The organism is Flavisphingomonas formosensis (assembly GCF_009755815.1).
Lineage (GTDB): Bacteria > Pseudomonadota > Alphaproteobacteria > Sphingomonadales > Sphingomonadaceae > Flavisphingomonas > Flavisphingomonas formosensis.
The window spans coordinates 1-57671 of the sequence record NZ_WRPK01000016.1; the positions used below are offsets into that span (position 1 = coordinate 1).

Sequence of the window (57671 nt, forward strand, 5' to 3'; positions counted from 1 at the left end):
TGCGCTGCTCATAACCATCCCGTCTTCATCTGGGCATGGTCACGATGGCGGCGAATACACCAGTCTGTCGCCGCCTGTTGTCATCGAAGAAAACGGGTTAATACGCAACTGTAGTACTAGTTTCGCCATCCGTTTCGGCTCAATTTTTTCTATTTGAACGGCGCCGCCAGATTAGGCCGGTAAGGCAACGCCTCGGTCGTCGGAAGATTTTTCCTGACACCCAGGGGCATCGCTGAGACCGCCAGACGGCAGCCATCGATTCTACGGTGGCACCTGATCTGGGAGACGCGCACGGTCTGTTGATTACAAGGAATTATATTCTTGGATTTTGAGCTTGCCGAGTTGGCTCATATGGACCTCATCCGGGCCATCGGCGATGCGGACAGCGCGATTGATGGTGAAGAACTGCGCGAGCGGGGTGTCATCACTCAGACCCATACCGCCATGGCTCTGTATCGCCCGATCAACCACTGTCTGCACCATCTGGGGAGCGATAACCTTGATTGCCGCGATGAGATCCCTCGCATCCTTGTTGCCGACCTTGTCCATACGGTCCGCCGCCTTGAGGATGAGGAGCCGGGCCATTTCCACTTCGGCGTAGCTGCGCGCGACATCCTGACGGATCGAGGACTGGTCGGACAGCTTCTTTCCGAAGGCGACGCGGCTTTCAACACGGCGTGCCATGATCTCCAACGCCCGCTGGGCCTGTCCGATCGATCGCATGCAATGATGGATGCGCCCCGGCCCCAACCGCCCCTGCGCGATCTCGAAACCGCGACCTTCGCCGAGGATCAGATTGCCCTTGGGCACGCGGACATTCTCGAACCTCAGTTCCGCCTCACCTCCGGGCGAATTCAGGCTGCCGAAAACGCGCTGGTTCTTGACGACCGTAATGCCCGGCGTCGCTTTGGGCACAAGGATCATTGAATGCTGCAGGTGGCGGGGAGCGTCGAAATCGGTCTTGCCCATCACGATGAGCAGCTTCGTCGCCGGATGCATGAATCCGGAAATCCACCATTTGCGCCCGTTTATCACATAATCGTCGCCATCCGGTTTGATGGACATTTCGAGATTGGTCGCATCGGACGACGCAACTTGCGGCTCGGTCATCACATAGGCGCTGCGGATGGTGCCATCGAGCAGCGGCTTCAGCCACTCTTCCTTCTGCTCCGGGCTGCCATATTTGGCGAGCACTTCCATGTTGCCGGTATCGGGCGCGGAGCAGTTGAAGATTTCGGCGGACCACGGGCTTCGGCCCATGATCTCGGCCAACGGGGCATATTGGAGATTGGTCAGCCCGGGCGACAGCTCGCCATATTCGTGCGGAAGGAAGAGGTTCCACAGCCCGAGCGCTCTCGCCTTCTCCTTCAGCGGCTCGAGCCCCGGCCACTCCTGCCACAGATTAGCCGGATCGGTCACAAAGTCGTTCCGCTCGTCCTCGACCGGATAGACGTGCTCGTCCATGAACGCCTCGATTTTGGCGATGAGCTGGATAGTTTTAGAGGAAAGGTCGAAATCCATGGCGCTGCCTTTCAGATGATTGGGTGATGCATGCGCCGGAGGGCGCGGTTGAACAGGGTGATGGCCTGGGCGTGAAGCTGGTCGCCGACCGGCTTGGGAGTTAGGCCTGCACAAGCACGGGCGTAACTGCCTTCGATGATCGCCCCGAACTTGAACAGAGCCAGTATGGCATACCAATGGGCATCTGCGGCTGAGCGGCCGGTGGCGCTCAGATAGCGCTCAACAACCTCGCCAAGCGTTGGGAACCCCGTCCACGGCGATACCGGCGGCTGGGCTGGATCAGTCTCGTCAGGATCAGGCCAGGTAGCGGCCAGCCATCCCAGATCGAGCAGGGGATCGCCTCGGCTCGCAAGCTCCCAGTCTATGATCGCTGCCAGTTCGGGGCCGCCGCAACGATACATAACGTTGCCCAAATGATAGTCGCCATGAATAAGGCCAGGCTGCATCGTCGAAGGTCGGTTCGCTTCGAGCCACGCACAAATCGCGTCGAGATCCGGAAGGGCCGCACCGCCCGGCCAACCTTCGAACTTGTCATAGCCGTCGATCTGCGCCCGCCAGCGGGACACCTGCCTTTCAAGCCAGCCATTTATCTTGCCGAACTTGTCCAGGCCAACAGCATTCGGATCGATCCGGGAGAGCGCCACCGCGCCGTCAACGATCGCCTCGCCCATTCGGCGTCGCAAATCAGGATCTGCAGAATGTAGCGGCGGCAGGGCCGCGGTGGCATTAAAACCTGCCACCGGCTCCATAAGGAAAAAGGCGCAACCGAGCATCGTCGGATCACTTTCGCCGGCGATGAAGCCCGCATGAGGCACGTCCGACATCGCGAGCGCGCTCAGAACCTGCATCTCGCGGCGCATCACCTCGTCGGACTCGGGACGGGGCCGGCGCGGCGGCCGACGCAACACGTAGTCGCGGCCAGCGCGGCTGAAACGCAGCAAGATATTCTGCGTGCCGCCGCCCAGCGGCACGGGATGTTCGATTGGGGCGCCTTCGCTCAACTGGTGCGCATCCATCCAGCGGGCAAGTTGATCGAGATCGACCACCTCTGCCCAGGCCTCGCGATCGTGGGCTATCTCGCCGGTCATAGCGTCAGACCGCCGTCGACGAGGATCGTTTCGCCGACAACATAGTTTGCGAGCGGGGACGCCAGGAATAACACGACGCCCGCCATGTCCGCTGGCTCACCCAGGCGGCCTAACGGGATTATGCCAAGTGCTTCGGCCAGCCGCTCGGGGTCTTCCGTCGTGACTTTCGTCAGCTTGGTATCGACGAAGCCCGGAGCGATTCCATTAACGCGGATTCCCTTTCGCGCCCAGGCTTGTCCCAAGGTGCGCGTCAATCCGAGCAATCCTGCCTTGCTCGCCGCATAAGCGGGGTTGCCGCGCGTCGCACGATAGGCGGCCGTGCTGCTGACGATCACGATCGAGCCCTTGGACGCGCGCAGAGCATCGTGGAAGGTCTGCGCGCAGGTCATCATGCTCGTCAAATTGACGTCGATCACCCGCCGGAACGCCTCGGTCTCGAATTCCCGGCGATTGTAGAGCACGGTGCCCTGGCACAGGATCAGGACGTCGAGCTCCGTAAAGCCACTAGCGGCTGCCGCGACGCGCTGGGCATCGACCACATCGACTTGAGCATAGTGGATACCGGCGAGTTCTTGCGCATCCTCATAGTCGCTGAGGTCGGGCCGGGTTCCCCAGACATGCACCGTCGCGCCACGCGACACGAAGGCGCGAGCGGTCCCGCGGCCAATTCCGCTAGATCCTCCGACGACGAGTACGGTCTTCCCCGTGAAGTCGAGCGGATCCGCGACGCCCTTCACGAGAGGAAGGCCTGCGTACGAGCGAGGCTGGTCATGCCGCCACCGAGGTCGTGCGTTCGGCCAAGCGGCGCAGGAGCGTTTCCGCGTCGTTCACGATGCGTGTGACCAGCTCCGCGCAGGTCGGCACATCGTGAATTATACCCTGCACCTGACCGGCCCAGATCAGCCCGGCCTCTAGGTCTCCTGTCTTGAGTGCGATCCGGCCACTGGCACCCGCCACCAGTGGCTGAATATCCTGAAACGTGGCTCCGGGCCGAGAACTGATCTCGACGACTTTGTCCGACACCGGGGTCCGCGCGACCCGACCTGTATTTTTGAACTGACGAAAAATGAGATTGGTCGCGCGTTCGTCGTTCGCAACCAGCATCGCCTTGATCTGGTCATGAATGGGCGCTTCGCGCGTAGCGCAGAATCGGGTGCCCATGTTGATCCCGTCGGCACCGAGCGCCAATGCGGCCGCCAGCCCGCGGCCATCGCCGAAGCCGCCGCTCGCCAGCATCGGCACGCTGATGACGTCCGCGGCCGCCGGGATCAGTATCAGCCCGGGCACATCGTCCTCGCCCGGGTGACCTGCGCATTCGAAACCGTCGATCGATACGGCATCCACGCCCATCCGTTCGGCGGACAGCGCATGGCGGACGGCGGTGCACTTGTGGATCACCTTGATCCCATGCGCCTTCAATTCATCCACATGTTCCTTGGGCTGGTAGCCGGCGGTTTCAACGACCGAGATCCCCGAATCGATGATGACGCGACGATATTGGGCGTACGGCGGCGGCGTTGTGGAGGGCAGGATCGTCAGGTTCACGGCGAATGGCCTCGACGTCATCACCCGGCAACGGTCGATCTCGCGTCGTAAATCGTCCGGCGTCGGCTGGGTCAGCGCGGTGATCGTCCCCAGACCGCCGGCCTCCGAGACTGCCGCGGCCATTTCGGCCGTGCCGACCCACATCATGCCGCCCTGCATGATCGGATGGGTCACCCCGAACATCTCAGTAAATCGGGTTTGCAACTTACCCTCCGCAGACAATGGACAAGCGTCGGCCGCGCGTTTTCATCAGCGCGGCGCCATCCGGATCGCGCCGTCAAGCCGCACGTCCTCGCCATTGAAATAGCTGTTGCGGATCATTTCCAGGGCCAGACCGGCATATTCCTCCGGATTGCCCAGCCGCTTCGGAAACGGCACCTGCTTCCCAAGCGTGTCCCGAACATCGTCCGGCAGCGCACTCAAGAGGGGAGTGTTGAAAAGCCCAGGCAGAATGGTGTTTACGCGAATGCCCTCCGCCGAAAGATCGCGCGCCACGGGCAAGGTCATCCCGACGATCCCTGCTTTGGAGGCCGCGTACGCCGCTTGACCGACCTGGCCGTCTTCCGCCGCCGCGCTGGCGGTGTTGACGATCGCGCCGCGCTCACCATTGGCCAGCGGCTCAAGCGACAACATGCCGACAGCGGATTTCGCCACGCACCGGAACGTGCCGATGAGATTGACCTGGATGATCTTCTCGAATGCATCCAAGGGAAAATGCTTGACCGCACCCGTATTTCTGTCCCGGCCGGCGGTCTTGATCGTATTGCCGGTGCCGGCGCAGTTGACCAGGATGCGCTCTTGGCCATGCGCCTGCCGCGCCGCCGCAAAGCCTGCGTCAACGCTCGCATCATCGGTGACGTCCACCACGCAGAAAAAGCCGCCAAGCTCATCCGCGAGGCGCTCGCCCCGTGAGGCATTGAGATCAAAGATAGCGACTTTGGCACCCGCCCTGGCAAGCGCTCTGGCGGTGGCCTCTCCCAGTCCGCTCGCGCCGCCGGTAACGACGGCCGCGGTTTCCGCAAATTCCATTTTCATGCTTCCATATAGTATCTGAGCGATCCTCGCGGATCAGAGCGCCTCGACGATCGTAACGTTGGCGATGCCTCCGCCTTCGCACATCGTCTGCAATCCGAAGCGCTTGCCCCGCGACCGCAGAGCGTGGACCAGCGTGGTCATCAGCTTGGTGCCGGATGCTCCAAGCGGATGGCCCAGCGCGATCGCGCCGCCATTCACATTCAGCTTCGCAGGATCGGCGCCGATCGCATCCAGCCAGGCGAGAGGAATTGGCGCGAAAGCCTCGTTCACCTCGTAGAGATCGATGTCGTCGATCTTCATTCCAGCACGCTGAAGGGCTCGCTTGGTTGCAGGAATGGGTTCCTCGAGCATGATGACCGGATCGCCCCCGGTGACGGTCAGCGTATGAATGCGCGCGAGCGGGGTCAGCCCATGGGCTTTGACGGCCTGCGCATTGGCGACCATCACGCCGGACGCGCCGTCACAGATCTGGCTGGATGTGGCCGCGCTCAGCGTGCCGCCGTCGGCCAACAGCTTCACGGAAGCCATCGAAGCGGGGGTAGCGTCGTAGCGGATGCCTTCATCCGTCTTGTGAAACTCCATCACGCCATCGGCGTTCGTTATCTCCAACGGCGTGATCTCATCGACGAACGCGCCCGCGAGCGTCGCTTCGGCGGCTCGCCGATGACTTTCCAGGCCGAATTGGTCCAGCCTCTCACGGGCGAAGCCGTATTTGCTGGCAATCATCTCCGCGCCTTTGAACTGACTGAAGACGTCAACACCAAACCGTTTCAGGATTTTCTCGCTCCAGGGCCAATAGTTGGAGCCGGGGACAGTGTTCAGGCCCATTGGCGCACGCGTCATGCTCTCCACGCCGCAAGCTATCACCAAATCCTGGGTGCCCGACATCACCGCCTGCGCGGCGAAGTGGAGTGCTTGTTGCGATGACCCGCACTGGCGATCAATCGTGACGGCCGGAACACTGACCGGAAGCGACGATGCGAGAACGGCGCTGCGGCCGAGTTGGTTCGACTGCTCGCCCGCCTGGGTCACGCAGCCAAGGATGACGTCGTCCACCGCGGCCGGATCGATCCCACTTCGTTGGATCAGCGCATCGAGGATCGCTCCGCCCAAATCCGCCGGATGCCATCCGGCAAGCCGTCCTCCGCGCCGACCGCCGGCCGTACGTGTTGCTGCTACGATGAATGCCTCAGACAATATCCTGCCCCAATCGTTTTTGACACTGCGATTAGCTTGCTTGATCATACGTTGGCCGGTTGTGCGAAATGACCGAAAGCGCAGCTCCGGGGGGGACCGTTTACGCAGTCCCCTGGCTAGGGGTTTCCCTGCCGGAAGACGGGTGCTGCGGGAGCGGGCCGGCCCGCCGCCCTGACTATACGAACAGAACCTGACGGGGGCCCGCCGAGCTGGCAGCACGCCGCATTTCCTCCGAGCGACCCCCTCCTTCTAGATGCCGGTGAACCGCGGCTTTCGCTTTTCAAGAAAGGCGGTCACGCCCTCCCGATGATCGCGGGTGCGCCCGGCGTCGCGCTGCAACCGCCGCTCGTTCGCAAGCACCTTCACAAAGTTCTGGTCAGCAGCGGCCCAAGCGGCCTCCCGGATCATCGCCAAGGATCGGGTCGGCCCCTCGGCGAGCTTCGTGGCGAGATTGAGAGCAGCCTGGTCGAGTTCATCATCGGGGGTCACCCGGTTGATCAAACCCCACTCAAGCGCCTTGGCAGCGTCGATGCGCTCGCCAAGCAGCATCATCTCCATGGCCCGAGTACGGCCGATCGCGCGTGACAGCAACCAGCTCGAACCCGCGTCCGGAACCAGGCCAATTCGCGCGAAGGCCTGCATGAAGAACGCCGTCTCGCTGGCCAGAACGATATCGGCGATGAGGGCAAAGGAGCATCCAATTCCTGCGGCCGCGCCCCGCACTGCCGATATGAAGGGTATCGGCAATTGGCTGATCCGGATCATCAACGGATTGATGATGGTTTCCAGTTCGGTTCCCAGGTCTGCTGCCGGCTCGTAACCGCCAGCGCCGCGGGCGTCTGACATGTTTCCCCCGGAACAGAATGCGCGGCCGACCCCCGTGAGCAGGAGCGCTCGCGCCGAGCCTGCTGCCACGGCGATGGCGTCATCCAATTCCTTCATCATCGTCGGCCCCATGGCGTTCAGCACATCGGGATCGTTTAAACGGATGATCGCGAGTTCACCCTGCTTCTCATAACTTATCTTGATATATGACACGGCGCTCTCCCCGCTGCCGGTTGCCTCGGTTGGTTGGAAAGCCGGGTTACCTGGTAAAGCTTTTACCGCTTTCGGCGTTCTGAACGAGAAGCCGCGACGGCTCGATACCCTGCGCGCGCAATGCTGTAACGATACGCAACAATCCCACCGTGTCGCCCCAAAACATGGGGCCGCCGGTATGGACCGGCCAATTGTAGCCCAGGATCGCCGCCACATCGATGTCGGAGGCGCGCAAGGCGATATGCTCCTCCAGGATCTTCGCCCCTTCGTTCACCACCGGGTAGAGCAGGCGCGCGATGATCTCATCGTCGGAAAACACTTCCCTACGCGATATTCCCTTGAAGGTTGCGAGATCCTCGATGACCTTTGCCGCCACCGCCGAGGGAATCGCCTTCCGGTTCTCGTCATAATCGTAGAAGCCGCCGTTCATCTTCTGGCCGAGCCGTCCGAGACCGACCAAATCGCCGGCTAGCGTTCGCTCGTTGTTGCCCCGTCCGATCACGTCCAGGCCAACCAGGTCTATCATCTGGAAAGGCCCCATGGCGAAGCCATAGTTGTAAACGGCCCGGTCGATCTCCTGCGGAGTCGGCCCTTCGAGGACGAGCGCATCCGCTTCGATGGAACGTGGGGCCATCAACCGGTTGGCGATGAAGCCGAAACAGACGCGGCTCAGCACGGAGACCTTTCCGATTTTTTTGCCGAGCGCCATCGCCGTCGCCACGACTTCCTTCGAAGTCCGTTCGCCTCGCACCGCCTCCAGCAAACGCATCACATTCGCCGGCGAGAAGAAGTGCAGGCCAACCACCCATTCCGGCCGGCTGGTAGCCGACGCGATCTCGTCGAGATCAAGAAATGATGTGTTCGACGCCAGGATCGCGCCAGGCTTCGCAACGCTGTCGAGCTTCCGGAAGACGTCCTTTTTGACGCCCATCTCCTCGAAAACCGCTTCGATGATCAAGTCGCTGTCGGACAGACGATTCATTTCAATGGACGGCGTGATCAGCTTCATCCGCGCCTCGACGTCATCCTGCGTGAGGCGCCCCTTCTTTGCCGTGTTCTCGTAATTTCGACGGATCAGGGCGACGCCGCGGTCCAGCGCTTCCTGGCTCGTTTCAACGATCGTCACGGGGACGCCGATGTTCAGGAAGTTCATCGCGATGCCACCGCCCATGGTCCCGGCGCCGATCACGCCGACCTTTTCGATGGGAAGAGGCTTCACGTCGTTCGGAAGGTCAGGCACCTTCGACGTCTCGCGCTCGGAGAAGAAGTAATAGCGCTGTGCAGCGGACTCCGTGGAGTCGTGCAGCTCGATGAACAACTCCCGCTCGCGCTCCATGCCGCGCTCGAAATCGGGGCTGGTTTCGACAGCCGCCTGAATAGCGCGAACGATGTTGCCGGGGGCCTTGAAGCCGCGGAAGCTGCGGGCATTGCTCTTTAGATAATCGTCGAAAATCTGCGTCTGGCCCTTTGCGGCTTCCAGCCTGTCGTTCCGGTCGCGAACGCGAAGCAGCGGACGACCCTCCGCGACAACCTGCCGCGCGAAAGCTACCGCATCTTCCAGCAACTGGTCCTCCGTGGCGAGAGCATCTATCATACCCAATTCGAGCGCCGCCTTTGCCGAAACGGGCTTGCCACTGGTGATAATGTCCAGTGCAGCCTCGACCCCCACGACGCGGGGCAGGCGCTGGGTGCCGCCCGCTCCGGGAAGAAGACCAAGGGCGACTTCGGGCAGGCCGACCTTCGCACTGGGCACGGCCACGCGGTAATGGCACACCAACGCCAGTTCATACCCGCCGCCGAGAGCCGTGCCGTGAATCGCGGCCACCACCGGCTTGGCCGTGTTTTCGATAAGATTCAGCACTTCGCCGAGATCGGGATGCTGCACGGGCTTGCCGAATTCACTGATGTCGGCGCCGGCAAAAAAGGTGCGGCCGGCGCATATCAGCACGATAGCCTTGACGCTGTCGTCCGCGGCAAAGCGGCGAAATCCATTCAACAGCGCGAGCCGCACCTGAAAGCCCAGGGCATTGACCGGAGGGCTATCGATCCGGACGACGCCGATACCACCGGCTTCCACGGTGCAATGTCCCACCTCAGTCATCTACCACTCTCTCCTTCTTTTGGATCCGGGGACGCCATAATGGCGCGGCCCATCGACGCGGTTGCCGACGTCGAACTTCAACAGCGGAAGCACGGATCGACTTCGTCGGTAATGACTGGAAGCGCAGGAGGTGGGGGACGAAATGCGCAGTCGGCGCTACCGGCCTACGCCTTTCTCATCCTCTGCTAGGCCGCGGGGACGTAACGGGGCGGCCGCTTTTCCCGGAAGGCCGACAAGGCTTCCTTTGAATCAGGATGCCCGCTCATCTGCACCGTATAACCCTGCTCGAAGGCATAGCCGGACTTGAGGTCCATATCCTCGATCCGATTCAATATGTGCTTTGCCAGCCGCGAGGCGGTGGGGCTGAAACCTGCCACGCGGCGTGCGAACTTCGTCGCCGTATCGTCTAGTTCGGCTTGATCGCATAACACAACCGCCCCGCCGGCAGCGGCGAAGGCGTCCGCGCGCACGGGATCGCCAGTGAAAAACATCCGGCGGACTAGGGGCTGAGGCGCCATGCGGGCGAGGTGGCGGGCACCGCCCATCACGCCCACGCTGAGCTCCGGCAAGCCGAATCGCGCATCTCTGGCGGCGACCACGAAATCGCAGGAAGCGGCAATGGCTAGCCCGGTACCGAGAGCCGCGCCCTGTACGGCGCCGATGACCGGAACGGCGCAATCCTGGATGGCAAAAAACGCCTCACGAACACGCCACATTCGCTCGGTGCCGTTCTCGGGCGTCATCGTCGCGAACTCGTCGAGATCGTTTCCGGCACAGAAATGGGGGCCTTGCGCCCGCAAAACGACCGCACGGACATCCACGCCGGCCTTGTCGATGTTCCCGAACAGGTCGGCGATCTCGATGTACATCTCGCGGGTCACGGCATTGGCCGGTGACCGGTCCAGCGTCACCCACAACACTCCGTCTCCGGCCGGGTGGGTGCGAAGGTAGCGAAATTGTTCAGACATTCCGTCCTCCGATAATTTTCGCATGCCGCCGTTATGAGGCCGCCCGTGCATGGGCGGATGGCGATCATGCCGGGCCGCTGGTCGATCGCGTCAACTCAAAGGCCGCGTCCGATCACCTCCAGCATGATCTCCGAGGTGCCGCCGTAGATGCGCTGCACGCGGGCATCGCGCCACAGGCGAGCAACTTCGAATTCATTCATATATCCATGCCCGCCATGAAGTTGCAGCGCCGTGTCGACGACGCGCCACTGCATTTCGGTATGCCAATATTTGGCGGATGACGCTTCGGTGGGCGCGAGCCCGCCCGCCAGGTATCGCTGGATCGCCCAGTCGAGATGCGCCCAGCCGACCTGAAGCTCGGTCGCGAGGCCCGCCAGGCTGAAGCGGGTGTTCTGGAAATCGAATACGGGCCTGCCGAATGCGGAGCGCTCCTTGGTGTAGGACAGCCCGACGTCGAAGGCGCGTTGCGCCGCCGCCTGCGCTCCGACGGCAATGCCGAGGCGCTCTCGCACGAGCTCACGCATCAGACATCCGAAGCCGCCATTTTCCGGTCCGAGAAGATTCTCTGCCGGGACGCGGACGTCCTCGAAGAACAATTCGGACGTATCGCCCGACCATTGCCCGATCTTGTCGAGATTGCGCCCCCGCGTGAACCCCGGGGTTCCGCCCTCGACGATGATGAGGGAGAGACCCTTGCCGCCACGGTCCTGCGAAGTCCTGGCGACCACGATCATGATGTCGGCATTCTGGCCGTTCGTGATGAAGGTCTTGCTGCCATTGATAACGAAGCTGTCGCCGTCGCGTCGAGCCGTGGTCCGCACCGATTGCAGGTCCGAACCGGCGCCGGGCTCAGTCATGGCGATCGCGCCGATCTTCGTACCGTTGGCCAGCGGAACCGCAAATTTCCGCTTCTGTTCCTCGGTGCCGAAATCGATCAGGTAGGGAAGAACCAGTTCCGACTGGAGCAGCACGCAGATGTTGACGCCCGCATAGGCGAACTCTTCCGCCAACACGGCGTTATAACTGAAATCTAGGCCCATTCCGCCATATTCTTTCGGAACCGAAGGCCCCAGGAAGCCGGCCTCGCCGCATACTTCATAAAACGACCGGTCAACGATCCCGTCGTCTTCCCAGCGTTGCAGATGAGGTGTCGCATGCTGTTCGATCAGCCTTCTCGCGGACTCGCGCAGCGCGTGATGGTCTTCGCCGTAGATTGCCCGGCGCGATACGTCCAACACCGTCTCTCTCCTTCAAATGATAGGCGCGACGCAAGGGCCGGCGGCCGTGGCGGTCAGGCCGGGTCAATCTATCAGACGCGGATTCCGGGAGTCCGAAATGACCCGAAGCGCACGCGCAAGGGGACTTTTTGCGCAGGGCGCGACGATGGATTTCGGTACCGCGCTCCGCAATCCTCAAGCAAAGAATTGCGTCAGCCACACTGCGGTCAGCGCAGGCTTTCCGCCGCCTTCGATCTCGACGATGATGTCGCTGATCTGCTGCAACTGGCCCGGTTGCCTTTGTTCCACAGACGTGACCGTCGAGACCGCGCGGACCCGACTTCCGGAGCGGACCGGAGCGATGAAACGAACCCGATCGAACCCGTAATTCACGCCCATCCGGACTTGCGGGATTGGCGGGCGGGCCGTGATCTCCATCAGCCGCGGGAGCAGCGACAGGGTGAGAAAGCCGTGCGCTACGGTTCCGCCGAAGGGCGTCGCAGCCGCCCGTTCGGGATCGAGATGGATATATTGGTAATCAAGTGTCGCATCGGCGAACCGGTTGATCATCGCCTGATCGATGGAAAGCCATTGCGAATGGCGCGCTATGCCGACCTCGGCCAGAAGCGCGTTCAAGATGTCGCTCATGCATGCGCTCCGTCAGACATCGGCGGCGCCGGCGCGCCGGGCATGTGCCCAGGCGGTTTGGGCGAAGATGGGCAGCTTCGCGACTGTTTCGAGCGCTTGCGAGCTTGAAGCGTTACCCTCGATCAATCGCCTCTTGATGCCCTGGATGATTCCCGCCGCGCGGAAGAGGTTATAGGCGAAATACCAGTCGAGATCGGGGAGATCGGTTCGGCCGGAAGCCGTGCAATAGCGGGCGACCGCTTCGTCGAGCGTGGGAATGCCGGATTCTGCGAAATCCACCCCGGCAAGCCCGGCGCGCCCGTCGCTCGGCAACACCCAGCACATCGCGAGATAGGTAAAGTCCGCCAAGGGATCGCCCAGCGTGGCCAATTCCCAGTCCAGCACGGCGAGGACATCCGGAGTCTCGGGCGCGAAAATCAAATTATCGATACGGTAGTCGCCGTGGATGATCGCGACGCCCGATTGTTCCGGCAACGTACGGGGGAGCCATTCGATCAGCTTTTCGATCTCGGGAACGTCATCCGTCTGCGAGAGGCGATACTGCCTCGTCCAGCGCTCGACCTGCCGTTGCATATAATTGCCGGGCCGGCCGAAGGATCCCAGGCAGATCGCACCAGGGTCGATGGAATGAAGCCGCGCTGCAACATCGATCATCGCTCCATAGCAGTGGCCGCGATCGGCCTTCGACAGATCGGGCAGAGCGCCATCCCAGAAGGTGCGCCCCTCTACCATCTCCATCAGATAGAATGCCGAGCCTATCACCGTCGGGTCCTGGCACAGGGCGATCGGGCGTGGCACGGGAAAGCCGGTCGGATGCAGCGCGGATAGCAGCTCGAACTCGCGCTCAACTGCGTGGGCGGAAGGCAAGAGCGGGCCAAAAGGCTTTCGGCGGAGCACATATTTTCCTTCCACCGCGTCGATCCGATATGTCGGATTGGACTGCCCACCAGAGAATTTCTCTATGGATACCGGCGTATCGGGGAGCGCGCTGATGCTGCCCATCCAACGCGACAGGGCTGTTTCGTCAAGGTCGCTCATCGCACGACGGCCCCCCGGCCGAGGATTGTGCGGGAGTTCAGCGTCGCAACTGTGTCGTGATATGTTCGCATCATCTCGTCCAGAATCCGCTTGATGGGCTGCACCATCTTCGCGATTTCGGCGTGGATCGTCTCGAGTTCGCCGGACGACGTCTCGATCATGCCCATGCCTCCTGCGTTCGAGACCGCCGACGACAGCTGTGATCGCGAGATCCAGCCCATCGCTGCCTGAATCACCGGCTTTTCGATGCCGAGAATCTCGGTCACCCGTGTGCGGGCCGACATGTGTGGTCTCTCCGCTATATGGACCGAGACAGGCTGCAGACTGGCCGCATCCTAGATCCGCTCGATGATAATGGCGGGCGCCATCCCGCCCGCTGCACACATGGTGACGAGACCATAGCGTCCGTTGGTCCGCTCCAGCTCGTCCAGGACAGTGCCGACCAGGATCGCGCCCGTGGCGCCGATCGGATGCCCCAGTGCGATCGATCCACCATTGACGTTGACCTTGGCGCGATCGAGGTCGAGATCGCGGATGAATTTCTCCGCCACGACAGCGAAGGCTTCGTTGATCTCCCAGAGGTCGATATCGTCCTTGGTCAGTCCCGCCTTGGCGAGCACTTTTCTGGCCGCAGGCACCGGCGCGTTGAGCATCAGCGTCGGATCGTCACCGATATTCGCGGTGGCGACGATGCGGGCTCGCAGCGTGAGGCCATGCTTTTCCGCATAATCACGCGACGCAAGCAATATGGCGGCGGCGCCGTCCACCACGCCTGACGAGTTGCCGGCATGGTGCACGTGATTGATCTCGAGTTCGGGATAACGGCGGCTGACCTGCTGACGGTAGGTCGTTCCCTTGTCGTCATAGGGCCAGTCGGCGAGCCCCGCGAACGCAGGCTTGAGACTCGCCAAGGTCTCGATCGTCGTCTCCGGACGCGGATATTCCTCGTGGTCGAGCACAACGTTGTCGTCATCGTCCACGACCGGAACTGTCGATCGCGCGAAACGTCCTTCGGCAATGGCGACCTGGGCGCGCCGCTGGCTTTCCGCGGCGAACGCATCAAGTTCTGCGCGGGAGATTCCTTCGAGCGTCGCGATCGCGTCGCCGCAGACACCCTGGTTGGATTGGGGATGACGTGCGTCGAGCCGATCATTCCAGGAGCCGAGAACGGCTGGTGGCCTTCCGGATGCCAAATCCTCTGCCGACAGCGAGCCAGTATAGCTCATCATCTCGGTTCCACCGGCGATGACAAGATCTTCCATGCCGCTCATGATCTGGGCTGCCGCCAGACTGACCGAAGTAATGCCGCCCCCGCAGAAGCGATCCAAAGTCACGCCTGACGCGCGAACATCGAACCCAGCATCGAGAGCTGCCATCCGGCCAAGATCGCCGCCCTGCTTTTCGCGCTGGGTGGAAGTGGACCAGATGATGTCGTCGATATCGGCCGTCTGGAGATGATTCCGTTCGACAAGCGCCTTCAGCACGGTTGCGCCCAACTGTTGGGGATGCAGGTGCGAGAGGGCGCCCTTACCCGCCTTGCCGATGCCCCGCGGTGTCCTGACCGCGTCGATAATATACGCCTCTGTCATCCGCCCGACTCCCGTTCCATGGCTCATTCGTCACAATCTCCCCCCGGGCGCGCCGCCCACGATCTCTTCCATGATTTCCGCCAATTCCGCCGGGCGCGACAGGAACGGCGAATGATCCGTGTCCATCGTGAAGACGCGATCCACACCCGCTCGCTGATACATGGCCATCTGGGCGTGCGGCAGGATCGCCCGATCGCGCAGACACTCCACATAATAGCGGGGAATGCGCCCGTACCGCTCATCGCTGAGCGTCGGCCGGGTCATAGCGATCGTGCCGGGCTGTGGCTGCACCTTGCCCGTCGCCCAGGCCGCGTCGCTTTCCTCGCATTCGCCATAGAAGAGATCAGCTATTGCGTCTTCCCGTACGGCGATCATTCCATCGGGCGTAAAGTAGAGCTTGTCGATGATCACGGCAGTGCCGTCACCGACGGCATCGCTACAGACCTCTCCGCTGCGAGGCAGCATCGCGGCGATGTAGATCAGGCCCGCGATGCGCCCTGCCGCTTGTTCAGCCGCCGCGGTGATCGTGGCGCCGCCCAAGGAGTGACCGACCAGCCAGACATTGTCGCCCAGCCTGTCGACGGCTGCGGCGACCTGCGCGACGCAGCGATCCAAGCTAACCTCTTCGGGAGGCGTCTGGTCGCGCCCGCTTCCTGGCAAGTCGATGGCCACCGCTTCGTGCCCTTTGCCCGCGAGGATCGGTAACAGCCTTTCCCAGCACCAAGCGCCATGCCAAGCCCCGTGCACGAACACCAATTGCGCCACCTTGCGACCCCCGTGTTTTAGGCAACCGTGCCGGTGAAGCGATCACGCAGCTCCGTTTTCAGCACCTTGCCGATCGCAGAACGAGGCAACGCATCGACGATTTCGAACGCTTGGGGACGCTGCGTCTTGCCGACCCGCGCCGCGACGAACTCGGTGAGCTCGGGGATTGAAAGCCTCATATTTTCCCGCGACGTGACGAACGCGACCGGCGTTTCACCCCAGGCTTCTGAGGGCATGCCGACCACGGCCACCTCTTGCACAGCAGGATGCTGCGCAATGATCGCCTCAATGTCGGACGGATAGATGTTGAAGCCGCCCGATATGATCATGTCCTTCTTGCGGTCCATGAGGATGAAGAAGCCGTCCTCGTCGAAGCGACCAATGTCGCCCGTCCGGATGAACCGTTGACCATCGGGGCTGTACCATTCAGCGGACGCGGTCTTGGCAGGCTGATTATGATAACCGGTCATCATCTGGGGGGAACGGCCTACCACCTCGCCGACCGCGCCGAAGGGCAACTCGACCCCGTTTTCGTCGATGACGCGCAGGTCATGGCCGGGCGGCGTACAACCCACAGTGTGCAATTTACCCGGATTGTCGTGCGCCACCAGCATGAAGGACCCGCCGCCCTCGGTCATGCCATAAAATTCGATCAGCCCCCCCGGCCAGCGCCTGAGAACATCCTCCTTCAGGGCGGTGGAGAAGGGAGCCGAACTGCCGAACTTCATGACGAACGACGACAAATCAAACTGGTCGAAATCCGGAACAGCCATGATCCTGCGATATTGGACTGGCACCAGCATGGCATGCGTGGCCCGATGGCGTTCCGCCAGTTCGAGGAAACTGCGCGCGTCGAACCTGCGCATCAGGATCAAGGCGCCGCCATGACCAAGCGTGGCGAACACGCTTCCCAAGGTGGTGTTGGAATAGAGCGGTGTCGGAACCATCGTCACGGCATCGGGTCCATATCGCAGCAATCCACTCGCGGAGGCGATCGAAACCCAGCGGTAGGCGTGACTGTGCACGATCCCCTTCGGCGTGCCGGTGGTTCCCGAGGAGTAGATGATGTTGAAGGCCCAACCGGGATCGATCGCCACCGGCTGCGGCTTGGCGCCGTCTTCGGGTAGCCAGGTCTCGAAAGCGATGCCCGCCGAAGACGCATCGAGCGCTATTGTACGAACCGGGATTTGGTCCGTCACCGACGCCATCGAATTAGCGGTGCCTTGGTCGAGGAAGAAAAGCTGCGCCGCGCAATCGGAAAGCATCATCAGGAGTTGTTGGGGGGTCGAGGATGGCGCCAGCGGCGATACCGCCACTCCTATCCGCAGCGCGCCAAGGAAGGTGGCCAGATATTCCAACGAATCCTGGGCGCATATGGCGATCGCCATTGTCGGCTGCACGCCATCACGCTGGAGAGCGACGGCCACGCGATCCACCAGCTCGTTCAAGGTGCTGTAAGAGACTATCCGATCGCCATCTACCACCGCCGTCGCGTTCGGACGGGCGCGGGCATGAGATGCTATGAGGTCCGATAACAAGCCGAACGGGCCGGCGAGAACTTCCTCCGCGGTCTTCCAGGTGTCGCCAGCCATCAGAACCTCCCACCATGCGGGTCAATGCCTTCAGCGACGACTTCCATCGGACGCTCACGCATTGGCGTTCGTCATCGACGCCGCTTTCGCCAGCTGATCAGATCGCATAGCTTCGCGGTCATACTGCCAGAAGGTGACGATCTCTCGGACGACCCGATCGGGAGCTTCCAGTGGAAGCAGATGGCCTTCCGTCGTGAAAATGATTTCCTTGCAGTTCGGGATTGCGAGCGCGGTCGCATGTTGCGTGAACAGGGGCACGACATTGTCGAGCGCCCCGTTGATCATCAACACTGGTAGTTGAAGATTGCGAATATCGTCGATGATGACCCGATCGACGAACTCCTTGAAGTAGACCTCATGAACCCGGCGATCCATCAATATGACCGCGTCGATATGCGCGGTGGGATGGCCTCCGCGCACCGACTGCGGCGGTATCGTCTTCAGGAGAAATTCACGATCGTTCCCGTGGTCGATCCAAAGCTGCCCGATCTCCGGCGGAGTATCCTTTCCGCCCTCAGCGGATGCGGTCGTGATCAAACACAGCGCCGAGAACGTGGCCGGATGACGGACTTCACAAAACATGCCCGTAAAGCCTCCGAACGAGTGACCTATATAGAACGGCTTCTCGATCCCGAGAGCCTCGACGAAGGCTGCGACGTCGTCGGCGACGGCGGACATCGACCAACCATCGATCTCTGACGCGGAGGCGCCGTGCCCGCGCAGGTCCAGGGCGTAAATTGTGAAGTGTTTTTCCAGGCTGCCTAGAAATTCGCCGTATATATCCTCGCCGGTGCTTCGACCGCTATAGCCGTGCGCGAAGACCGCCGGAGGCTTGCTCGATCCTTCGGATCGAACCTGATATCCGAGACGCACACCGTTCACATCGATATGGCGAATGTCGTATGCCATCTTATTCCATTCTAGGTGGTGTGGAGACATGAAATGGCCCGGCCAGACGCCGGGCCATTTCACTATGGGGATGTCAAAAGTGATATCCGATCGACATGCCGATCTGGCGGCCCGGCTGATATTTCCCGAGCGCCATCGAGGCCAGGCCGGAAGAAACGACCGTGACGTTGTCCTTGACCTGCTTATCGGTCACGTTGGTAGCGAAAAGGCTGCCCGTCCAACGCCCGTCCTTGCTTTTGTAATTCAAGGCGAGGTCTAGCTTGCCCACAGCGCCCTGCGACGAAATGGGAATATTGAATTCGCTGAAATAGATCTTGGATTTCCAATTGTAACGGACATTCGGCGTCAGCGTACCATTGCCGAGCGGCATGTCATAATAGGCGGCAATGCTCCCCGACCACTTGGCACTGTTGGGCAGGCTGTTTCCGGCCAGATCGAACACGCACTGTGACGTCGCCGGATCCACGGTGCAACCCGGTCCTGCCGGACGGGCGGCATCAGCGGTCAGGAATTTGTCGAACCGCGCGTGCAGCCAGGAGCCGTTCGCCTCGATCCGCAACCGATCGGTCGGGCGGATGACCGTTTCGAGCTCGATACCGTCGACTGTCGCCTTTGCGGCGTTGGTGACGCCAACGGTGATGAACAAGATTTGGTTCACCTGCAGGTCGTTGTACTTCATGTGGAAGGCAGAGAGATTGGCCTGCAGCGCCCCTCCAAGAAAGCGCCCCTTCAAGCCTGCTTCAAAGCTGTCGTTGGTTTCCGGGTTAAATGCCGAAGCGGCGGTGCCGAGGACGAAGCCACCACTCTTGTAGCCCTTCGCGTATTTGGCGTAGCCGGTAACCGCCGCACTCAGATCGTAGGATAGGCCGCCTTCATAGGTGAGACGGTTCCAAGAATGGGAGTCGCTGGGCAACGCGCCGACGAACGAACTGAACGAGTTCGGCACCGACTTGCGGTCGTGCGTGTAGCGCAGGCCGCCGAATATCTTCAAAGATCCAAGCGCATATTGAGCATGGCCGAACCCCGCATAGGATTCCGTGTTCACCGTCCCGTAGGTAGTGAAGAGGAAGCTGGGGCCAAACAGCTGCGTCAGCTGCGAGTGGGGCACCTGAACTGTCTGGTTCAGATGTTCGTAATAATAATTGGCCCCGATCACATATGTGAATGGGCTGGATGGATCCGAGCTGTATATCAGCTCGGCGTACTTCTGGTTCACATGGTCATTGAACCTCGAGCTGGTGAACTCTACCGCGGTCCCATCGCCATCGAAGTCGGTCCTCTGCCGTGTTTCATTATACGACACGAGCGCTTTCAACGAACCCGCAGCGAGGTTCCAGTTGGCGGTGAGGTTGACCATCGTAGACGCAAGGTTCCTCGCGCCGTGCGTGACGGGAATTTCGCGCGCGTTGGGATTGCCAGCGTCGGCCCCCTGTATGGGTGCAGGTCCGAAGGGGGTCGCAAAGGGGACGCCGGCGGGGTTGCCCAGCAAGAAGCTGGCCGTTCCCGAATCGTCGATGACTTGATGCTCCACGAGCAGGCGGACGTCGAAATCGTCCGATGGGAGCCACTGCAGCTGTCCGCGGACCGCATTATTCTTGAGACCATCGAGCCGGAACGGGCTGCTTGTCGTGGTGTTGCGGGTGAAACCCTTGTTGTAATTCTGCACCACCGATACACGACCCAGCAGCCTGCCGTCCGACGTCAGCGGCCCGCTCAGATAGGCGGTCGTGCGCATCAGCGTAGGATCGACGCCCAATGTGAGATCCACTCCATAGGACAGATCCGCGGTCGGCAGATTCGGGATGAGATTCACGGCACCGCCAGTGGCATTGCGCCCGAACAGCGTGCCTTGCGGTCCCCGCAGGACCTCGACGCGGTTGACATCGAGGAACGATGTCAGCGCGAAAATGCTCTGGCCCAGATAGACTCCGTCCGACGTAACGGCGACGCCGGGCTCACCGCCGGCTTGCGAAAGATTGCCGTTGCCGATGCCGCGGATGCTGACGTTCGCCTTGTCGCCAAACGACGAGATCTGGATGTTCGGCGTCCGTGAGGTCAGATCACCCAGGGTGGCGATCCGCTCATCGCGGAGCTTGGTGTCGCTGAAGGCCGAAATCGCCGAAGGAACCTTGGAAATGGCCTCGCTTCGCCGGGAGGCGGTCACGACGATTTCCTCGAGATCGGCCGACGACGATGACTTTTCGGATGCCGCCTGAGCCATGGCCTGTTCTGAAAAGCCGGCGATGAGGCATGAAGCGCTCACCAGGAGATATGCGATTCTCATAATACCCCTCCACTGATTATGTTCTGATGCGCCGGACCGATTGCAAATGCCGTCGCTAGGGCCAGGAGAACATAGCCGCCCGGCTTTCAAAATGACCGAAAACGCAGCGCTGGAGGGGACCATTTGCGCAGCGCGCGATGGCTTTTTCCTGCCAACACTGCCATGGTGACGATGAGATCTTTCTTCGTTAGAGCCGACAGATAATATGGCAGAGGATATCCCGTTCAGGTTGGTCGAGCGACATACGGCGGGCGCCATTCGCGCCGGAATCTCGTTGGACCGGCTGCTGGAGGAGTCTTCGATCACACGCCGATACGGCGACAATCGTGATGTAGTCAGCCCGTTGCAGTATATGCTGCTCTGCCTGAACACCACTTTGGCTATCGAAGACGCGAATCACGGTCTCGCCAAGGCGAGTCTGGGCCCTCTTTACGGCCCCGTCGCCCTCCGCATGTCCGCGGCTTACAAGACGCTGCGAGAGATGCTTGTTGCACTTTGCCGGTTCTACTCGTCAACATCGGCTGCCATGCACTATAAGCTGGACGTCGCATCCGCGACCGCCACGCTGAGCTTGGCTGTCGATGCATGGAGCGATCAGGAAGCGGCATATAACGAGGAGCTTCAGCTCAGCTGGCTGTTCGCGACGTGCATGCAGTTCCTCGGCTACCCGCTGCCTGTCTCCCAAGTGACGGTCCGCGATCATTTGCACCATAATCTGGGTCAGCGCCACTGGGCGATGGGCGGGCCGGTGAGGCACGGGAAGGTCACGTCGTTCAGTTTCCCGCTACGTTTCCTGCACGCGGTGCCTGCGCCAGGATCGGCGCCCGCGCTTTTCTGGGATTGCCACAAGCACTGGCTGGATTTCGTGAGCGGATCGCGCACCGTCCACTCGGTGACCGATTATGTAACGGATATGGGAGCCGTGCGATTTGCCGACATTGTAAAGGCATCGGGCAAGAGCGCAAACACCGTTCGGCACCGGTTGCAGACCCGCCATGGCGGCTTCCGGGAGGCACGTCGGCGCACCCTGGTTCAAGCAGCTACCGATCGCCTGAGGTCCAGCGATGAAAGCGTGGAGACCATCGCGGACGAATATGGCTTTTCGGACGCCCGCAGCTTCAGGCGGTTCCTGAAAAACGCAACCGGCCTCACGCCCAAGGAGATCCGCCAGAGCGCGGGAGCAGAGCAATCGGAAATCGACGGGCGTGCGCTCGCCAAGCTGAAGCAACTGACCGAAAGTCTTGGCATCTAGATCGCCCGCTCGCGCGCCGATGGGCTGGTGGGGCACCCTCGGTTCTACTGCGCAAACTGTCCCGTTCGGCTTGAGCACCGCGTCATTTCCTGAATGAGCCTTGTGCCGCATGCTCGTCGCCGGGAGACATTTGGTGAATATCGCCTCTGAATCGAGTTTTCCGCTTCTCGGCGGGGCCGCTTTGATTACCGGCGCCGCTGGCGGTATCGGACGTGCGATGGCGACGGCCTTTTCGCGCGCAGGTGCAAAGGTGGCTTTGGTTGACGCGGACAGAGGGGGCCTGGGAATTGTTGCAAGGGAAATCAACGCGGCGGGCGGAACAGCCCTGAGCGTTCCGCTCGATCTTGCTGAAACAGGCGACATCGCTGCGGCGATAACTAGCGCGTAGACTCATTACGCGGCGCACCAGAGGCGGACACAGATGAGCTTGATGGCGGCGAGAAAGTTGGCGGGATCCTTGTCATAGCGGGTGGCGATGCCACGGAACTGCTTAATCCGGTTGAAGAAGCGTTCGACGAGGTTCCGCTGTTTATAGAGCCACGGCGAGAAGGCGAAGCGCTGCTTGCGGTTGGATCGATTGGGGATGTTGGCCCAGACATTCCTGGCTGCGGCCGCTTTGCGTATGGCGTTGCTGTCATATCCCTTGTCCCCCAGCAGGGTTGCGCCTGCGGGAATGGCCTCGATCAGCGCCTCGGCCTCGCAGGCATCGTGGACCTGCCCGCCGGTCAGTCTCAGGCTGACAGGGCGTCCGTCAGCGTCGACAAGAGCGTGGAGTTTGCTGGTGAGGCCGCCCCGGGAACGTCCCATGCCACGATCGCAACCTCCCCCTTTTTACCCGTCGCACCGTTCTGGTGGACGCGCATGCAGGTGGAATCAATCATTACCAATTCGCCGTTATAATCGGCAGAAACGGCTGCCAGAAGCCGATCCCACACCCCGGCTTTGCGCCAGCGAACGAACCGGTTGTAGCAGGTCGTCGGTGGCCCGTAGCGCTCCGGGATTTCCGCCCATGTCGCGCCAGACCGAAAGCGCCACATGATCCCGTTGAGAACACGCCGGTCATCCACCCGCGCCACGCCGCGCGGCTTGTTGGGCAACAACGGCTCGATAATAGCCCATTCCCGATCTGTCAGTTCGTATCGCCGCCGCGCCATCAATCCCTCCAAAGTTGGAAGGCTCTGAATCATGCAAACCGCCAATCCTCAAGACATTTTATGAGTTTACGCGCTAGCGCTGCCCGAGTGATGGGCGGACTGGATATCGTCGTCAACAACGCCGGCATTTCGGCGCTGGTCGCGCTGGAGGACGAGAATTATGCCTCCAACTGGAGGCGCAGCATCGCGGTCATGCTGACGGCGCTTCCCGAGGTGATCCGGGCCGCCATGCCGTTCCTTCGCCGGGCTGCGCATCCGCGTATTCTCAATATCGCTTCTACCGAGGCGCTCGGCGCCACAGCAATGCTCAGCGCCTACAGCGCGGCCAAGGCCGGCGTGGTCGGCCTGACACGCTCTCTGGCAGTCGAGCTTGGCCACCATGGGATAACGGTAAACTGCATCTGTCCCGGGCCAATCGAAACCGGGATGACGGCATCCATTGCCGACGCGGACAAGGCACTGTTTGCAAGACGCCGCACCGCATTGCGGCGATATGGAAAGCCGGAAGAAGTTGCGCACGTGGCTTTGAGCCTCTGTGTCCCTGCGGCATCGTTTATCACCGGCGCGATCGTTCCGGTGGATGGGGGACTCTCGGCCCGAAACGCCTGACTTCCTGACCTTCGGCGGCGTTAGCCGTCATGGAATCAGCGCGATTGGCGCTTGGGTCAGACGTTCTTCCAGCATTTTGTGGGCTTCTCCTGCTTTGTCCAACGGCAGGCTGACCGGCTCCGGCAGCGAAAGTCCCTGTCGTTCGACCATGACGATGAAGCTGCGTGTCATGGCACGGCGGCGCTCGTCGTCGGAAAGATAGTCGAAGACGTTCGGGCGCGTCACGCTTAGCGACTTGGCCGCCAAGGCGCGGACGGGGATATCTTCGACCATGCCGCCCGATTGACCGAACAGGGCAACATGTCCGCAGCGTGCCGCGACTGCGAGCGACCCTTCCAAAGTCGGAGCGCCAACGGAGTCGCAGATATACTGGAAATGCGGCCCATATTCGGCCAACGCCTGCTCGCTCCAGTGCGCGTCTGCGTAGGAATATACATGTTCACACAATGCCGCGGTTTCAGGGGCGAGCGGGCGCTGACCGATCGTTCCGACCACGCGCGCGCCCAGATGCCGTGCCCAGGGAACAAGCAGGGCTCCCGTGCTGCCCGCCGCTGCATGAATCAGGCAGAGATCGTCATCCTTGACATGATAGACCTGTTCCAGAAGCATCGCGGCGGTCAGGCCCCGGAGCAGCGAGGTCGCGACGACCTGATCCGACAGGATCGAGGGTGGCGCAATCAACAGGTTTTCGGCCACAACGCGCTCTTCACAATAGGCGCCATAGCCCCGATCCACATAGGCGGCGCGCTGGCCGACGCGCCAAGCCGGCACCTCCGACCCGACTTCGGTGATCTCGCCAACCGCCTCGATACCGGGGATGCCCGGTATCGCCAATATTTTATAAAGCCCCGTTCGAACGTAAATGTCGTGAAAGTTCACGCCGACAGCCGTGTGGCGGATTCGTACCTCGCGTGGGCCGGGCGGCGGGACCTGGAGATGCTGGACCTCGAAGACATTGCGGTCACCATAGCCCGTCTGGACGATGGCCTTGGAGAATGACTGCTTCATGTGATGGTCCCTTTGCGCTGACCTGCGGTTTTATCGATCGCCCGGCCAAACCGGTTAGAGGGGAAAGACATTCAGCGCAGCGGCCGCCAGCGTCATGACGATGGATGTGCCGAAGAGCCATGGAATGGAAAAGCGCTGGTGACTGCCCAGATCGACCCTGCACAGTCCAGCCAGCAGGAAGGTCGACGGGGTCAGCGGACTGACGGGAAAGCCCGTCGTCATCTGCCCGAGAAGTGCCGCCTGCGCGACCTGTACCTTCGGGACATCAAAATGCTGCGCGACGTCCGCTACGACTGGCAAGACGCCAAAATAGAATGAATCCGGATCGAAGAGCAGGCTCAACGGCATTGCGATGACGGCAAGGCCGAGAGGAATGCGAGAACCAAAATCCGTGGGAACGAAGCCAACCACCGATTTTGCAAGGGCACCGATCATCCCGGACTCGGTCATGATACCGGTGAACGCCCCGGCCGCGAACAATATGCTCGCCATCAGCAGCGCGGCGCGCGCGTGCGCATCGATGCGGGCTCTCTGAGCTTCGGCATCGGGATAGTTCAAAAGTAGCGCTACCACGGTTCCGATCATGAACATCACCACCGGATCGACTGCGCCGCTGATCAGCGTCGCCATCACCACGACTGTGATTGCCAGATTCGCCCAGAACAGATGTGGCCGGCGAAGGGACTGGTCGGCATCCTCGCATGCCCGGTCGCGATCGTCGCCATCGGACGCAGTGTTTCCCGCTGCCAGGAGGCGCCGCCCCTCCCTATGGCCGAGCCACCACGCCGCACCCATGACGAAGCAGATGCCTACGGCCTGCACCAGCAGCATCCTTCCGGTGACGATACCGGTGGGGGGAAGCCCCAGAACCGCCGAGGCCCGTAGCGTTACGCCCGACCATGGAAGGAAATTCACTCCAGCGCCCATGGCCGCCGCACAGGCAAGGACGCGTCGATCCATGTGGAGACGGTCGTAAAGCGGCAGCATCGCAGGAATGGTAATGAGAAAGCAGACGGCTCCCGACCCGTCGAGGTGGATAAGCAGTGCCAGCAAGGCGGTTCCGACGACGATCCTAGTTGGGCGCCTCCCGACCACCTTCAGGACGCGGAGCACGATCGGATCCAGCAGACCGGCATCGGACATGATCCCGAAGAACAGGATCGCGAACACGAACATACCAGCGACTGGAGCGATCCTACCGATTCCGGCGATGATGAAATCGGATGTCTCGAGGCCGAAGCCGGCCAGAAGGGCGGCGATCACAGGAACCGCGATGAGGGCCGCCAGCGGCGCAACCCGTTTCGAGATGATCGCTGCCAGCAGGCTCATGATGGCAAGGCCACCGGTTACCGCCAGCATCTTCTGCCCCTTCCTGTCTCTCTCCGTATCGAGCGTCCATAGCGCTCTCACGAGACACAGGAATTCTTATCTGGGAATGGACCGATAGCCGTTGGTACAGAAGATCGACATCGAGCGGGCCTATCAGGGTGTTTCGGAAGGGAACAATTCCGCTGCGCAGTTCAAGAAGTTGCGGAGTGCGGCAGACACCCGTTCCGGATTCCAAGCGAGATGGGCATGGGCATAGGCGCCTGCGTCCGCTTCGCTCAGCGGGAGAAATCGGACGCCCCGCATGCCAGTCCTTTCCAGCGAGGCAGGCACCAAAGCCACGCCCATGTCATTCGCGACCATGGCGATGACCGTCAGCCATTGGCGCGCAGCGTGCGTTAGCCGGGGCGTGATCCCCGCCCGCGTGAGAATGGACAATATATTGTCGTGATATTGCGGCGCGACGTCGCGAGCGAACATGACAAACCGCTCGTCGGCCAATAATTCCAGAGATATACGGGGTATGCTGGCCATGGGATGATGCTCTGGCAGACAACACAGAAACGGTTCGTCGGGCAATGGCATGGAGGCGAGGCCCGAAGGCATGATTGACGAGTTGAGAAATCCCGCGTCGAGCCGTCCCTGCATCAACGCATGAATCTGGTCGCTTGTGGCCACTTCACGCAGCATGACCTCGACCCCGGGTATTCTGGATGAAGACAATGCCACGACCGCCGGAGCCCCTCGGTAGAGCAGTGTTCCGGTCACACCGATTTCAAGCGTGCCCTGCAGGCCGGAATCAATTCGCCTAGCGCGGTCGGCGGCACGGTCCAGGCTTTCCAGCATCCGGACCGCATCGGCGTAAAATGCGTCTCCAGCGGGCGTCGTCTGGACTTGCTTGCTGTCGCGCTCGAAGAGGCGAACGTTGAGCATCTCCTCCAGATTCTTGATCGCCTTGCTCAGCGGCGGTTGCGTGACGGCGCATCGATCGGCGGCACGTCCGAAGTGGAGCTCCTCGGCCAACGCTACGAAATATCTCAGGGACTGGAGCTTGATGCCCCGCAAAGCGTGATGATCCAAAGGCTCCTCCCGCAGTGCCCGCTAACGGTAAAGCTCCGCGCCGCTACAATTTAAAAGCGGTATCACACAAGTCACAACAAAGATTGGCGCCTGGATCGCCCGTTGGCGAGGATGCACATCGGTGTCCGCGCGCAGAGCGGGCGGGAGAGGGAGGGCGCGGTTGAGGATTTCAAAGAGCCGTCAGCCGTGGCCATGGTCCGGCGTGATCCTGCTCTGCTCGGTAATTGCGGCGTCCTCGGCTTCAGCCGCGGATGCGGGCAGCGCCTTGCGCGTCGTCTCCTCACGGCCTGACATGGTGAGCGGCACGACCGCGCTGATACAGGCTGACCTAGCCGCCGCCGCTCCCGCAAATATCGTCATTTACGTCAACAGCAAGCGTTCGTCGGCCAAGCTTATCCGAGACAGCGAGGGGAAATTGCTCTTCCTCCTGTCCAAGCTTCGCCCCGGGCGCAACCGGGTGGAGCTTCGCCGCGGTCGTGAGATCATCGCACACGAAAACCTGCGCGCCTATCCGCTTGCCGGCCCCATTTTCTCGGGGCCGCGACAGGAGCCCTGGCTATGTCAGACCGATGCTTTCACGCTGCCTGATGGCACCATGATGCCGAAGGCCAGGAATGCCGACTGCGCCGTTCCGTCGGTCGTTTCCTTCATGTACCTGTCGCAGGCCGGCGGATTTCGTCCCTTGGTCGATCCGATCGGCCGGCCAGCCGATATGGCCCGTACGACCACGAAGGAAGGCAAGCTCGTAGACTTCATTATTCGCGTCGAGACGGGCACAGTCGATCGCGGCATCTATCAATATGCGGTCCTGTTCGATCCCAGGCAGGATGCGGACGGGAGTCCTTTCAAGCCGCCCTCGGCATGGAACCGGTCTCTTGTCTATGGATTCGGCGGAAGCTGCGGTCCGGGCTATCATCAGGGCACCTCGATGGTGCCTGTTCTGCACGCGCCGACGCTCGCCAAGGGCTATGCGGTCGCGTCCTCGACGCTCAACGTCTGGGGCAATATCTGCAACAGCGTCGTATCCGCAGAGGCGCTGACGATGGTGAAGGCGAAGATCATCACCACTATCGGGGCCATCCGCCATACGATCGGTATCGGCATCTCCGGTGGTGCAAAGGCACAATTCCAGATTGCCGACAACTACCCGGGTTTGCTCGACGGAATCTTGCCCGGCATTCAGGCCGAGGGGCCGGACGGTGTTACCAGCACAGCCGCCACCGTCGATTGCTCGCTTCTCGTACACTATTTCAACGAAACGGCGCGGCTGAGCTGGACGTATGATCAAAAGACGGCGGTAGCGGGGTGGGCGGGATGGAATGTTTGCGAGGCAACCGCCCCCGCGCCCCGGAGCGTCCCCGCCGCGGCGGTGGCGCGGGACGTGGCCCGGCCGCCCCGCCTATCCTTGTCGTGGCACGGTATGTTTTCACCTTATTATGTGACGGCCTCGGCGCACCAGCCCGCGAACGCTGTCGGATGCGATGCATCGATCCCCGCCGGCCAGATCTACGGTCGCTTGCGCAATCCGCATGGCGTGCGATGCGATGTCTATTCGAGCCAGAGGAATATCTGGGGAGAACGCCCCGATCGGCCCGGAACGCCGCGCCGCCCGCTGGACAATGTCGGACTGCAATACGGATTGCTCGCCTTTCAGTCGGGTCGCATCAGTGCGGACCAGTTCATCGAGCTGAACGCCAGTATCGGCGGGTATGACGATGACGGCAACATCGTGGCGGAACGTACCAGCGCGGACGATGCGGCGCTTGCCATCGCCTATGGTAGCGGGCAGGTCACCATGGGAAGCGGCGGCCTGCAGGCCATCCCGATCATCGATCTCCGGATGTACACCGAAACCAACCCGGACCTTCATAACCGCCTGGGTTCCTTCGTGACCCGGGCGCGACTTCGGGCACATGGCGATCTGTCGAACTTCGTCATATACACCTTCCCCGCCAGCGCGATGGAAAGCGTGAACGGCCAGGCGCTGGACGACATGCAGGCGTGGCTGAACCGAATCGACGCCGACCGATCAGACATCGCCCGGTCGGTCAAGATCCGCAGGAACCGCGGCGCGTTGACGGATACCTGCTGGGATTCCGACGGGGTGCCGTTTGCGGAGCCGGCCGATCCCACAGCGTCCAACCGATGCAACGGCCTCTATCCCGTGCACGCTAATCCCCGGATCGCGGCGGGGATGCCCACCCGTCTGGATGTGCTGAAATGCGCCATGAAGCCGATCGACCCGGCCGAATACCGCCAACCGCTGACCGATGCCCAACTGTCGAGACTGAGGGCGATTTTCCCATCGGGCATCTGCGACTTCTCCAAGCCGGGCATTGGCTCCCGTCCACTCGCCGGCGTGTGGCTGAATTATGCGGTGCCGGGCGCGCCCGTCGCCTCAGGGTCAAACGGGGACGTTCGATGAAAAGCCATGGCCATGCAGGCGCACCGGGCCCGGCGACCGGCGAAGGCCCTCTCGCCGGGGTGAAGATCATCGACCTGACGTCTGTTCTGATGGGGCCGTTCGCGACCCAGATACTGGCCCAACTGGGCGCCGATGTCATCAAGGTCGAAAGCCCCGAAGGCGATGATATGCGCCGTATCGGGCCGATGCGGAGTGAAGGGATGGGAGCCATCTTCCTTCAGGCCAACCACGGCAAGCGGAGCATCGTGCTCAATCTCAAGGAGAGTGAAGACCGGGCCGCGCTGCTCTCGCTCATCGCGGGCGCGGACGTGTTCGTGAGCAATGTCAGGCCGGCTGCGCTCGAACGGCTGGGGCTCGATTATGAAAGCGTAGCCGCGAGCAATCCCCGGCTCATCTACGTCAACTGTTGCGGTTTCAATCCTGACGGCCCTTATGGCGACCTTCCGGCCTATGATGACCTCATTCAGGGCGCGACCGCCATCCCCTGGCTAATGAACGAGTATCTCGGCACTGGCCCTGCCTATGCGCCTCTGACATTGTCTGACAGGATCGGTGGCCTCAATGCCGTATATGCCATTACCACCGCGCTATACGCCCGTGAGCGAAGCGGTGTCGGCCAGGCAGTCAGCGTCCCGCTGTTCGAGGCGACCGCCCAGTTCGTCATGGGGGATCATCTCGGCGGGCACTTATTCGATCCGCCGATCGGCCCCGCTGGCTATCGCCGCCTGCTGACGCCCCATCGCCGGCCTTATCGGACGAACGACGGCTATCTTTGCATTCTCATTTACAACGACAAACATTGGCGCGCGTTCTTCGGCGCCATCGGCGACCCCGGCCGCATGGAACGGGACCACCGCTTCGCCAACACGACGGCGCGCGCCGAGAATATCGACGCAGTCTATGCAGAACTCGGCGAAATCATCCGGCAACGATCGACCACCGAATGGCGTGCATTGCTCGACGCCGCCGATATACCAAACGCGCCGGTCAACATGCCGACGGATCTGTTGACGGACGAGCATCTCTTCGGCACCGGCTTCGTTTCGACGACGGAGCATCCGACGGAAGGGCGGGTTAACCTCGTTCGCAACCCGATCGGCTGGTCGGGCACGCCGCTGCCGGCGCACTTGCGGCCCGCGCCCCTCCACGGCGAGCACAGCCGGGAGGTTCTCGATCAAATCGCCGCGCCCCCGTCCAACCCTTGAATCTTCCACTCAGGAGGCCGTTCGTGCCACAATCCTCGTCTTTCCTGGTGCGCACCGAAGATGTGCCCAGCTATTCGCCAGCCAATCATAGCCTCACGTCCAACCAGCGCCTCATCGGCCCCGAAACCGTCGGGGCGAAGCATATGGAACTCGTGCTGGGCACATTGCACAAGGGCGGCGGGGCGTTACCCCACGCGCATCCCGAAATAGAACAGGCCTGCTACCTTCTGGAGGGCACCGCCCAGTTCACCGTCGGCAACGAAACCCACCAGATGGTGCCCGGCGACACCTGCTTCTTTCCGGCCGGCGAGATGCACCTGTTCACCGTCACGAGCGACACCCCGGTCAAGCTCCTGGTGTTCTATAGCCCGCCTTATGGGGAGAAACCCGAAAACGTGATCCGTGAGTCGCGGGGTCCGTCTAATGGCCCTACTTGATAGGTAGTCCGGAATCATGCGTGCTTTGCTGCTCGATAGTCGTAGAGGCATTTCTCCACGGTCCCAAAAGGCCTCCACGCTTCGGTTCCCAAGGGCTGCGATCATGTTCGCGTTGCTCACCGCGATCCCGCAGTCCTCATTCTCTTCGCAAAGGTCGACGGCAATGCTCAGCAGATCAGGGACGTTATCGGACGGAACCAGTTACGGCGCGTTTATACCGCCTAACTGGAACGGAACCCTGCTGCTCGACCTCGATTTCCTCCAGAACTGGGAAGCGCCATTTTACCGGGCACTGTTCGCTCGAGGCTATGGCGCGGCGGGAGTGTCGCGGAACTATACTGCACCACCTGGCGGACAATATTTGAAGCCCTGGGTGGACAGGGTGCTGGCGGTCGAGGAACTGGTCCGATCCCAATTTGGTCGTCCTCGGCGCGTAATCGCGTGGGGCGTGTCCCGTGGAGGGCATGTTGCGGAAGCGATGGCGGAGCATCATCCCGAACGGATCGATGCTGCCATCGCAATGTGCATCTACGGCGGCGCCGCGACGATCATGAACCAGGATCTGGACATCATGTTCGCGCTCAAGGCGTTGCTTGCGCCGGATGATCCTGCCCTTCTCCTCACCAACATTTCGGAAGGCCCAGCAACTCCGGCCTCGATGGGCCTGGCGCCGACGCTTGCGGCGTGGTCGGCGGTGATCGAAAAGGCCGGTGCAACTCCGCAGGGTCGTGCTCGCCTCTCCCTCGCAGCGGCAATAGGCCAGCTTCCCGTCTGGGTGGACGCCTCAGTCCCGCGGCCAGACGCGAGCGATAGCTCTGCCTCGGCCGACGGATGGCTGCGCAATCTGCGGATGCGGATCAGCGCGACTGGGACCTACGCTTTTATGCGGCCGGCCTACGAGACCAGTGCCGGGGGTAACTTCTCTTGGAACATCGGCGTCGATTACAGGCGGCTCCTGACGGGGAAGCGCCGCGGGATCGTCAAGGAGCTCTATAAGGAGGCCGGGCTGGACCTCGAAGCGGATTTGAACGCCATAGAGGCCGCGCCCCGGATCGCGCCCGACGATCAGGCTCGCTGGTTCCTGAACGAGCCATCGGTGAATTATGGCGGCGCACTGAAGATCCCCGTCCTCACGATGATGACGATCGGTGATCCATTATTGCCGGTGAGCGACATCTGGGCTCTTCGGCAGGCGGTCGATCGCGCCGGCCGCGGCGCGATGCTGCGGATGACGTTCACTGAAGCCGTGGGGCATTGCAATTTCACGCCGGCAGAAATGCTGGCGGCCGTCGAAACCATGACACACCGCCTCGATACAGGCGAATGGGGCGACAGCACCTCCCCGAAATCGATGAACGCGCTTGCCGCCACATTGGATTCGGGCGGAGCTCATTTCATCTCTTACGAACTGGAGCCGCTGCCTCGCGCCTTCCTCTTGGGAGATGCTCATCCCTGATCACAGGGGGACGGCGTCACGCGCCTCTATGCAAACGACTAAACGAACTGGAGAGAATATGGCTTCCGATATTCGCTACATCACCGTCAACGGGGCCACTTTAGGATATGAAGTTCATTCGGAGGCATCGGGGAAACCATCGATAATCTTTGTCCATGGTTATTCGGGACGGAGCACCAAGATCGAAGCCTACCGTTCGATACTAACGGAGCTTGCGGAGGAATTCACTATTTATGCGCTGGACATTCGTGGTCACGGAGCATCCGCGGATGCTATAGAGGATTTCTCGCTTGCCAGCATCGCCGACGACATCGCCGAGGTCGTGAAGGAACTTGGGTTAGTCGACGCTCTCTACGTGGGACATTCGCTGGGTGGATTTCTGGGGCTGTATACTGAGGGTCGGCACCCTGGTACCTTCGCAGCGATGTGCCTGCTGGCCACAGGAGCAGCTAGAGGCGGTGTCATCGGTGATCTCTTCATTCATCACGGGAAGGACGTGGAATTCCTGCGTAATGCGCTTCGCCCGGGCTATGAGGATCCGGCTCATGTGGAATCACACATCGAGGCTGTAATCCTCATGGACCGTAGTGTACACGTAGCGATCCACGATGAATTTCCGTCTATCGACTTACTCGCGGATATTCCCAGCATACAAATTCCGACCCTAATCTTGAGTGGAGCGAAGGACGATGTAGTGCCGATCGCACGCCAGCATGAAACGGCGATGGCATTGCCACGCTGCAAGGAGGTTATCTTCACGAACCTCGGCCATAGTTTCCCTTGTCACGCGGGGATTATGACTGCCCGGGAAATCATCTCCTTCTGGAAATTCGACGTAAGCAATCTCCAATAGCGCCAAGGGGCGCGAGTGCATGAACTCAAACGCCTCGTATCACGAGCTCGATCTGGGCGTTCGCATTCAGGATCAGGAATCGCAGATGCTTGTCAAACTCGTAAAGAGCGGTCACGGTGTCGAAAGTCACTACCCGGCATAAACAGCTTCGCGCATTGCCGAGAGCCTCCACCCGAAACTTGCCTTGTATCATGGGCTGGAATAGGATGCATGCAGTCGAGCTCAGCTACGAAGTGAAGGTTTTCTCAGTAAAAGTCGACGAGGTATATTCCGAGGTATCGCGGAAATTCGGATTGATCAGAAGTGCGGCAAAACAGCCGCTTAGTCGATCAGTTCGAATCCCTCCCGCACAGCGCTGTGCTGGCCATCCGACGCAGGGTGTTAAACCACCGATTTAGCAGGCTGTTGAAGAAGTCGGTGGCGCGGCGGGTGCGGACGTGATTCAACAGCCTGCTAGCCGCCTGTCGGCAAATCGCGATGGTCTTGGTCCTTTACGAACGACGGGTTTCGCGAAAACCAGACATGCTAAGAAGTAACTCTGTACGACCGGCTTTGGTCGTCTGCTGTCGGATTGGATCGCCAGATCGTGGGAAATACCCGTCATTCTCGGTGGCATCCGCCAACGACGGTTCCCGCCGAAGCCGGACATTTCTCGCAAATCTCGCCGCCGGCCCAGCACGAGCATATCTGGGCGGACTCCGTCGGTGATCTAACACGTAACGCGCTTTGGGGCCGAGGTTTCTGCAGCTCAGACAGTTTGCCACTTTTCTTATGACATAATATATGTTAAAAGAACTTCCTGGAATTGGGAGGTTCGGATGAAGCGACATGTGATCATGATATGCGCGGTTATCGCCCTGGGAGCTTGCGGGCGGGCGCCCGAGCAAAATCGGCAGGCTGCCGAAAGCGGGAACTTGGAATCGCCGAAGCTGATGCGGGACGCCTCCAGCGCCAATTTGCCAGGCTGGCGCGCAGTCGTCGCTGAGCTGGATAAGGACAGATCCACGAGCGAGCGCGTCAACGACGTTGCACAGGAAGCGCTGCAGCTTACAGGAGAGTCTGCACCCGCCCAAGCGCCCTCCCCCACGCCGGCTCGCCAGCAGGCTGCCAACATGCTCGCAAGCATCCTGCCGCCCATTGGCAGCGGCGCTGGTGCAAGCCGTGTGACGCAATATGAAGTCAATATCGATCCGCCGGCCGGCGCCAGCTATTTCGGGCGCGCAACAATCTCCTTCGTGGGCGACCCGCCAGTCACTGTCTATTATCTCAAGAGCCCCATCGCGAGGCCGGGCAAGCCCGACGCCGAGGGCGGAAAGAGGATTTTGGACGAAACGATGGATATCGTTGGCCTGCCGACCGGATCATCGGCCGAAACCAGCTTTGGCGGGCAGGACAATCTCCTGTCCCTCTGCATCGCCCGGCCGGTCGCTGAAAGCCGCCAGGCGACATGCTCTGCCAGTGTGGCCGACGTTCCTCTGCTGCTGGTGACGACCTATCCGCGACAGAACGATACCGATGAGGTCCTCAAGCAGGATCCGATCGACCGAATGATCAGGGTGTTTAAGCGCCTCCGCACGTAGCGCCCCAAGCCGAACATGCCTTGCGATCCTCCGGTGCACCAAAGTCGTTCACGAGACGGGGATGGGGACGCTCCCCCAGGACAGGAAGGAAACAACTTCCGATGCTCATCTGGGCCCTGCTTCTCGCGTGGATCGGATCCGTTGTGATCGTCGTCCGCTCATTTCCTAAGGCACCCGAGGTACGGCGTCGTCTGCATGCCCTGTTGTTCATGATCATACCGTGGGGTCTTGCGATTCTCTCGGGTCCTTTCGTGATAGACCATCATGCGGTCGGCACGCACATCCGGGAACGGATGATGATCGGCCAGTATGCGGCCATGGCGCTTCTTTGCTTCATGGCTGCTGTCGGCATCGTTCGGGCGCGTGGCGCGAGACGATGCGCATCGGCGATCAGCGTCGCTAACTTCATCCCGGTCTTCCTGCTGGTCTGCGTCAGCGTCATGATCATTGACGCCGGCTCCTGAGCAACACGCAACGGGCGTTCTGAACCGAGCGCCGCCAACGCCGATCGCCCGCGCCACGCCGGCCCGAAGGGCATACCGCCCGGCGTGAAGCCGGTTGTCATCCTATGTCGCAATATCCTCCCCTAGGCTGAACGCCGGACAGAGCGGCTCGAACGTCAGCGGCAATCCAAACACCCTGCCATCGTCGTCGAAGAGTTGCTGAGCAAGACCGTCCGTCAATGCGCAGCGGTGCTCATAGCCTTCCGCCCCGGCCTGCTGGCGAAAATCCGACCCATCCACGAACAGAATGCCAGCCAGCGGCTCAATCTCCGCCACTTCGCAGCGCCTCTGATCAATTTGGCGCGGGATCAGCAGTTGCAACCCGTGCCACCCCGACCAGAACAGGCCCACGGCCGCGCGAGTCTCGATGATCCGCACGAAGTAGAGCTTCGTAGGGTCGAGTGGCAGTTCTTCGTCATCCTTCACGACCCCATGTCCTTCTGTTCAATGCAGCGGTCAGACGAAGCTCGACGCTCTTATAACATATATATTGTTAAAAGAAAGCGGCCTTGATAAATCGTCCTCATCTGAAGGGGATCGATCATGGCGCGATTCGGGGTTTCGGTAACGGCGACGCTGCTTCTCGCGCTCGCGCTCACGGTCAGCGGCTGCGATGCCGCAAAGAACGGACATGAAACCGCCAATGCCGCCACGCCAGCTGTGGCGCAGCAGCTCTCACAATCTGATGAAAAGCTGGAGGAGACAGGCGATTGCGTTGTCCCTCCGGCAACCGGAGGGGCGATCGCAAGCGATGACCCGCGCTGGCGCAGCTTTGATTTCTGGGTCGATCGCATGCGCCGCGGTGTGGCGCGCCCGGCGGATGTCGGTGACCGCTCGGGCATCGGCCATTTCTGCGGCACCTGGTCGGTCGCGATATTCCAGCCCAATGTGGAAAAGTCGGCCGGCGTGATCGGGCTGCGTGTGGCGCCGGACGGCAGCTATGTTGCGATCGTACGCGATGGTATCGCCGATGATGATTATGCCTTTCATATCGACCGCGGACAGATGTCGGCGAGCGACGCTGGTCTGCGCTTCGTCTCAGGACAGGGATGGAATGACGAGGGTCAGTGGCTCCCGGTGACGGGCGGCGGCATGGTCGCAATGATGCAGCAGAAGATCCTGTGGTTCCGACCCATCGGACCGAATGCCAGTAAGCAGGTCGATGCGATGATCGAGGCCGCAAGCGGCGCCGGCAGGGATATGGCCTCCAACGTCGCACTCGCCATGGCCGTCGCCAAGGCATGGTCGCCGGACGCCGAACTGCGCGCACTGGAGCTCCGGCCGCATGACGGCGACTTCTCCAGCCCGGTAATGGTGCCGAGCTTCTATTCGCGCACCAAGAACATCACGATGGTCATGCTCTTCGACGCGGCGGCCGGGCAATTACCGACAGGCAACACCTATGCGGGCGACGTGACCGGAACGACGAAGGCAATCCCGGCCGACGCCATGGCTCTGCCGTCGCTTGCCGGCGGCAGCCGGGAAGATGGTCCCGCTGTCCTGCGCTGGTGGGGCGATGGAGATGCCGCAGGCCTCTGGTGGGTGTTCACGCGGCCCATGGCGGGTAATCGCCGGGGCGACATCTGCTATGATGTGGCGCAAAGCGGTGTGCGGGATTGTCGTGTGGTGTTCGGCGATGAAGTCGCCGATTATGAGCGGCGCGCCGCCGCCGCGCGCCGCCGCAGCGGGCCTGTGGTGTCGGGACAGAGCGGTGCACGCACATCACCCTTGCTTCTGCCGAATTGCGACAGCCCGGGCCTGACGTACGGAGATAAATGCTGGGATCTAACCGGAGAAAGGACGGTCGTGCAATGAACAGGCCAGGGCGTCGCAGCGGTCCGCAATGGAGGGTATGATGAGACGGCTTTCCTTCTCTTATGATGAGATCCTGAATCTGGTATTGCCGCTTTTGTTCGCTTTTTGGCTTCATGGTGCCATAAAGCAGGCCGAACACCGCCGTTGCTTCGTCGTCGAAGAAAGTGAACGGGAGGCTTTCGGTCCTAAAGACTGGATAATGACGGGATGGGACTGGCCGATCCATTGGGTGAAAGGCAAGCCAGCCGATCCCATCCCGTGCGAACGCGGGGGCTCGGGTTTTCACAGCGGCGGCCTGGGTGGTGTCGATATACCCCAGGATAACACGCCAGCCGGCGCTGTCTTGCGCGTCTTGCATGGGAAGGATTTGCAGATCGCTCCCGGCGGTTTGACCGGATCATTGCCCGGCAGCGATCCCTCGGCTTCGGCGACCGGCCATAGCAATGTTGCCCGCTATCTGGTCGAGCATTCCGGCAATCAGGCGAATGCGCAATCCGCTGGTGCGGATCAAGGGCTCAGCCCGGGAGCACGCGAACGGCTGCTACAACGGCTGCAGAAAGACATAATAGATCAGTGATTTAACTGGGAAGGCGATTGGACAACGAACCGACCGGAACAGAGGCGATGATGGGAAAGTTCTCAGTTGACCGCGAAGATATCGTCAAGCTGGTATTAGCCGCCTTACTTTTAGGCTGGCTCTGGGGCGCCCGCGCGCAGGCCATTGATCGTCATTGCTTTGCGATCAAGGCGACCGAGCGGGAGGCATTCGGCTTTATAGACTGGATTACCACCGGCTGGGACTGGCCGATCCACTGGCTGAAAGGCACGCCGGCCGATCCCATCCCGTGCAAGCCTGGCGTTCAAGGCGTTAGCAGCCGCGGGATCAGCGGCGCCGATCTGCCCAAGGAAGGCACGATGGTCGGCGATGTCATGCGCGGGAACGATGGGCAGATTGCTCCCGGCGGATTGACCGGATCATTGCCCGGCAGCGATCCGTCGGTTTCGGCCGCCGGTCATCGCAACGTCAATCGCTATCTGGTTGAGCATTCCGGTAGCCCGTCGAGCACACAAGGCACGCCCTCACCTGCCGGCAATGCCGGTGCGGATCAGGGCCTCACGCCAGAAGCACGCGCGTTGCTCGAAAAGCGGTTGAAGGAAGAACAGTAGGTCCGCTGTCACCCCGCAACGCGCATAGGATGACGCGCCGCATAACGCGCCAGCAGCATAGCCGCTTCCGTGGCGGTATCGCGGTCCAGCGAAGTCATGACGGTCGCCACGGCTGTGCTGTCGGGCCGACTTGCCATGCAGAGCCTGAGCGGCTTCTCGCTTGTCCCGATAATCGCGCACAGACCGCGTGCGTCCGAGTTGTAAGCGGTCGCCTGAAGCGCGTGAGCCCGCGTCCGCCATGCATGGGGAAGATAGCTCAAGAGAAATGCCAGGTCGTCATCATGCTCAGGCCCGTCGCTCAGTCCGCGCGAAAACCTCGCGACCTTTTTAGCGTCTTCCGCCGACCGATAGACAGTGAGCATGACAGAGCCGACGTCGCTCCGTCCCACCCAGCGCCGCGCCCAAGGTCCGCGAGCGGCGTCTATCGCGAGTTCTTCACCAGTTCGGGCGCCCGATGGCGCGAGCAAAGAAGGTTCCGCATTGGCATGCGGCGCAGTCAGCAACAGCGCTCCGGCTAACACCATAGATCTCATACGCTTATTCCCAATTGCCTCGCCAATCGCTCAAAGGGGAGCGGCAGCCGATCCGGGAACAGCTGATCGAGCAGATCGGGCGAAGCCACGCCAGCAGATGCAGCGGCTTGTGCCAGCAACGCGATGGCGAGATGGTCCGCCGTGAGGTTCATCGCCGTGGCGGTGTGACGCACGTTCACGACTGCGGCGACGTCCCGGACAATTGACGCAACCTCGCGGGGCAAATGGGCTGCATCGCCCGACCGCAAGGCCAGCACCCCGTCCTGATTCCACAGCACCTGCGAAGCTGCAGAGCGAAGTTGCGCGCCCAGGTGCGACATATCGGTAGAGACTTCCCGGCGGGGTCTCCTGTTGCGCCACCAGTTGCCAAGCCGGACATGCCATGGCGGTCGCGCTCCGACGGTCGGCCATTGCACGGCAAACCCACGGGCCCGGCCGGGGGCGGGAAAGTCGCCATCTGGCGCGAGCGGAGACGCAGCAGGCTCGACGGCCGGTGCCTGAGACGGAACCGCCTGCACATCGGAGGATACCGCATCGACCAGTGCGAGCTTGCGCATGGCCGGCAGCACCCCGGTCGCTTCGCCTTCGGCGCCTACGAAGACCAGGCTGGTTTCGCTGGTCAGCAAATTGCCCTTGAGCGCAAGATCGCGAACCCGTTGGCGATCGACCGGCCTGTCACCATCAAGCAGGGCTGCGATCTGTTCCGCCATATGCAGGCCCATTTCCGCACGCACATCGTCGGCGGACCAGTCCGTCACCTTGCCCTCAAAGCCTGCGGGAATGACGATTTCCAGCATCATCGGTGCATTGCCGATCTGTTGCACCGGTGGCAGATCAGTTCCCGCGGATCGCACAATGATCTCATTCGCGCCCTCGATCTTCAGCGTGATCGGATGGGCCTCGCTGGTTTGCCGCGGAGTCAGGTGATCCGGGAGAGCGGGAGCGGCAAGATTGGGGTCAACTCCGGGGCAAAGGCGTATAGTCGCTCCGGCGGAGCCAAGCGCGATCACGCTTTCGCATACCAGCGAGACCACCTCGCCCGGCTGCACGCCCGCCACCGACAAGGTGCGCCAGCCGCGCTTCAAATCTTCGAGCAGGATCGCGCGGTTGCCGTCAACCGCCGCGCCGTCATAGGCGGTTTCGGCCCGACGCCTTGGCCGTGCCTGCGCGGTCCATCGTTGTTCGCCGATCCGGACTTCCACGCCGTGAACCACTTCGCCGGTCAGCGCGGGCGGCATCGTCAGCACCGCCTCGATCGGCACCGCTTCGCGATTGGTGAATGTGCGGGCGACGATCAGACGGGCAATTGGTGGAACCAGACGTAGTCGGATCTCGGTTTTGTCGAGCAGCAGGGGCGGTCTTGGGGCGAGTGACGGCCGGAACAAGGGCATCAGCGGATCGATCAGCTTATCCATCGTCGTGCCTCCCCCGATCCCGCGAATGATCACCCAGCCGCCCGCTTGCGCGCCTTCGGTACATCGCCTGAAAATGCCTCGCGCAGTCTAGTTTCGGTCTGCGCGATCATCTGATCCACGTCGGCATCCCTGCCGATCAGATCGGGTGCGATCACCAGTGTCAGGCCATCCATCACCGGCACGGGGACGCCCTCGCGCGCATCCAGAAGAAGCCGGATCGCGGCATTCGGAAAGCCGAGGCCTTTAAGACGCTGAAAGCGACGGATCGCTTGAACGTGCGCGTCTCCATATGTAGCATAGGTACGTCCACCCTCGGGCGAGGGAACGAACCCTTCGGAAATCAGGAAGCGGATCTGCCGGATTGTCGCTCCGGTAATCGCCGAAAGCTCTTCGAGTTTCATTCGTTCCTTTTAACATATAAATTGTCAAAAACAAGGATCCGCCGGCTAATTGCAACCGCGCCACTTGGCTGATGCAGAAGCCGACCTGCCCGAGATGGCGCACTCGGAGCGGGATATACGAGCGCTGCAACATCGGCCGAACGTGATCTCCCACCAACTGCGGTGTCAGGCCGGATGGATATTCCCGGCTGCTTTCGGGATATCGTGGTCGAGGCGCTTCCATATCCTGACCTGGTAAGGTTCAGCGTTCGGGATCGAAAATGCCGGAGCAGCGGCATCAAGAAAATGGCGCGCATCGGATGATCGCCCCTGGGCCGCCGCGATCTGGGCCAGCGCGAGATCGACATTCGCGCCCCAATGGGGATCGGCGGCAAGTTGCGCCACGGCAGCACGATCAATGCCGCGCAGGTTTCCGAGCGCCTCCGCATACTTCCCAGCCGCGATCTGGCAGGCCGCGAGGGTGTAGGCTGTCCCATCCGTCAGCGCGGCCTTTCCGAAGCCCTCGACGGCGGCACGATGCGCCATATCAGCGCTCTTGAGGCCTTCCGCCAAATGTCCTCCCCGGCATTGAGCCGTCGCCGCGTCGGACAGCGTGGCGACAGCGAAGAAGGATTTCGCACCCTGCTTGGCCACCGCCATCTCATTAACCCGAAGATCGTCGCGGATCGCATCATCCCAGCGCTCCAATACTCCCTCCGACTGCGCGCGGGTGGTCAGAAGTTGCAATGTCATCTCATGATCGGCACCCAAGCGCGCCAATATCCGAGGATAGACCGCATTGGCCTGCGCCACCGCCGCGGCATGTTTGCCTTCCACCATCAACGCCTGCGCCAAATTCATGCCGACCATCAGCACATTCGGGCCATCTGGCCCCTCCAACGCGGTAAAGTCCCGCTCAAGCTGGCGGAATAGATGCTCTGCGCCGGCACCATCTCCCAACCTGAACTTGGCGAACGCAAAGCGCTGCCGGAAGGTCAGGCGCGCGGTGGGATCAAAATCTGGGAGGGCATCAGCGGCACGGGAGGCCTTGCCGAATTCGGCCTCCGCAGTTGGACCATCGTTATCGATCAGGGCCACCGTTCCCCGCGCGGACGCGAGCCATACGTCCAGATCGGGACGGGAGAGACGGCGCTGCTGAATATCGTTCTGCGCTGCCGCGATCAGGGCTTTGGCCCGCGGCAGACTTCCCGCCTCGTAGGACCGAGCCTCCATCATCGCCTGCTGGAGCCGTGTCGCAACGGCGTCGGGCGACGACGCCCCCTGCGCTTGCGCCCATAATGTCGCCGCCCGATCATATTCAGTCCGGGCAACAGGCCAATCGCTGCGCTTGTCGAGCGCATTGGCGATCGTCTGGTGAAGCCGCGCGGCGATGGCCGGTTCATCCTTGAACCGGATGTCGATCAGCGGGGATGCCTGTTTGACCGCGCCGACGAGGCTCTCATCGGGCGCACCTGCGCGGAACGGACTGCTCCGAGCGAGAAGGTCCGTCGCCAGGAAGCGGGTTACCTTCTCCGCTATCGCCGTCTGATGTTCCGCGATGTCGCGTTCGCGCAAGGTACGGACATACAGCAGCGATGTCGCGATCACGCCTGCCGACAAGGCGACGGTCGCGGCAATCACCCAGGGGCGGCGAACGCGCACACGCGCAAGACGCTCTTCCGCCAGGCGGGCGCGGTTTTCCGTTTCCGCCAGCGCATCCCGTTCCGCGCGCCGGGCATCAAGAGACCGCAAGCGACGCGACAACTCGGCCGCGCCATCCAGCCGCAACGAAGGATCGCCGGACGCTGCCAATGCGATATCCTCGCGCAGAAGCGGATCGGCAATGTCGGCCTCCCAACCCGGCGCGAGCGGCTTGCGAAAATCGCCGATAATGATCTGGTACAGCAGGACGCCCAGCGCAAAGACATCCGAGGACATGCTGGGCGCGGCGCCCGCCAGCAGTTCCGGCGCCATCCAGACAGGCGTACCGGTTGCATCGGCGCCGTCTTCCCCGCGCATCCGGAAGCCGCTCTGCGTGATGTCCATGAGCGCGAGCCGCCCCGGATCGGAGAGCGCCGCGCTCCCAAAATCGACGACTTTGGGCTGCCAGTGCCCGTTGCGATCGACCGCGACGAGAATGTTGCCTGGTTTAATGTCCTTGTGGAGAACGCCGAGGTCATGCGCGGCCGCGATGGTCGAAGCAACGCTGGCGATGATCTCCAGCCTGACGGCCAGCGGGATCGTCGCGAGGCCGCCCTGCTCTGCAGCCCACTGGCCGAGATCGGGGCCACCGTAAGCGCTCTCCAGCGAGTAGGGTGCGGTCGCGAAATTCCAGTCGAGCACCGGAACGAAGTCGGGACGCTCCCCGAGCGACTGTGCAAGCAGCCGGGATATCGCGCTTTCGCGCTTCAGCGCGCGCAGGCGGTCCGCATCGGTCGCGAATTTGAGGACGTGCATCTCGCGCGTTTTGGCGTGTTCAATCCGCCAAACTTCGCTGCCGGGAGAAAGATCGAGGCGCTCGACGAAGCGCCAGTTCGGCCGATCCGGCATCGATGATCCCGGTTCTATCGGCAGAGCTTTCGACGTCTCGGGACGAATCAATTGCGCCGACACGGGCCCGGCGAGGCGATAGCCGATGCGCGGCACGGTCTCGATCAAATGCGCCTGATCACCCATGGCCTTGCGAAGTTTCGAGATCGCGGTGGTCAAAGACCCTTCGACAACGACGACGTCGGGCCAGACCGTATCGAGCAGCTCATCCTTTGTGATGACCTCCCCGGCGTGGCGCAGGAGTTCGAGAAGGATTTCCAGCGGCTTGCCCTCAATCTCCACCGTATTGTCGCCAACGGTGAAGGCCCACTGGGCTTCATTGAAGGAGCACTTTCCGAACGTCCACAGGCGCCGGACAGCAGGGTTTGAAGGCGATGGGTCCGCGGCCATGGGAGATTTTGCCGTCCTTGAGAAATCCTTGAGATGTTCGTGAGGACAATTCTTACGCCGACGTTCCAGTTTGCTGCAAGGCAACAATCCGCGGAATCATGGGTGATACGCGTCCAGATTCCGCGCCGAACGCGGAGACCAATATGAAGGGCAGAATATTGGGGTTCACGCCCTCGTCAGGGACCGGCACCATCACCGGCGATGACAATAACCGCTATGGCTTCAGCCAGGCGGAATGGCGCAGCGACAAACCAATCGCCGCAGGCATTGCGGTCGATTTCGAGCTGCGCGGCAGCGAGGCCGTTGGCATCTATCCAGTTGCGGGCGCCGGCATCGACGTTGCCGCGCTGCCGTCCTCTCCTGCGGTGGTAAAGGCCCGGTCGCTTGCCACTGGAACGCTGGCCTTTCCTCTCGCGATCATCCTGCTAGTCGCTTCCCTGATGCCTGCGGTCAACAGCGTAGCGCGCAGTGGGCAAGCTCTGTCGCTGCTGGGGCTCGGTCCGATCGTTTCCGAATTGTCCGAAGAGGCCAAGGCCGGCCGGGAGATAGCGGAAAGCCAGACCAAGGATTTCGACGAGCGCGAGCAGCAGCTTCAAAAGGTGATCGCGGAAACCGGCCCCGGCACGCCGATCGGCATGTTCGGCAGCGGCGGAACAGCGGGCGACGCCCTCAAGGAACTGCAGGACGAGAGAGCCAAGGCCACGGCAACCCGACATGGGCATTGGAGCTCATTCCTGCTGAGCTTCATGTGGCTGGTCTATGCGGTGCCGTTGCTGGCGCTGACGCTGGCCACTTTCAGTTGGAATGGGCGACCGCTGCGCCTCGTATCGCTTGCATCCGGCACATCCTCCGTGATCGCCTTCGGCTTGCTCTGGAATCTGACCGCCCTGGCCGCAGTCGGCGACGATGCAATGCTGACGTTGGGCTTCGGCGCCTGGATCATGTTGCTCGCCGGCATTGCGCTGGTGCTGTCCGGGCTCGGCAAGATTCGAAACCCGCTTGCGACCGCCTGAAGGAGAACACCACCATGCGTCATCGTTCAGCCCTGTTCCTACTGCTTCTAGGCGCGAGCCTCGCGACAGGCGGCTTGGCGCAAACATTGCCCCAACGGCCGCCAAGGTCACCGGGAGACACCGGATTCCCCTCGGGCATGCCGCTCGCGGATCGCAAGCAGATCCTCCAGGTCGCCGGCTTCGACCTCAGTGCCGACCTGCGCAATGCCACGCGCTATTGTGACGACAAGAAGGTGGTCGCAAGGATCGGCATCGGGCGGCGCGGCATCAACCATGACGGCAGGGAGGAATTCTTCGTCCTCAGCCAGAACGACTGCCCCGGCGGCAACGGCAAATTGCATGCCGCCATCGTCTTTTTCGACCCGCAGACCAGGCTCTATCAGAACATGCTGGACCGGGACGGCCAGCCGAGGATCGGCGAGCAAACCGGTACTGCCTGGCCGCCGATCGACGTCACCGATGGCGACAGAGTAACCGGTTTCGCGTTTGTCGCGAGCGACAATCGCTATCTCCCGCGCTCCACCATCCAGTATCGCGCGAACGTCGCGCTGGCCCGCATCCCCGACAAAACTCCGCCCGGCCAATTGCCGACCGCAACCTGGGCCAAACCGTGGGACAGAGGCAATCTGACGCCCGGGCAGATCGCGCAGTTGTTCGTAGCCGCGGGCTTCCGGCGAGGACCCAGGGGCTGGCAGGGTTGCGGACCCGGGCCGGATATCCCCTCTGACGAAGAGATGGGCGGGCCGCCGATCGCGGACCTCAACGGCGACGGCAATCCGGAAGTGATTGTCCATGAGGGCAACTGCGACGGCGGCAACAACAACGGCAGCTCGACCATTCTCTCCCCCATGCCGGGAGGTTGGAAAAAGGTCGCCGCGGATATCCTCGATACGCCCTTTTATCTGACCACCCGCAGTCGTTCAGGATGGCTGGACTTCCACAACGGTGGTCCGGGCTTCTGCCACGATCTCTATCGCAACGAAGGCAAGGGCTATGAGGCGGTCGCGCAATATGCCGAAACTCCCGGCGGGTGCTCCGGGAACTGACCATCACCAGCGCTGACAGCGCTCAATCCGGTTGGCAAAGACGGGGTTAGTCATGGACGAATACCGCGGTGTCCTGAAGCGCATCGGCGCGAAGGAAGGCGACATGATCGTGAACACGCGCGCCAACAGTTCCGTTGGCAATGTCCGCGTGTCCGGTAAGGTCTCGGTGGTCGAGATCGGCGACAAGGTGCTGCGCGACGTGGGCTGCACCCGCGATATCTACGACCTGCTCGACGTCGGTAAGGACGCGATCCTCTACGTCCATTTCAACATTTTCAAGAAGCCGACGATCATCGGCGTGGCCTATCCGCACGACGGCAGGGGCTTCGTGGTGCCGATGATGGCCGTCATCGCGAACACGATCCTGTCGCTGTTCCTTTATCCCATCGTGTCGATCATCCTCGGCCTGATCCTGGCCGGGATCAGCGGCGTGCTGGGCCTCCTCGTCGGGCTCGGCGGCATCGGCTTCACCGTTTACGGCGTCGTCTCCCTCATTAAGGGCTACCTGCAAGCCTCGGCCGCCGTGCGCTCCCTGCGCCCCGCATAGCCCGCAACCCGCGTGCTTCCTCTCCGCCCGGCATCTCGCCCGCCAAGGATCACGAAAGGAATCCGGTCGACATGACACGTCCTCTCCGCGCCGTCGCGCTTTTCGCCGCAACTGCCCTCATCGCGCCCATGACGAAGGGAGCGGTGCCGGGGTCGAATGATCAACTGAAGCTCTTCCCCGAGACCTATGGCCGCTTTGCCCCGAAGGGCAATTGCACCCGCCTGCCGTGGGCCACGGTCAGCGCCGTAGCGATCCGGATCGAGACCGCGGCGGGAGCCGCCAGCTTCACGCATCCAAACGTCGTCACGAATTTTATGGAGCCTCAGGACGAGTCCATCTCCTACCAGCTTCAGTGTCCAGGCGATGGGCTGCAAATCGTGATCAACGGCAAGACGCTTTGGACAGATGGCGGTGATCATCTGGGGGCGGCCGAACGCGCCCTCGATGCCGTGGCCGACCCGAACCACACACCGCTGCAGCGGTGCAAGCGCTCGCGATCCGCGGAATGGCGTCGGGCAAATCGTCCCCGTTTCTGACATGGCCGATCGCACTTGCTCTTCCTGGCGGACACGGCGTCGATCATGTGCTTTGATAACTGAAACTCGAATTGGTTCGCCCTCGAACCGCTAGCGCGGCAGCGCCCGCCCAAAGCGGCAATGTCGGCGGCTCACGCTCGGCACTCTCACTTACGCCCAATTACCGTCATTGTCAGGGTCGGACGTTTGAGCGGCGAAAGCGAGCGTCTTAATTTGGTCGCGCGCAGCCGGCAGCGGAACGCCGCATCGTGGGACATTGCCGCCGGTCGCCGCAATGAGAGGGAGCGTCTTGTTAGGCCAAAACCGGTCATTCGGAACGCCGCGTAAGCCCTAATCCCTATGTCCAGGTCGTCGGACGATCCGAACAACCGGCTTTGGGTATGAAAATGCAGATGGCCACCAACGCGGTTCATTATCAGTTTGGCGCGGAGGGGCTTATTTTGTAGTTCCGTGGCCGGGGGGAACCAAATGGCTGTTGCTCAGATCAAGAAAAGCGCCATCGTCAATGTTGCGATCTTGACCGACGCGATTCTGACAAGGCCGAGCCGGAATATTTCGAATAGGCGGCATCGTGCGTGTCACTCCGAGCGTCGGGAGTAATCTTCAAATGCCGCCACCAGCCGCCGCTACTATAACCGTCCGCGCCACACTCGCCATGCTCGACGGCCCCAAGCGAGAAATTGCTGAGGGCGTCGCCAATGACGAATATGTTTTCTGGCTAGGCTCGGGCATCTCGCGCGAACGCATGCCGGACTTGCGCGATGTCGCGAAGCGCGTCCTGGTAACGCTCCAGGCACGGATTGACCAATCCGATCCCTCCTGCCGATTCAAGCAAGCCCTTGAAGGTGTCGTGACCCTCGCCAACCCGAGCCCTGATGAATGGGGGCGGATTGCATTCGATCAACCAGCTGACGGTTGGCCCGACTATGAGGCGCTGGCTGCTCGCTTAGTCGGCAATTATGCTCGCATGCTGGACGTGCCGGTCGATGGGGAGGAAGCGGACTATCTGCTGTGGGATGTGCTCGACGCCGCCAATGTCTACGCGAACCCAACGATCGAGCCCGATGCCGAGCATCTCTGTCTCGCGGCGCTAGCAATCGAGGGCGTGGCCTCGGAATTGCCAACCGCCAACTGGGACAATCTGATAGAGCGGGCCGTGGAGCGGCTGGCGGGCGCTCAGCCGGTCCTGCGCGTCGTGGTCGCGCCCAACGAGATTCGGTGGAACCGGCTGCGCGCGAACCTCTACAAATTCCATGGCTGCGCCAGGGCGGCGCAAATCGACGCGGCGCAGTTTCGCGGATTGATGGTCGCGCGCCAGAATCAGATCAATGGCTGGAGCGCCCGAAACCCCGTCATGGCGCCGTTTTTGACCGGGCTGATCACACGGCGGCCGACGCTTATGCTGGGCCTATCGGCCCAGGATTCCAATATTCAGAATCTGTTCGCTGAAGCCCAGGCGGCGATGGCCTGGCCATGGCCATCCCACCCGCCCGCCTATGCTTTCTCGGAGAATGCACTGGGCATCGACCAGCGCGGTCTGCTGCAGAATGTCTATCATCTCCATTATGGCCCCGCGAATCGCTCAGCCATGGAGTCCGAAGCGCTCGTTCAGGCCTATGCCAAGCCGCTTCTCCTCGCTCTGCTGCTTTTCGTCGTCACCGCGAAGCTCAAGCGGCTGGTAGAGATCGGTAGCCCAGGTCTTGCTCCGGCCGACCGGGACAAGCTCCATGACGGCCTCGAGCACGCTCGCAATCTCGTCGCCGATGGGCTGAATCCGAACGCCGCCGAGGTCGGCGATCTCATAGTCCAGTGCGGCCGCGCCATGTCTATGCTGCGCGGTGGCCGCCTGCCCGATGCCGCCAGCGGCATCTATGCGCCGGTCACGACCGAGCCGCTCCACCGCATGCCGGCGGATCCTTCCTTGGCCGATAGCGGCGTCTGCCAGTTTGCAGCGGCCGCCGCGTTGATCGGCCTCGGTATCGATCGCGGGCATTGGACGGCAACGCCTGCGGATACGACCGATCCGGCCTCGGGTGCACTTGTCCTGACCGGGCGTAGCGGGCCGGCGAAGGTGTATTTTGCCGCCACCGCGCAGGCCGCAATCCGGCTCGGCACCAACGGGCTCGTCGCCGATAATGACGACGTGGTCATCATCCACAGCCATGAGACTCCGCCGGCAATGCAGCGCTATCCCAGGCGCGCGCCCGGCCGGGTCGGACTGGCGTCTGTTCGGGAGGCGAGCATGGAGGAGCTGTTATCGGCCGGTACCGAGGTCGAAGACCTGCTCGGCCGATTCCGCAGCAAGGTGGCGCTGTGATGGCCGCAGGTCCCACCGAGCGCGTCGCTGACCTGCTTCTCGCAGCGAAATACAAGCGCATGCCACTGCCCCTACAGGTGGCTGGTCTCGATTTCGACGTCGCCGGCGCTTTCGTGGCCGTCGGACATTTTGCGGATCTCGTCGTGATCGGCGACATGGCGGCGCAGGGCGAACGGAAGGTTCTGCAACAGGTGGAGGGCATTGCCCGAGCGCTCGATGTCATGCGCTCGCGGCGACCGCTCACGACCATCGCCGTGGGGCCAAGGCCAGTGGGCAAGACGCTGGAGGCACTAGCGCAGGTGGGACGGATCCTTTCTGTCGAAGAAGCCACCGATCCTGCGGAGCTGCGAGATCAGCTGGCGGTGTTGCTACCGCTCGAGCTTCCCGCCACTTTGTCCGCCGACCGCGATCTCGGCGCAGGCGAGGCACTCGACTTGTCGAACCATCCGCTCGCCATCCAGTTGCTCGAGACGTCGAAGCGCGGCGAGGTGGCTGTCCGCGATGAGTTTCATGAAGCGCTGAGCGCCGTTTTCGCCGAGACCGAGGCCGAAGGGGATGATGACGGGGAGGCAGAGGAATGATCCGGCTGAAATCCCTTTATGTGAAAGACTTCCGCAGTATCGACGGCGAGATCAACGTCTCGCTGGATGCACCGATCGTGCTCATTCACGGACCGAACGGATCGGGCAAGACGAGCCTTCTCTCGGCCATCGAACTGGCACTGACGGGCGGTGTCCCATCGCTGTCCCGGGCCGAGCCCGACTATCTGAGCTTCTTGCCGCACAAGGACCGGCCGTTCGGCGACGTGCGCCTCGAAGTCGGCGGTCCTGATGCGCCGCTGAGAAGCGCGGCGGTCCGCGTGACCACGAACCAGGTCAGCGGCGTACCAATCCTTGGAGCGGAAGAAGCCCGTTTCTTCAGCGAAAGAAGCTATCTCGCCCAGTCCACTCTCGGACGGCTTCTCGAAATCTACCAGCATGCCGACAAGAAGGCCGATTCGCCCCTGACGAGGTTCGTGAAGGAACTGCTTGGCCTCGATCGAATGGAAGCGTTGATCAACGGTTTGCACAGCGCCGGAAATATTTCCCGCTTGAAGGCGCCGGTGCCCGATTATGGAGAGGTTCGCGACGCGATACAGGCCAAGGAAAAGGAGATCGGCGACCTCGAGACGCGCGAGCGTGAAACGGCCGAAAGCATCCGCCGCAAGGAGTCGGGATTTCGGGAATCGCTTGCCGGGATCGATCCTGCGCTCCTCGATCTCGATCACGCGGCTCTCCTCTCGCGTCTGACCGAGGATCCTGAAGAGACAGACTTGGTGGCGCTCGTGCGCGCCCGGCGCGAGCTTGAGGTTTCCGAAGAAAGCTGGCGAGGCGCGATCGTCAGTGATGTCGGCAATCGCAGCGCATTCGAGAACGCCAACAAGACCGCCCGCGACGATCTGGACCGCTGGACGGCCGAGCATGGTCCTGCGATCGACGCGCTGCTCGCGCGCGGCGTCACCTTCTTCGCCGATCTCACGGTCACGGCGGAGGGAAGCTTTGGCGAACGCGCGCGCAGTCTCGCCAGTAGAATCAGCGGGGACCTCGAGCGCGTGCAACGTGTGCTCGGCGCGCATGAACTCGCCCTGCAAGACAGAGACGATCTTGCGCGCCGGCTCCAGGAGTCGCAGGCCAGACTGGCGCGGGTCGACGGCGAGATCAGCTCGGCAGCCGACGCCAATGAAGCCATCGCACAGACGCTATCCAATCTCAGCTCTCATCTCGACGGCGAAATTTGCCCGGTCTGCGACCGAGATTATTCGGAAGTCTCCTCTATGCCGCTTGCGGCTCATCTCGCCGCCAAGATTGCCGCGATGGTCGAGCAGGCGGGCAGGCTTCAGGCGTTGACCCAATCGCGCGCATCGAACCAGGCCGAAGTGACGCGGCTCGATCGCGATTTGCAAGCAGCGGCGAGCCAGCTGATCGACGAAGCGGAACTCACTCAGCTCAAGACGCGCGACGCCGATCTTGATGAATTGCAGCGGCAACTTGCGGACGCTGGTGCCGTCATGGCCGAAGGCGATCGGCTGCGCGCCGAGGCGAACCGCGCGGCCCAAGCGTTGCTGTCGCTTCAGAATGCGGACCAGTCGGCAATCGTGCTGCGCAACAGCCTAGACACACACGCCCGCACGCTGGGCGTCGCCATCGCGGATAGTCTGCCGACCGACGCACTATTGACCCTCTTGCGCGAAACAGCGGAGCAACGCGAGGCGGCCCTTACGGGTCGGCAGGAGGCGCGCAGGAACGCGCTGGAAGCAGCCAATGCTCTTGCAACAATCCGCAAGGAGCATGGCGCGCTGACCGGAAGCATAAGCGCCGCGCGCGATGCGTTGGAGGTCATCAAGCGTCAGAAATCCTCAGCCGACGCGATCATCGAGGTTGGCAAGGATATTGCCCGCAAGACCCGGGAGGCGCGGGGCCGCGTGGTGAGGCGGGTCTTCAACGACGAGCTCAATTCCGTCTGGCGCGACCTGTTCGTTCGTCTTGCGCCCGAGGAGCCCTTCATTCCGGCCTTTGCGATCCCCGAAAGCGCGGGCGCTGACATCGAAGCGGTACTCGAGACCCATCACCGTCGCGGCGGCAAAGGCGGAAATCCGCGCGCGATGCTGAGCGCGGGCAATCTCAACACGGCCGCACTCACGCTCTTCCTCGCGCTGCACCTCTCGGTGAATCCGAAGCTGCCCTGGCTCGTGATTGACGACCCGGTCCAGAGCATGGATGAGGTCCACATTGCTCAGTTCGCGGCGCTCCTGCGCACGCTATCGAAGCAGATGCAGCGGCAGGTCATCATCGCCGTCCATGAGCGATCGCTGTTCGACTATCTCGCTCTGGAACTCAGCCCTGCCTTCGATGGCGACCGGCTCAACCTCATCGAGCTTGGCAGGAGCGCCATCGGGCAGACGACGAGCCGGTGGGATCCGAAGCTCTATGTCGCCGATCGCGCGATCGCGGCATGAGCTGTCTTTGGTCGGCATGAATCTCACCGCCCCGGATCCCGATAGGACGAGGTTGAAGGTGCGTTCTGGACAATTGCCGGAATGACAGATTATCTCGTGACGGCCGCGCCTCCAGCCATAGCAATTAACATGGATGCTGAGACGGCCGGCCGGCTTGCGATTGCTGGCTTCCTTTTGCAGATCCTGCGCAGCATCAAGCTGGGTCTCGACATGAGCCTCTCCTTCATCCCGCTTGGCGAAGGATCGCAGCTGATCTTGCATCTTGAACCTGCGGAAGGCGGTGACGCTCAGGTCGTTGGCGGTCCTCGCGATATCGTCGAGCAGATAAAGATGCGCAAAGATGCCAGGACGTGGGACAGCGGCGAGATCGCCTCCGAGGTCTTTCCCGACCTTCTGAAAGCAGTTTGCCTGGGACAAGAGCAGGAATTCCGCTTCGTCACCAACAATGGCAAGGGCCTCGGCCGCCTACAGGACTATATTGCGGTGCGCGCCCAAGGCTCGGAACGACGGCACAAATGGGGCAATTCGAGCCTTACGCGCGACGCCTTCGAACTACGGCTTGCAAAGTCCGCAGGCCTTGCTTCGGTTACCCCCAAGCTGCGCCATCTGCTCGACCGTTTCCGCATCGAAATCATCGATGTCGATGCCACGCAGGACGATATCGACAAGCGGCTGACCCCGCTCCTGAAGCCGGGCGAGTTCGCAAGCGACAAGCGCCACCAGCTCATCGGCCAGCTGATACAACTTGCCACTGACGGCGCGAAGCTGACGCCACAGGACCTGCTCTCGCTCATCAGCCCGGATGCGCACCGCCGCCTCGCCCATATTCAATCTCTGCCCAAGCTGCTGGCGCGCCATGTCGACGAGGACACGCAGCTCCTCGGCTATGTATCGGAGCAACAGGCCCGTCGGGGATTGCCCAACATCGCGACCAGCTTCGCGATCCTCTCCGGCGAATCTGGCCAGGGCAAGACCTACACGCTGGCCCAACTCGCCTTCGATCAGATCGCGCGCAGCGAGCTCGCCATCGTGATGCGGTCCCCCGCGAAGATCGAGGACGTCGTCGCCTGCATCAGCGAACGGATCTGGGAGCCCGCCTATGGCGTGAAGGGGACGCCCGCGATCGTGGCGAAGAGCCTGAAAGATGCATTCGCACAGGACAATGGCATCTGGCTGACCGTCTATATCGACGACGTTCAGGATCGCGTGTTTGCGGAGCGGCTCGCTCGGCTCAAGTGGCACGAGTACGGGATCCGGGTCATCGTCTCGGCCCAGCCGCGGATCACCAAGGTGTTTGGTGAAATCCGGAAGGACGCGGAGGTCATCGAGATCGGCAATTTCCGTAGCGCCGATCTACATCGCTTCCTCGCACATCACGAACGCGCTGAGGCGCTGGATACGATGCCGGACGATGTGTTCGAGCTTCTCCTGAAGCCCGTTCACGCGAGCATCTTCGTCAAGCTGCCGAAGCGCGAGTCGTGGGCCGGCGTCTCCGAGTACGAGCTCTTCAGCGCCTATTGGGAATATGCCAGCAGCGAAGCACGCGCGCAGGTGGACCATCCCAGCGACAAATATGCGCTGCGGGCGCTCGCCGCCCAGCTGCTGAGCGGTAATAGCAACTATCCATGGCGAATTCCCGACCTTAAGGCCGTCGACCTCAACGACGAGGCGATCCTGAGGCTGGAGCAGGTCGGCCTGCTCCGCCGGCCGACGTCGGACCGCATCCAGTTCGCTACCGACCGGATGCTCAACTGGGCGATCGCCGAAGCGGTCGCCGAGAAGATTCAAGAGGATGGTCTGACCGCGCCCCAGGCCGAGGCGCTCTTTGCCTCGATCGATGGCCTGATGACCAAGAAGAAGGAGCGGATCGGCAACCGCCTGGGCTATGCCTATTTCGATGCGCTCTGGCTGTTGGCCGAGCAATGCGAGCCCCAGTTCGTTGCTGACCTCACCTGGGAGCATGTCGTCCGCCTGCCTCAGGAAGTGCGCTCCGAGGACAAGTGGCGCAGCGGTTTCGGCAGCATTGGGGCGAACATCGTCCCCGCCCTTGAGTTGCTGAGCAAACGCGCGTTCGACGAGGAGCGCGACTGGGATGTTCCGCGCAACATCCCCTTCGCGCTCGCAGCTGTCGCGGAGGCAGACCCGGCGCCCGTGCGGGAGCTGATCGCGCGGCAGGTTGCCTCTGACGAGGAGCGTGAAGTGGTGATGGGCCTCAGGGCTGCCCGCCTGGTTCCCGCTGGAGCAGCGCTGGACGCGATATGGAATGTGCATCTGGCACGGTCGATCACCTTCGAAGCCGCCAAGGGCGACGCCGACGTCGATAACCGATCGCGGGCCTTCCATGCGTATCAGCTGAGCTCGGAGGCGTTTCACAATTCGGTTCGCGCCAACCCTAGCTGGGTCGACGCGAAGCTCGCCACCGAAAGCCAAGCCGTGGCGATCGACCAGCTGCTTTGGGTGCTCAAGGATATCAGATCGATCGACAGCGAGACCGCCGCGGAAATCTGGGTCCGTCATCGCGAGCGGATCGCCACGCTGATGCCGACGCCGAGTCCCGCCCTGATCGCAGCGATCGGCCATTTTCGCGAGACGTCGCTTTTGCCGGCCCTCGATACGGCAGCCGCGGACGACGACGAATGGACTCGCGATCGGGTTCTACGCAGCCTCTCGCGGCTCAACCCTCAGGAAGCCATCCGCCAAATTGCGGAAGGCAGTGACGTCTATGGCTGGCGCGCCGCGAACTGGTGGTTCGACGATCTCCATGCAGCGGACCCGACCGCGCTGGGCGCTGCCATCCGCACGCGGGTCCTGGCTGGGGACAAGCCCGATACCGACGCGGTCTTCTACTATCGCTTCAACCCCGAAGCGATGGACCCGCAGACCCTCGACCTTCTGCTCGACACGCTCGCCGAGAACCTTCGCACCTTCAATGATGATCCCGACGGGCGCGAAGACGGCCCCGGCCATCCCTTGCGGTTCCTGCCGCGCCTGAGCGTGCCCTGGCAGTTCGAGGCGCTGCGAGCCCGCGCCGGAACCGAGCTCGAGACCCAGCTTGTACGCTTCGCCTCGGCGCGGCGCGGACGCATGTCGATGACCCGCGACACCACCGGAAACGAATGCGAGCGCATCCTCGCGATGATCGCCGGGGAGGGTTACGACCAGTTGGTCCTAGCCGAACTCGGCAGGCCAAATATGTTCGGGCGCCAAGACGGCTACATTTCGTCGCTCTGGTCAAGCTCGAGCACCGTCTCGTCCGCGCTACAGCAGGTGCCGCCCGACGCAGGCGCCCAGCCTCACGGCGAAAGCGAGCGCATGGGCGCGCTCGCAGTCCATGGTTGCGACGCGCAGCTCGAAGCGATGGTCCGTGCTGGCGCCGGTGTCTACATAAACGCCTCCGAGATGCGGAGCTCCGCCGGGAGGGACTTGTCCGGGCTGCGCGTACGGATCGCCAAGCTCCTGGCGCTCGGCGATCCGGAATCGCTGGACATCGCTGCCGCACTCACCGGGTTCCTTTTGGATGCTGACGACGCGAAGCCGCTGGTCGCCATTTACCTCGCGCCGGAGACCCCAGTTGCGCTTCGCCGGAGGATCCTCGGTTCGTTCAGGGCATTGCAGTTCTACACGCCCGAAATCCTTCCGCTCACCCGCGCGCTGCTGGAAGGCCAGTTCGATGATGAGGCCCAGTTCGTCGCGACCTATCTCGCCGAGCGGGGCGACAAGGATGCCAAGCAGGCCGTGATCGACTGGCTGTCTGGGCAAGACCTCGGCACCAACTCCGCCTCCCGGCGGGGCTATCTGGACGTCCTGGTGAAGGATCCCGCGGGCAAGACAGCCATCATCCAGTTTCTTCGGCGCTCGCGCGAGAATGGGCATCTGGTCATCGACGGAAGACAGTTGCAGCTACTTGCCGAGGCCGGCGACGCATGGGCACAGGACGAGTTGGTGCGGGCAAGCTACCGATATTCGGGCTTCGACCGCGGTAACACTGTCACCGCCATCGATTATCTGCGCCAGGAGGAGCCCGACGAAGCCTTTTTCGCTGCGCGCCGCCTCCTGCTTCGCCATGATCTCGCCGTTGCGGCCGACCTCATGCTCGAGATCGATCCTAAACGTGCCGGCCAAGAACTGATCGAGCGGTACCGCGGCGCCAAGCCCTCACTCCGCCTGGAGCTTGAGCGGCGGCTGCGCATCCACCTCGGCGGCGAGGGACTGGCGGCCTTGGCCTCCCCGCTAGCTACAGCCTCACGCGCCAAGGACCGGACCATAGCCGCCCGGCTTGCCGCGGTGATTCCTCCCGCTGTCCCGCTGGCATGGCTCGATATGCTTGCCGGGGATATTTCGCCCGGCGTTCAGGAAGCTGCTCGCGATGCCCTCCGGCGGCGCGCGCATGAAGCGTCAGCGATGGAGCATAGGGCACTCCTAATGACATCGCCAAAGCCGCTTCAATGGGCCAGGCTATTGGCGATCATCGAGCTAGTGGATCCATTCTTTCTCTGGTCACGACACGACCCTTCGAGCCTCGGGGACGTCTTTGACGCACTGCCTTACGAGTTCTTCGACGAGGCCGGTCAGGTCCGGAAGCAGCAACTCAAGCAGCGCGAGGACGCAGCCAAGAAGGCCGACAAGGATCACTGAAGAATTGGCGGAAGCTTCGGAAAGATTCCAATTCGACTCCTGCGATCGCGCGGCGGACAGGGTGAATGAGCGGCAAGTTTCGAGGAGGCGCAGACCCAAACGCAACGGCGACAATGAGGGCGCGTAGCAGTTTGGCTGGTCGCTGGAACGAGAGTGGCAGATTCCGGGAGAAACAGCCGTTCAATACCGAATTAGCGAACGACTTGAGGTGGTCGGCTGCTGCCAGGGACGGGAGCAAGGATATGCGCCCGCCTCTGTCCGTTCATGGCTTTGCTGCAACCGGGAGGCGGAATGGCGCGCCCAGCCGATTGAATGCATTCATCGCCGCAATGACGAGCGTAAGGTCGACCAGATCCTTCGGTGCAAAGGCGGCCTCCGCAGCCGCATAGGCGTCGTCGGAGGCGTGGGTGGTGCTGACGTTCGTCACTTCCTCGGCCCATGCGAGCGCGGCGCGATATTGGTTGGGGAACAGGTGCGGCACCTCCGCCCAGACGGGGATCAGCGCAACCTTGTCGACCGGCATGGTCCTGAGCAGGTCGCGGGTGTGCATGTCGATGCAATGGGCGCAGCCGTTGATCTGCGATACCCGTAAGAAGACCAGGTGGATCAGTTCCTCGGGAAGATCTGTCTTCTTCGTCACATAGTGGTGAACCCCGAACAGCGCCTTCGCGCCTTCGGGCGCGACTTCGGACCAGTTTAAACGTGTCATCTCGGTCATGATGCTTTCCTCGTCATGGCGCCGGTCGTCGGCGCTCACCGGCTTGACGAGGTAGGCAGGCGCGCCGTGACATGGCGGAGCGTTTTTTTCGATCCCGCCGTCGCCCATGTCACACCGGCCGCGGTCATCTCGTCATTTAGGCGGACACCTAGCATGGGAGGCATGGACATGAAGATTGTTATCATCGGTGG

Annotated in this window: 50 protein-coding genes and 1 pseudogene (1 of these 51 running past the window's edge); 23 read left to right on the forward strand and 28 right to left on the reverse strand. The window is 62.0% G+C overall.

Annotated features, from left to right (window positions below; genetic code table 11):
- Window positions 1-303: 303 nt before the first annotated feature.
- From GQY20_RS29595 to GQY20_RS29680, 18 genes are all read right to left on the reverse strand, one after another.
- Complete coding sequence (locus tag GQY20_RS29595; RefSeq protein WP_157220779.1) at window positions 304-1521, reverse strand: acyl-CoA dehydrogenase family protein; 1218 nt, start codon at window positions 1519-1521, stop codon at window positions 304-306.
- An 11-nt stretch (window positions 1522-1532) separates the two neighbouring features.
- Window positions 1533-2609, reverse strand: coding sequence for a phosphotransferase family protein (locus GQY20_RS29600; RefSeq protein ID WP_157220780.1), 1077 nt, complete (start codon window positions 2607-2609; stop codon window positions 1533-1535).
- Window positions 2606-3346, reverse strand: coding sequence for an SDR family NAD(P)-dependent oxidoreductase (locus GQY20_RS29605; RefSeq protein ID WP_157220781.1), 741 nt, complete (start codon window positions 3344-3346; stop codon window positions 2606-2608). Before GQY20_RS29605 ends, GQY20_RS29600 begins: the two co-directional genes overlap by 4 nt.
- Window positions 3347-3377: 31 nt before the next feature.
- A complete protein-coding gene (locus GQY20_RS29610; protein WP_269769797.1) occupies window positions 3378-4358 on the reverse strand; it encodes an NAD(P)H-dependent flavin oxidoreductase in 981 nt (326 codons plus the stop codon).
- A gap of 45 nt (window positions 4359-4403) precedes the next feature.
- The gene (locus tag GQY20_RS29615; protein WP_157220783.1) at window positions 4404-5183 is read right to left on the reverse strand and encodes an SDR family NAD(P)-dependent oxidoreductase; all 780 of its coding nucleotides are present in this window, start codon (window positions 5181-5183) and stop codon (window positions 4404-4406) included.
- 39 nt (window positions 5184-5222) lie between these two features.
- Complete coding sequence (locus GQY20_RS29620; protein ID WP_157220843.1) at window positions 5223-6386, reverse strand: acetyl-CoA C-acetyltransferase; 1164 nt, start codon at window positions 6384-6386, stop codon at window positions 5223-5225.
- Between the two features lie 249 nt (window positions 6387-6635).
- Complete coding sequence (locus tag GQY20_RS29625; protein WP_157220784.1) at window positions 6636-7424, reverse strand: enoyl-CoA hydratase-related protein; 789 nt, start codon at window positions 7422-7424, stop codon at window positions 6636-6638.
- A gap of 46 nt (window positions 7425-7470) precedes the next feature.
- A complete protein-coding gene (locus tag GQY20_RS29630; RefSeq protein ID WP_157220785.1) occupies window positions 7471-9525 on the reverse strand; it encodes a 3-hydroxyacyl-CoA dehydrogenase NAD-binding domain-containing protein in 2055 nt (684 codons plus the stop codon).
- Window positions 9526-9710: 185 nt separating this feature from the next.
- Window positions 9711-10445 carry an enoyl-CoA hydratase-related protein gene (locus GQY20_RS29635; RefSeq protein ID WP_232476331.1) on the reverse strand — a complete coding sequence of 245 codons (735 nt, stop codon included), beginning with the start codon at window positions 10443-10445 and terminating at the stop codon, window positions 9711-9713.
- 143 nt (window positions 10446-10588) lie between these two features.
- Window positions 10589-11731, reverse strand: coding sequence for an acyl-CoA dehydrogenase family protein (locus tag GQY20_RS29640; protein WP_157220786.1), 1143 nt, complete (start codon window positions 11729-11731; stop codon window positions 10589-10591).
- A gap of 174 nt (window positions 11732-11905) precedes the next feature.
- Window positions 11906-12358: a MaoC family dehydratase gene (locus GQY20_RS29645; RefSeq protein ID WP_157220787.1), complete on the reverse strand. Its 453-nt coding sequence runs from the start codon at window positions 12356-12358 to the stop codon at window positions 11906-11908.
- Window positions 12359-12370: 12 nt separating this feature from the next.
- On the reverse strand, window positions 12371-13396 hold the full coding sequence (locus GQY20_RS29650; protein WP_157220788.1) for a phosphotransferase family protein: 1026 nt from the start codon (window positions 13394-13396) through the stop codon (window positions 12371-12373).
- Window positions 13393-13719: a nitronate monooxygenase gene (locus tag GQY20_RS32335; protein WP_269769798.1), complete on the reverse strand. Its 327-nt coding sequence runs from the start codon at window positions 13717-13719 to the stop codon at window positions 13393-13395. Before GQY20_RS32335 ends, GQY20_RS29650 begins: the two co-directional genes overlap by 4 nt.
- A 12-nt stretch (window positions 13720-13731) precedes the next feature.
- Complete coding sequence (locus GQY20_RS29660) at window positions 13732-14985, reverse strand: acetyl-CoA C-acetyltransferase (protein ID WP_157220789.1); 1254 nt, start codon at window positions 14983-14985, stop codon at window positions 13732-13734.
- A gap of 30 nt (window positions 14986-15015) precedes the next feature.
- Window positions 15016-15750, reverse strand: a complete 735-nt coding sequence (locus GQY20_RS29665; protein WP_157220790.1) for an alpha/beta fold hydrolase — start codon at window positions 15748-15750, stop codon at window positions 15016-15018.
- 17 nt (window positions 15751-15767) lie between these two features.
- Window positions 15768-17342, reverse strand: a complete 1575-nt coding sequence (locus GQY20_RS29670) for a class I adenylate-forming enzyme family protein (RefSeq protein ID WP_157220791.1) — start codon at window positions 17340-17342, stop codon at window positions 15768-15770.
- A gap of 54 nt (window positions 17343-17396) precedes the next feature.
- Window positions 17397-18251, reverse strand: coding sequence for an alpha/beta fold hydrolase (locus tag GQY20_RS29675; RefSeq protein ID WP_157220792.1), 855 nt, complete (start codon window positions 18249-18251; stop codon window positions 17397-17399).
- A gap of 73 nt (window positions 18252-18324) precedes the next feature.
- The gene (locus GQY20_RS29680) at window positions 18325-20535 is read right to left on the reverse strand and encodes a TonB-dependent receptor (RefSeq protein WP_198351285.1); all 2211 of its coding nucleotides are present in this window, start codon (window positions 20533-20535) and stop codon (window positions 18325-18327) included.
- A gap of 205 nt (window positions 20536-20740) precedes the next feature.
- Between GQY20_RS29680 and GQY20_RS29685 the strand changes: the two genes are divergently transcribed.
- Window positions 20741-21787 (forward strand): helix-turn-helix domain-containing protein, encoded by a 1047-nt coding sequence (locus GQY20_RS29685; protein ID WP_157220794.1) that lies wholly within the window; start codon window positions 20741-20743, stop codon window positions 21785-21787.
- A gap of 133 nt (window positions 21788-21920) precedes the next feature.
- On the forward strand, window positions 21921-22175 hold the full coding sequence (locus tag GQY20_RS29690; RefSeq protein ID WP_157220795.1) for an SDR family NAD(P)-dependent oxidoreductase: 255 nt from the start codon (window positions 21921-21923) through the stop codon (window positions 22173-22175).
- A gap of 5 nt (window positions 22176-22180) precedes the next feature.
- On the opposite strand, the gene GQY20_RS29695 is transcribed toward GQY20_RS29690, so the two are convergent.
- Window positions 22181-22941, reverse strand: a protein-coding gene (locus GQY20_RS29695; protein WP_198351299.1) for an IS5 family transposase whose coding sequence is annotated in 2 segments (ribosomal slippage) — window positions 22181-22605 and window positions 22605-22941 — 762 coding nt in all. Because the reading frame shifts where the segments join, the coding sequence is not laid out codon by codon here.
- A 60-nt stretch (window positions 22942-23001) separates the two neighbouring features.
- On the opposite strand from GQY20_RS29695, the gene GQY20_RS29700 reads away from it, so the two are divergent.
- A complete protein-coding gene (locus GQY20_RS29700) occupies window positions 23002-23550 on the forward strand; it encodes an SDR family NAD(P)-dependent oxidoreductase (protein WP_157220796.1) in 549 nt (182 codons plus the stop codon).
- A gap of 27 nt (window positions 23551-23577) precedes the next feature.
- On the opposite strand, the gene GQY20_RS29705 is transcribed toward GQY20_RS29700, so the two are convergent.
- From GQY20_RS29705 to GQY20_RS29715, 3 genes are all read right to left on the reverse strand, one after another.
- Complete coding sequence (locus GQY20_RS29705; RefSeq protein WP_157220797.1) at window positions 23578-24558, reverse strand: alcohol dehydrogenase catalytic domain-containing protein; 981 nt, start codon at window positions 24556-24558, stop codon at window positions 23578-23580.
- Between the two features lie 54 nt (window positions 24559-24612).
- A complete protein-coding gene (locus GQY20_RS29710; protein WP_157220798.1) occupies window positions 24613-25917 on the reverse strand; it encodes a CitMHS family transporter in 1305 nt (434 codons plus the stop codon).
- A 123-nt stretch (window positions 25918-26040) separates the two neighbouring features.
- Window positions 26041-26964: a LysR family transcriptional regulator gene (locus tag GQY20_RS29715; RefSeq protein WP_332836121.1), complete on the reverse strand. Its 924-nt coding sequence runs from the start codon at window positions 26962-26964 to the stop codon at window positions 26041-26043.
- Window positions 26965-27166: 202 nt separating this feature from the next.
- On the opposite strand from GQY20_RS29715, the gene GQY20_RS29720 reads away from it, so the two are divergent.
- From GQY20_RS29720 to GQY20_RS29755, 7 genes are all read left to right on the forward strand, one after another.
- Window positions 27167-29389: a DUF6351 family protein gene (locus tag GQY20_RS29720; RefSeq protein WP_157220799.1), complete on the forward strand. Its 2223-nt coding sequence runs from the start codon at window positions 27167-27169 to the stop codon at window positions 29387-29389.
- Window positions 29386-30594, forward strand: a complete 1209-nt coding sequence (locus tag GQY20_RS29725) for a CaiB/BaiF CoA transferase family protein (protein ID WP_157220800.1) — start codon at window positions 29386-29388, stop codon at window positions 30592-30594. Before GQY20_RS29720 ends, GQY20_RS29725 begins: the two co-directional genes overlap by 4 nt.
- Before the next feature lie 23 nt (window positions 30595-30617).
- On the forward strand, window positions 30618-31031 hold the full coding sequence (locus GQY20_RS29730; RefSeq protein ID WP_157220801.1) for a cupin domain-containing protein: 414 nt from the start codon (window positions 30618-30620) through the stop codon (window positions 31029-31031).
- 103 nt (window positions 31032-31134) lie between these two features.
- Window positions 31135-32487, forward strand: coding sequence for an alpha/beta hydrolase family protein (locus GQY20_RS29735; protein WP_157220802.1), 1353 nt, complete (start codon window positions 31135-31137; stop codon window positions 32485-32487).
- Between the two features lie 58 nt (window positions 32488-32545).
- Complete coding sequence (locus GQY20_RS29740; protein WP_157220803.1) at window positions 32546-33340, forward strand: alpha/beta fold hydrolase; 795 nt, start codon at window positions 32546-32548, stop codon at window positions 33338-33340.
- A gap of 818 nt (window positions 33341-34158) precedes the next feature.
- Window positions 34159-34920, forward strand: coding sequence for a hypothetical protein (locus GQY20_RS29750; RefSeq protein WP_157220805.1), 762 nt, complete (start codon window positions 34159-34161; stop codon window positions 34918-34920).
- Window positions 34921-35021: 101 nt separating this feature from the next.
- The gene (locus GQY20_RS29755; RefSeq protein WP_157220806.1) at window positions 35022-35384 is read left to right on the forward strand and encodes a hypothetical protein; all 363 of its coding nucleotides are present in this window, start codon (window positions 35022-35024) and stop codon (window positions 35382-35384) included.
- Window positions 35385-35486: 102 nt separating this feature from the next.
- Here GQY20_RS29755 and GQY20_RS29760 read toward each other — a convergent pair whose 3' ends face one another.
- Window positions 35487-35849 carry a hypothetical protein gene (locus GQY20_RS29760; RefSeq protein WP_157220807.1) on the reverse strand — a complete coding sequence of 121 codons (363 nt, stop codon included), beginning with the start codon at window positions 35847-35849 and terminating at the stop codon, window positions 35487-35489.
- A 234-nt stretch (window positions 35850-36083) separates the two neighbouring features.
- Here GQY20_RS29760 and GQY20_RS29765 point away from each other — a divergent pair, with 234 nt between their 5' ends.
- From GQY20_RS29765 to GQY20_RS29775, 3 genes are read left to right on the forward strand one after another with little or no spacing between them, the layout of a single operon-like run.
- Complete coding sequence (locus tag GQY20_RS29765; protein ID WP_198351288.1) at window positions 36084-37238, forward strand: hypothetical protein; 1155 nt, start codon at window positions 36084-36086, stop codon at window positions 37236-37238.
- 40 nt (window positions 37239-37278) lie between these two features.
- On the forward strand, window positions 37279-37815 hold the full coding sequence (locus tag GQY20_RS29770; RefSeq protein WP_198351289.1) for a hypothetical protein: 537 nt from the start codon (window positions 37279-37281) through the stop codon (window positions 37813-37815).
- A gap of 17 nt (window positions 37816-37832) precedes the next feature.
- The gene (locus tag GQY20_RS29775) at window positions 37833-38405 is read left to right on the forward strand and encodes a hypothetical protein (protein ID WP_157220810.1); all 573 of its coding nucleotides are present in this window, start codon (window positions 37833-37835) and stop codon (window positions 38403-38405) included.
- Window positions 38406-38413: 8 nt separating this feature from the next.
- Here GQY20_RS29775 and GQY20_RS29780 read toward each other — a convergent pair whose 3' ends face one another.
- The 4 genes from GQY20_RS29780 to GQY20_RS29795 form a co-directional block, all read right to left on the reverse strand.
- The gene (locus GQY20_RS29780; protein ID WP_157220811.1) at window positions 38414-38767 is read right to left on the reverse strand and encodes a hypothetical protein; all 354 of its coding nucleotides are present in this window, start codon (window positions 38765-38767) and stop codon (window positions 38414-38416) included.
- Between the two features lie 167 nt (window positions 38768-38934).
- Window positions 38935-40353 (reverse strand): VIT domain-containing protein, encoded by a 1419-nt coding sequence (locus GQY20_RS29785; RefSeq protein ID WP_157220812.1) that lies wholly within the window; start codon window positions 40351-40353, stop codon window positions 38935-38937.
- Window positions 40354-40382: 29 nt separating this feature from the next.
- Entirely contained in the window at window positions 40383-40754 is a 372-nt protein-coding gene (locus GQY20_RS29790) for a helix-turn-helix domain-containing protein (protein ID WP_157220813.1), read from the reverse strand.
- Window positions 40755-40919: 165 nt separating this feature from the next.
- Window positions 40920-43673, reverse strand: coding sequence for a protein kinase domain-containing protein (locus tag GQY20_RS29795; RefSeq protein ID WP_157220814.1), 2754 nt, complete (start codon window positions 43671-43673; stop codon window positions 40920-40922).
- A gap of 143 nt (window positions 43674-43816) precedes the next feature.
- On the opposite strand from GQY20_RS29795, the gene GQY20_RS29800 reads away from it, so the two are divergent.
- The 9 genes and pseudogenes from GQY20_RS29800 (at window position 43817) to GQY20_RS29835 (ending at window position 56762) form a co-directional block, all read left to right on the forward strand.
- Entirely contained in the window at window positions 43817-44686 is an 870-nt protein-coding gene (locus GQY20_RS29800) for a hypothetical protein (protein ID WP_157220815.1), read from the forward strand.
- Window positions 44687-44823: 137 nt separating this feature from the next.
- Window positions 44824-45732 carry a hypothetical protein gene (locus tag GQY20_RS29805; protein ID WP_157220816.1) on the forward strand — a complete coding sequence of 303 codons (909 nt, stop codon included), beginning with the start codon at window positions 44824-44826 and terminating at the stop codon, window positions 45730-45732.
- A 52-nt stretch (window positions 45733-45784) separates the two neighbouring features.
- Window positions 45785-46279 carry a hypothetical protein gene (locus tag GQY20_RS29810; protein ID WP_157220817.1) on the forward strand — a complete coding sequence of 165 codons (495 nt, stop codon included), beginning with the start codon at window positions 45785-45787 and terminating at the stop codon, window positions 46277-46279.
- Between the two features lie 71 nt (window positions 46280-46350).
- On the forward strand, window positions 46351-46815 hold the full coding sequence (locus GQY20_RS29815; RefSeq protein WP_157220818.1) for a hypothetical protein: 465 nt from the start codon (window positions 46351-46353) through the stop codon (window positions 46813-46815).
- Window positions 46816-47422: 607 nt separating this feature from the next.
- Window positions 47423-49132: an SIR2 family protein gene (locus GQY20_RS29820; RefSeq protein WP_157220819.1), complete on the forward strand. Its 1710-nt coding sequence runs from the start codon at window positions 47423-47425 to the stop codon at window positions 49130-49132.
- Window positions 49132-49713, forward strand: a complete 582-nt coding sequence (locus GQY20_RS29825) for a hypothetical protein (RefSeq protein WP_157220820.1) — start codon at window positions 49132-49134, stop codon at window positions 49711-49713. Before GQY20_RS29820 ends, GQY20_RS29825 begins: the two co-directional genes overlap by 1 nt.
- Window positions 49710-49943 (forward strand): annotated as a pseudogene (locus GQY20_RS33125) (AAA family ATPase); the annotation flags it as partial. The gene GQY20_RS29825 and the pseudogene GQY20_RS33125, both read left to right, overlap by 4 nt.
- A 231-nt stretch (window positions 49944-50174) precedes the next feature.
- On the forward strand, window positions 50175-52127 hold the full coding sequence (locus GQY20_RS29830) for a coiled-coil domain-containing protein (protein WP_232476328.1): 1953 nt from the start codon (window positions 50175-50177) through the stop codon (window positions 52125-52127).
- Window positions 52128-52208: 81 nt separating this feature from the next.
- Window positions 52209-56762 (forward strand): hypothetical protein, encoded by a 4554-nt coding sequence (locus GQY20_RS29835; RefSeq protein WP_198351291.1) that lies wholly within the window; start codon window positions 52209-52211, stop codon window positions 56760-56762.
- A gap of 262 nt (window positions 56763-57024) precedes the next feature.
- Here the strand turns inward: GQY20_RS29835 and GQY20_RS29840 are convergent, their stop codons facing one another.
- Entirely contained in the window at window positions 57025-57480 is a 456-nt protein-coding gene (locus GQY20_RS29840; protein ID WP_232476329.1) for a carboxymuconolactone decarboxylase family protein, read from the reverse strand.
- Between the two features lie 168 nt (window positions 57481-57648).
- Here GQY20_RS29840 and GQY20_RS29845 point away from each other — a divergent pair, with 168 nt between their 5' ends.
- Window positions 57649-57671, forward strand: the 5' end (the start) of a protein-coding gene (locus GQY20_RS29845) for an SDR family oxidoreductase (RefSeq protein WP_157220823.1). 739 nt of this gene lie beyond the right edge of the window; 23 of the gene's 762 nt are visible here — the first part of the coding sequence; its start codon is at window positions 57649-57651; its stop codon lies off the right edge, out of view.

What these genes read in the sequence shown, in the direction of transcription:
- GQY20_RS29660 (WP_157220789.1), bottom strand. Translation starts at nt 14,985, where the DNA reads ATGACAGAGGCGTATATTATCGACGCGGTCAGGACACCGCGGGGCATC.
- GQY20_RS29820 (WP_157220819.1), top strand. Translation starts at nt 47,423, where the DNA reads ATGCCGCCACCAGCCGCCGCTACTATAACCGTCCGCGCCACACTCGCC.
- GQY20_RS29755 (WP_157220806.1), top strand. Translation starts at nt 35,022, where the DNA reads ATGCTCATCTGGGCCCTGCTTCTCGCGTGGATCGGATCCGTTGTGATC.
- GQY20_RS29650 (WP_157220788.1), bottom strand. Translation starts at nt 13,396, where the DNA reads ATGAGCGACCTTGACGAAACAGCCCTGTCGCGTTGGATGGGCAGCATC.
- GQY20_RS29735 (WP_157220802.1), top strand. Translation starts at nt 31,135, where the DNA reads ATGTTCGCGTTGCTCACCGCGATCCCGCAGTCCTCATTCTCTTCGCAA.
- GQY20_RS29835 (WP_198351291.1), top strand. Translation starts at nt 52,209, where the DNA reads ATGACAGATTATCTCGTGACGGCCGCGCCTCCAGCCATAGCAATTAAC.
- GQY20_RS29795 (WP_157220814.1), bottom strand. Translation starts at nt 43,673, where the DNA reads ATGGCCGCGGACCCATCGCCTTCAAACCCTGCTGTCCGGCGCCTGTGG.
- GQY20_RS29750 (WP_157220805.1), top strand. Translation starts at nt 34,159, where the DNA reads ATGAAGCGACATGTGATCATGATATGCGCGGTTATCGCCCTGGGAGCT.
- GQY20_RS29675 (WP_157220792.1), bottom strand. Translation starts at nt 18,251, where the DNA reads ATGGCATACGACATTCGCCATATCGATGTGAACGGTGTGCGTCTCGGA.
- GQY20_RS29830 (WP_232476328.1), top strand. Translation starts at nt 50,175, where the DNA reads ATGGAAGCGTTGATCAACGGTTTGCACAGCGCCGGAAATATTTCCCGC.
- GQY20_RS29710 (WP_157220798.1), bottom strand. Translation starts at nt 25,917, where the DNA reads ATGCTGGCGGTAACCGGTGGCCTTGCCATCATGAGCCTGCTGGCAGCG.
- GQY20_RS29780 (WP_157220811.1), bottom strand. Translation starts at nt 38,767, where the DNA reads ATGCTCACTGTCTATCGGTCGGCGGAAGACGCTAAAAAGGTCGCGAGG.
- GQY20_RS29685 (WP_157220794.1), top strand. Translation starts at nt 20,741, where the DNA reads ATGGCAGAGGATATCCCGTTCAGGTTGGTCGAGCGACATACGGCGGGC.
- GQY20_RS29785 (WP_157220812.1), bottom strand. Translation starts at nt 40,353, where the DNA reads ATGGATAAGCTGATCGATCCGCTGATGCCCTTGTTCCGGCCGTCACTC.
- GQY20_RS29800 (WP_157220815.1), top strand. Translation starts at nt 43,817, where the DNA reads ATGAAGGGCAGAATATTGGGGTTCACGCCCTCGTCAGGGACCGGCACC.
- GQY20_RS29840 (WP_232476329.1), bottom strand. Translation starts at nt 57,480, where the DNA reads ATGACCGAGATGACACGTTTAAACTGGTCCGAAGTCGCGCCCGAAGGC.
- GQY20_RS29615 (WP_157220783.1), bottom strand. Translation starts at nt 5,183, where the DNA reads ATGGAATTTGCGGAAACCGCGGCCGTCGTTACCGGCGGCGCGAGCGGA.
- GQY20_RS29670 (WP_157220791.1), bottom strand. Translation starts at nt 17,342, where the DNA reads ATGGCTGGCGACACCTGGAAGACCGCGGAGGAAGTTCTCGCCGGCCCG.
- GQY20_RS29705 (WP_157220797.1), bottom strand. Translation starts at nt 24,558, where the DNA reads ATGAAGCAGTCATTCTCCAAGGCCATCGTCCAGACGGGCTATGGTGAC.
- GQY20_RS29825 (WP_157220820.1), top strand. Translation starts at nt 49,132, where the DNA reads ATGGCCGCAGGTCCCACCGAGCGCGTCGCTGACCTGCTTCTCGCAGCG.
- GQY20_RS29790 (WP_157220813.1), bottom strand. Translation starts at nt 40,754, where the DNA reads ATGAAACTCGAAGAGCTTTCGGCGATTACCGGAGCGACAATCCGGCAG.
- GQY20_RS29630 (WP_157220785.1), bottom strand. Translation starts at nt 9,525, where the DNA reads ATGACTGAGGTGGGACATTGCACCGTGGAAGCCGGTGGTATCGGCGTC.
- GQY20_RS29680 (WP_198351285.1), bottom strand. Translation starts at nt 20,535, where the DNA reads ATGAGAATCGCATATCTCCTGGTGAGCGCTTCATGCCTCATCGCCGGC.
- GQY20_RS29740 (WP_157220803.1), top strand. Translation starts at nt 32,546, where the DNA reads ATGGCTTCCGATATTCGCTACATCACCGTCAACGGGGCCACTTTAGGA.
- GQY20_RS29810 (WP_157220817.1), top strand. Translation starts at nt 45,785, where the DNA reads ATGGACGAATACCGCGGTGTCCTGAAGCGCATCGGCGCGAAGGAAGGC.
- GQY20_RS29700 (WP_157220796.1), top strand. Translation starts at nt 23,002, where the DNA reads ATGAGTTTACGCGCTAGCGCTGCCCGAGTGATGGGCGGACTGGATATC.
- GQY20_RS29725 (WP_157220800.1), top strand. Translation starts at nt 29,386, where the DNA reads ATGAAAAGCCATGGCCATGCAGGCGCACCGGGCCCGGCGACCGGCGAA.
- GQY20_RS29770 (WP_198351289.1), top strand. Translation starts at nt 37,279, where the DNA reads ATGAGACGGCTTTCCTTCTCTTATGATGAGATCCTGAATCTGGTATTG.
- GQY20_RS29815 (WP_157220818.1), top strand. Translation starts at nt 46,351, where the DNA reads ATGACACGTCCTCTCCGCGCCGTCGCGCTTTTCGCCGCAACTGCCCTC.
- GQY20_RS29595 (WP_157220779.1), bottom strand. Translation starts at nt 1,521, where the DNA reads ATGGATTTCGACCTTTCCTCTAAAACTATCCAGCTCATCGCCAAAATC.
- GQY20_RS29645 (WP_157220787.1), bottom strand. Translation starts at nt 12,358, where the DNA reads ATGAGCGACATCTTGAACGCGCTTCTGGCCGAGGTCGGCATAGCGCGC.
- GQY20_RS29600 (WP_157220780.1), bottom strand. Translation starts at nt 2,609, where the DNA reads ATGACCGGCGAGATAGCCCACGATCGCGAGGCCTGGGCAGAGGTGGTC.
- GQY20_RS29805 (WP_157220816.1), top strand. Translation starts at nt 44,824, where the DNA reads ATGCCGCTCGCGGATCGCAAGCAGATCCTCCAGGTCGCCGGCTTCGAC.